This window comes from Paraburkholderia gardini (genome assembly GCF_907164575.1).
Lineage (GTDB): Bacteria > Pseudomonadota > Gammaproteobacteria > Burkholderiales > Burkholderiaceae > Paraburkholderia > Paraburkholderia gardini.
The window spans coordinates 113232-169930 of sequence record NZ_CAJQYY010000009.1 but is presented as its reverse complement, the minus strand read 5'-3'; the positions used below and the strand labels follow the sequence as shown (position 1 = coordinate 169930).

The following is a 56699-nucleotide window of genomic DNA, read 5'->3' as shown; positions in this document are numbered from 1 at the left end:
AGTCGGCATCGCGCGGCGGCGAATCGCATATCTACCCATCGATTTCTTCGAAGCGTTCGAACTGCGGCGCGCGCAACCATGCTGTGAGATCGGCCGCCCACCCTTCCCACAACAGATCACCCAGATCGCGCTCTTCTTCCGGCAACTGGAGGTCGTCTTCACGCCGATAGGCGAATACCTCCAGGGCGCCGTCCTACCGGGCCACGACGTATTCGGTCAGGCGCACGGCCATACTGCAGGGAACATCCCGCAGCAGCATCGCGAGGTCGTTGCGGAAGGTGTCGGGCGTCGTCACTTTCATCGTTATTTCTCGGATTGGCGTTCTACGCCCGCCTGCACATTTCCCTCGCCAGCGTGCAGTGTCGGCGGGTCGGACTGCCGGCCATCTAACGGCTGCGATGAAATATTTTTGTCGGGGGCTCTACATAAAAGTGGCATTCGATCCGATTACTGCACTAAGTGGCGCAGGTTGCGCCGCTCGCCCTCTTATACCGGAAAGGAGAACATAGCAGATGGCATTTATCCGGATTCCCGCGCCGTTACCCGCGCGATCGAACGCGCTTGACGTCTACGGCACGGTGCTGCGCGCCCGCGCGCGTATAGTTTGATTTCTTCGGACGAAAGACAGGTCATGGACAACGTCAAACTGTACAACTACGCGGCTGACGCGATCGACAGCCTGCAGCAATTCGCAGCAAATGTCGAAAGTCGTGGCGATACTGGATCGGCTGCTGCAACACGGCGGCTGGTGGAACTGTTGCGAAAGGGCGAGAAATTTCTGCTGCCCAACTGCGCGGAGATCGTCGATACGGCGTCGCTCGGTGAAGCGCACCTTGAGCTTCTGCGGCTGCCATACCCGGTGACGGTTTTTGAGGCGCAGTGGGAGAAGGACGACCCCGTCACGCCTTACGTGAATGGTATGCCCCAGATGCGTTCATCGCGACGGATTGCGCTTTGCTGGGAACTCGGCGATCGCCCGGGGCCGTTTCCCGATGAAGAGGCGCGTATGCGCGAGGCTTATCCCGAAGGGGGGACGTTCGTTGCGTCGATTTACTATATCGACCATTTTGGCGCTTGGCATCCCGCTGCAGGAATGGTCTTCGTGCCCCGTGACTTTCGCATTGCACCGGACGCGCCTGCCTTGCCGGGTTCGGTACAGGCTGAACTGGCAATGAGTGAAGCCGGGCAAGACATGGCGCACGGCTATCGCTTCCACGCAGAACCTATCCCCATCGCGGAGGGCCTGTTTGCTGAGGCCGTTGCAAGGTTCAACGGAGATCGGGCGACCGCGCTGTCGCAGATTCTTGTCGACACGAGGGACGAACTGCAGATGATGGTGCAGGCGTGTGCCGTGCTGAATTGTGCCAACGTCAAGACCGTCGACGTTCGTCCCAGCCCTACGGCAATGGCGATGCGAGCGGCGAAAAAGAAGGCTCCGCTATTTTCGTACAAGGTTCTTCAGCTGGCGCCGGATGCAGGCTCAGATGACAAACACGGCGCTGGCCGTGGTACACACGCTAGTCCGCGCACGCATCTGCGTCGCGGCCACATCCGGCGTCTTCCCGATCGCACACTGTGGATCAGTGCCACGCTGGTAAATCGTGGATCAGCAAACGGCGCGGTCAGCAAGGACTACCAGATCTTGCCAAGGCAAGGAGGCTGAACGCCTCGAAGTCGTTAAAGGGTAGTTTTATCTTCCCAGCGCATGCAGCGTCGAGGCGGTGATGTCCTGGCGAACTGTCCAGAAGTTTTGCCACGCGCGATCGCCGTGGCAATTGCTTGTGGATAACTTTTGCTAACTACTCCCCCGCACCCCCTCGTGCCAAGGAGAGATATTGTTGCTTAAACGTCCAAAACGACAAAATGCCGCAAACACCCGCTGCGCGGGCATTTGCAGTAAACGGAGTGCTACCCACGGTTTGGTGCTTCGCGTCGATTTTTGCGTGGAAAATGCGCTTCTAGCTACATGTACCCACATTGCTTGAGGATATGATGGCATGAAAGTGCCAAATTTATTGGTGGTGACTTATCTACCAACACTTTTTAGTGTGGATAACCGTTTTGATGGGCGGCATATAGCCAACCGCTGAACGCAGAAACAGAAAGGCCCGTGGCAGTGATGCCGCGGGCCTTTTTACTACGGTGCTGCCCTGTGTTGCAGTGCTGCCCGATGGGCGGCAGACACGCATCTCAGCGAAAAACCACCGTCTTGCTTCCGTTCAGCACAACGCGATGCTCCACATGCCACTTCACCGCGCGCGCAAGCGTCACGCATTCGACATCGCGACCGATCGCAGTCAACTGCTCCGGCGTCATGCTGTGATCCACGCGCTCGACTTCCTGCTCGATGATCGGACCTTCATCGAGATCGGTCGTCACATAATGCGCGGTCGCGCCGATCAGTTTCACGCCGCGATCGAACGCCTGGTAATACGGCTTGGCACCCTTGAAGCTCGGCAGGAACGAATGGTGAATATTCATCGCCCGTCCAGCCAGCCGGTCGCACAGTTGCGGCGACAGAATCTGCATGTAGCGCGCGAGCACGATCAGATCGGCTTGATGCTCGTCGATCACTTCGAGCACGCGCGCTTCCTGCGCGGCCTTCGCGTCGGGCGTCGAACCCGTCAGCGGGAAATGATGAAACGGAATGTCATAGCTTGCCGCGAGCTGATAAAACGCCTTGTGATTCGAAATGATCGCGGGAATTTCGATACCGAGCTGACCGGTGCGATAGCGAAACAGCAGATCGTTCAGGCAATGCCCGATCTTCGAGACCATGATCACGACGCGCGGCTTCACCGAGGCATCGTGCAATTCCCACTTCATGCCGAACTGTTCGGCAAGCGGTGCGAACGACACGCGTAGCGCATCCAGCCCCGGATCGCCGCCGACCTGCTGGAAATGAACGCGCATGAAGAACTCGCCCGTATGGCTGTCGCCGAACTGCGCCGAGTCGAGAATATTGCTGCCGCGCTCAAACAGAAAGCCGGACACCGCGTGCACGATGCCGGGCCGGTCGGCACACGACAGTTTGAGAATAAAGCTATGTTCGGTCGACATGACCTGGGTGACTCCCTTCTTCGATCCGTAATTCAAATTTATTCAGTATGACAACGCGCAGCCCCTTCAGATAACCGCGGGGGCGAACACGGTGGCAATGCCCTCGCAAGCATCTTCATCGATCCAGCGGCGCCGCAGCAGACAGTCGAGGGTCGCGAGGCTTGCGTCGACCGTCATGGTGCCGTCCTCGATCCAGCGCGCGACTTCGTCGATCCGCGCGAGACGATGCTCGCCCACTTCGCCGTCCTGATTGCGCGGCGCGAAATCCGGCGGCAACGGCAGGTCGTAAATAAACACCTGTTCGGCCTGCGTGCCTTCAGGCAACGACTGCAGCACATGCGCGGTGCGTCCCGCCACTGCACGCAGGGCAATGTCTTCCGGAATGCCCGCTTCTTCCCAGCACTCCTTCACGATGGTTTCCTCGATGCCGAAGCCCCAGCCGATGCCGCCCGCGACGACGTTATCCAGCATGCCGGGGTCGGTCGCCTTCGTATCGCTGCGGCGCGCGATCCACAATTGCGGCGCGCGATCACCATATTCTACGACGCCGTTCAGATGCACCGCGTACGTCATCGTCCCGAAGAAGCGCGACGCGGCCCGTTCGATGTACGCGAGCGGCGGCGCGTCGAACGCGTTGCGGATCGCGTACGTCTCGTCGCGCCAGCCCGGAATGCGGCCTTCGGCGGCGAGCGCGCCGATCACCGCGCCCAGCGCCGCGCTGCGCAGATCGAGGGTGTCGAATCGCGCCGACAGCGTGACGCGCGCGTCGTCGATGTCGAATACATCCGGCCAGCGCGTGAGAAGCGGCACGTCGGCGACACCGATCCAGCCGACCCGCTCTTCACCGGTCCAGAACGGCGTGTGAGCACACGCGTCGAAACGGCGCGCGGAAATGATGCATGGCAAAGTCATGGTCGATGCTCCTGCCACTCAGTCGCGCAACGCGACGCGAATGCCGATCGCGATGAACGTCGCGCCGGCAAGGCGATCGAGCCACACGCCGACGCGCGGCCGGCGACGCAGCCAGCTACCGATCATGCCCGCACACACGCCGAACAGCGAAAACACCACCACGGTCTGCAGCATGAACGTGGCGCCCAGTTCGAGCATCTGCAGCGTGACGCTCTGTGCGCCGTGCGGATCGATGAACTGCGGCAGGAACACGATGAAAAACAGCGTGACCTTCGGGTTCATGACGTTGCCGAGCACGCTTTGCCGGAACACCGAGCGCAGCGGCTGCGGCGGCCGTTCATGTGCCGTCGCGAGACCCTGGCTGCGCAGCGCCTTGATGCCGATCCAGACCAGATACGCGGCGCCGGCCAGCTTGATCGCCTGAAACGCGACCGGCGACGACCGCAACACGGCCGCGACGCCCAGCGCTGCGAGCGTCGTATGGAACGTGATGCCAGCGGCAAAACCGAGCGCGGCGACAAAACCCGCCGCACGGCCTTGGGAAATGCCACGCGCGAGCACCTGCAGGTTGTCGGGACCGGGCGCCAGCGTGATCGCGATGGATGTCGCGAGAAACAGCAGGAAATTGGGCATCGTTTTTATCCGGGTGCGCTGGATGAGTACGCGACGTACGGTCAGTGTCCGCCGAATTCGGTCACGGTGTAGAGCGGCAGCCCCGCTTCGCGCAAAAGCCGCGCGCCGCCAAGGTCCGGCAGATCGATGATCGCCGCGCCTTCCACCACCTGCGCGCCGAGTCGTTCGAGCAGTTTCTTGCCAGCCATCATCGTGCCGCCGGTTGCGATCAGATCGTCGATGATCACGACGCGGTCGCCTGGGCCGCACGCGTCCTCGTGAATCTCGACGGTCGCCGTGCCATATTCGAGTTGATACGACTCCGCGACCGTCCTGTACGGCAGCTTGCCGATCTTGCGGATCGGGATGAAGCCGAGATTCAGTTCGTACGCGAGAATCGGCCCGATGATGAAACCGCGTGCGTCCAGTCCCGCGATGTAGTCGAGCTTCGCGTCGATATAGCGCAGCACGAACAGGTCGATCAGCACGCGCATCGCTTTCGGCTGCTGCAGCAACGGCGTGATGTCGCGAAACTGCACGCCGGCCTGCGGCCAGTCGGGCACCGTGCGGATCTGGCTCTTCACGAACTCAGTCGCGTTCAGTGGCGCATCGGCGGGCGCGAGCGAAGTTGCGTTGGACATGAGGTCTCCAGTATTCCGAGTGATAGCTTCAATGCTGGCCGCAGTGGTGGCGCTTCAGAAACCGCTCATGGCGGTACTCCCGCGCGAGGCAGGCAGCCCGTGAAAAAGATGACGGCCTGTACAGGTCTCTCAGGCCACGACAGCACCTGCACGCCGGTGTTTCGACAGCCGCTCTTCTGCTTCAGCCAGCGCTTCAGGCAGACCGCGCAGCACGACAATGTCGAGCGCGCGCAGACGCGTTTCCGGATCCGGCTCGACGCCGCGAATACCGTGCCGCCGGATCGCCGTCACCTCGACACCGAGCTCGTAAAGGCCCAGCTCCGCAAGCGTACGGCCCACCGCGTCGGCCTTTTCGTCGACCGGCACCGATTGTAGCCGCACCTGTTCATGGCTGTCCTCGTCGCTCTGGTCGTCGGCGCCGTGGAAATAGCCGCGCAGCAGGCTGTAACGCTCATCGCGCATCTCCTCGACGCGCCGCACGACGCGCCGCATCGGTACGCCCATCAGCACGAGCGTGTGCGACGCCAGCATCAGGCTGCCTTCGACGATCTCTGGAATCACCTCGGTCGCGCCGGCCGCGAGCAGCTTTTCCAGGTCCGCATCGTCGACGGTCCGCACGATCACCGGCAGCGTCGGCTCGAGTTCGTGAATGTTGTTCAGCACGCGCAGCGCGGACGGCGTGTTCGCATACGTGATCGCGACCGTCGCGCAACGATGGATACCCGCGGCGAGCAGCGATTCGCGCCGCCCGGCGTCGCCGAACACGACCGATTCGCCCGCCGCCGCGGCGGCCGCCACGCGATCCGGGTCGAGGTCGAGCGCGACGTACGAAAGACCTTCGTGTTCGAGCATGCGCGCGAGATTCTGTCCCGCGCGGCCGTACCCGCAGATGATCACGTGTCCGCTCTGCTTCAGGCTCTGCGTGGCGATGCGCGTCATCTGCAACGATTGCATCATCCATTCCGTCGACGACAGGCGCAGAACGATCCGGTCCGCGTTCTGGATCAGGAACGGCGCCGCCAGCATCGACAGCAGCATCGCGGCGAGGATGGCCTGCAGCAACGTGGCGTCGACGAGATGCTTGTCGAGAATCAGGTTCAGCAGCACGAAACCGAATTCGCCCGCCTGCGCGAGGCCGATACCCGTGCGCATCGCGACGCCGGGCGATGCGCCGAAGAGCCGGGAGAGCGCCGTGATCATCACCAGTTTCAGCAGGATCGGCCCAAGCAGAAAGCCGAGCACGATGAACGGATGGTCCCAGACCACGTGCGGGTTCAGCAGCATGCCGGTCGTCACGAAGAAGAGCCCGAGCAGCACGTCGCGAAACGGCCTGATGTCCTCTTCCACCTGATGCCGGTAAGGCGTTTCGGCGATCAGCATGCCGGCGATGAACGCGCCAAGCGCAAGCGACAGACCGAATTTCTCCGTGATGAACGCGGCGCCCAGCGTCACCAGCAGCAGGTTCAGGATGAACAGTTCCTGCGAGCGCCGCCGCGCGACCACGTTGAACCAGCGCGTCATGAAGCGCTGTCCGACGATCAGCAGCACGGCGAGCGCGATCACGATCTTCACCGCGGCGAGGCCGAGCGCCTCCATCAGATGTTTCGAATCGTTGCCGAACGCGGCGATGATGATGAGCAGCGGCACCACGGCCAGATCCTGGAACAGCAGCACGCCGAAAATATTGCGGCCGTGTTCGGTTTCGATTTCGAGCCGCTCGGCGAGCATCTTGCTGACGATCGCCGTCGACGACATCGCGAGCGCGCCGCCGAGCGCCACGCTCGCCTCCCACGTGATGTGCACCCAGCGTTCCAGCACGTAACCGAGCGCAAGTGCGACCGCGATCGTGCCGAGCACCTGTAGCAGGCCCAGCCCGAACACCAGCCGGCGCATCGAGCGCAGCTTCGCGAGCGAAAACTCCAGCCCGATCGAGAACATCAGGAACACGACGCCGAACTCGGCGAGATTCTGCGCGCCCGCGGAATCCGGCACGATCCCGAGCGCGTGCGGACCGACGACGATGCCCACCGTCAGATACCCGAGCATCGGCGGCAGGTTCAGATAGCGGAACACGACGACGCCTGCCACTGAAGCCAGCAGCAGGAACAGCGTCATTTCTAGCGGGGAAATCATCGGCAAACGCGCATCGGGAAAGGGTCCTCGTTCGTCAGGAACCGCCGCGCGCAAACGGCCGCGCGACAAGGTTAGGGGGCCCGTGAAGGCAGCGGCTGGGCACGTCCCGCCCGGCGCGGCGAACAAACGCCTTTGCTATACTCCGCGAATGATAGCGAAAATCAATGGCGATCGGGCGCTCGCACTCGCTCGCGACGTGCTCGACATCGAAGCGGACGCCGTGCGCGCGCTTCGCGATCAACTCGACGACGGTTTTGTCGAGGCGATCGACTTTATCCTCAGTTGCCGTGGACGCGTCGTCGTTTCCGGCATCGGCAAATCCGGCCATGTGGCCCGCAAGCTGGCCGCGACGCTCGCGAGCACCGGCTCGCCGGCGTTCTTCGTGCATCCGGCCGAAGCGAGTCACGGCGATCTCGGCATGGTAACCGCCGAGGATGTCTTCATCGCGATGTCGAATTCGGGCGAATCCGAAGAACTCGTCTCGATCCTGCCGCTCATCAAGCGCCTCGGCGCCAGGCTGATTGCCATCACCGGCAAGCCGGCCTCGACGCTCGCGAAGCTTGCGGACGTCCATCTGAACGCCGGTGTATCGAAAGAAGCCTGCCCGATGAATCTCGCGCCGACCGCCAGCACCACGGCCGCGCTCGCGCTCGGCGATGCGCTGGCGGTGGCCGTGCTCGACGCGCGCGGCTTCGGCGCCGACGACTTCGCGCGCTCGCATCCGGGCGGTGCGCTCGGCCGGCGCCTGTTGACCTACGTGCGCGACGTCATGCGCACCGGCGACGAAATCCCGAAGGTTCCGGACAACGCCACGCTGCGCGAAGCGCTGATGCAACTCACGGCAAAACGCATGGGCATGACGGCGATCGTCGATTCGAACGATCACGTCGAGGGCATTTTCACCGATGGCGACCTGCGGCGCGTACTCGAACGTGCGGGCGACTTCCGCGAACTGCCGATCGCGGACGTGATGACGAAGGGCCCGCGCATGATCGGACCCGACCACCTTGCCGTCGAGGCCGTGGAACTGATGGAGCGGCACCGGATCAACCAGATGCTGGTTGTCGATGAAACGGGCAGGCTCATCGGCGCACTCAACATGCACGACCTGTTCTCGAAGAAGGTGATCTGATGGCCGCTGCCCCGCTTACCGCCACTGAACGCGCAAGCCGCGTGAAGCTGATGATCTTCGACGTCGACGGCGTGCTGACCGACGGTGGTCTGATGTTTACCGCCGAAGGCGACACGATGAAGGCGTTCAATTCGATGGACGGCCACGGCGCGAAACTGCTTCGCCAGGCAGGCATCGACACGGCCATCATCACGGGACGCAAATCGGGCATCGTCGCCGTGCGCGCGAAGGAACTGAAGATCACGCACCTGTATCAGGGCATCGAAAACAAACCTGAAGCGTTCGCCGAACTGCTGAAGGAAACCGGCCTCACCGCCGAAGAATGCGGCTACATGGGCGACGACTGGGTCGATCTCGCGGTGATGCTGAAGGTCGGCTTCGCCGCGGCGCCGGCGAATTCACATCCGGAAGTGATCGCGCGTGCGCACTGGGTTTCCGAGGCGCGTGGCGGCCAGGGCGCGGTACGTGAAGTCTGCGACACGCTGCTGCGGGCGCAGCACAAGTACGACGCACTGCTCGCGGCTGCCTGCGGCGGCGGCGACCAGCAGGGCCTCGTCGGATGAACCAGTTCCGCCTGACTTCGCTGATTCCGCTCGTCGCGATGGCAGCGCTCGCCGGTATTACGTGGTGGCTGCTGCAGGCCACGCTGCCGCCGCCTAATGAAGGCGCGCCGCACAAGAAGGTGCACACGCCTGACTATTTCGCCGATAACTTCTCCGTCTCCGAACTCGACCAGTCGGGTGCCACGCAATATCGTCTGACCGCGGTACACATGGTGCATTACGAGGACGACGACGACAGCGATCTGACCAAACCCGCGATCCGCGCGTTCCAGCCGGGCAAGCCGATCGTCACGGCAACGGGCGATCGCGGCACGGTGAACGGCGATGCATCGATCGTCAACCTGTACGACAATGCGCGGATCCTGCGCGCCGCGGGCTACGGCGATCCGGCCATGCAGGCCGATTCCGAGCATTTCCGCGTGCTGGTCAACGACGATGTGATCGAGACCGAAAAGCCGGTTAAACTTCAACGCGGTCCGTCTGTCATGACGGCCAGCGGCATGAACTACAACAACGTCACCCGGGTTATGCAACTGTTCGGCAACGTGCGCGGCGCCATTGCCGCGTCCGATAGCGCCGGCTCTCCCCCGCAACCCGGGTAAATCCATTCCAGGCGTGACTGCATGAACGAATCGTTCCCTCGTCCTGACACCGGCCGCGCCCATGCGTGGTCCACGTACCGTGCCGCGCTCGCCGCGCTGCTGGCCGTGTTGCCGCTCGTCGGCTTCGCGCCGGCTGCGCACGCCGAGCGCGCCGACAAGGACAAACCGCTGAATATCGAAGCGGACAACATGACTTACGACGACCTGAAGCAGGTCAACATTTTCACGGGCCACGTCGTGGCCACGAAAGGCACGATCGTCATCAAGGCGGATCGCGTCGAGGTGCATCAGGATCCTCAGGGCTATCAGTACGCGACGGGCACGTCGACCGGCAACAACCTTTCGTACTTTCGCCAGAAGCGCGAAGGCGTCGACGAATACGTCGAAGGCACTGCGGAACGTATCGACTACGACGGCAAACAGGACCTGACCACGCTGACCACCCGTGCCACGGTGCGCCGCCTGCAGGGCCTGACGACGCTGATGGACGAAGTGCATGGCAGCGTGATCACGTACGACGGCCAGAACGATTTCTATACGGCGAAGGCCGGCAAGGACGTCGCGGGTCCGGGCAATCCGACGGGCCGCGTGCGCGCGATGCTCGCGCCGCGTAACGGCGGCCCCGCGCCGCTGAACGGCGCATCGGCCACGCTCGTGCCGTCCACGCAGTTGCCGGTGCAGGGTCAGGGTCAAGTCCAGGGAGTAACGAAGCCGTGAGCGCACCCGCCCTGCCCAATCGCAAGCCAGCCGGCACCAGCAGCTCACTTTCCGTTCGCAACCTGAAGAAGCGCTACGGCTCACGCACGGTCGTGAAGGACGTATCGCTCGACGTGAAAAGCGGAGAAGTGGTCGGGCTGCTCGGCCCGAATGGCGCCGGCAAGACCACGTCGTTCTACATGATCGTCGGTCTCGTCCCGCTCGACGCTGGCGCGATCGATCTCGACGGCAAGTCGATCAGCCTGCTGCCGATCCACAAACGCGCATCGCTCGGGCTGTCGTATCTGCCGCAGGAAGCGTCCGTGTTCCGCAAGCTCACCGTCGAGGAAAATATCCGCGCGGTGCTCGAACTGCAGCACGAAGACGACGGCAAGTACCTCACGAAAGACGCGATTTCCGCGCGCACCGAAGCATTGCTCGACGAGTTGCAGATTGCTCATCTGCGCGAGAATCCGGCGCTGTCGCTGTCGGGCGGCGAGCGCCGGCGTGTCGAGATCGCGCGTGCGCTCGCGACCAATCCAAGCTTCATCCTGCTCGACGAACCGTTCGCCGGCGTGGACCCGATCGCAGTGCTGGAAATCCAGAAGATCGTGAAGTTCCTGAAGCAGCGCAACATCGGTGTGCTGATCACCGACCACAATGTGCGCGAAACGCTCGGCATCTGTGACCACGCGTACATTATCAGCGATGGCAGCGTGCTAGCGGCCGGCGCACCCAGCGAAATCATCGAAAACGAGAACGTGCGGCGCGTCTACCTGGGCGAGCATTTCCGCATGTGATCGACGGCCTTGCGGACGGCAATTCCGGCTTCATGCCGTCCGCAAGGCCAGTACACCCTCGCTCCCGGACATCCGGGACATTCTGGCGGGGCGCGTCAAACGCACCCACCAACATCGAATCCACGCAACAGGCATTTTTGTGACTGTTGCAAGGTATCGCGCTCGTGGCAAACTCTCTACAATGAATCTGAACCCGCCATGAAAGCCAGCCTCCAACTCCGCCTGTCGCAGCATCTTGCGCTGACCCCGCAACTTCAGCAGTCCATCCGGCTGCTGCAGTTGTCGACGCTTGAGCTGCAGCAGGAAGTCTCGATGGCGATCTCCCAGAATCCGCTGCTCGAAAACGAGGATGACTGGATCGCGAGTCCGCTGCGTGTCGCCGCGGACGGTTCGCTGATTACGCAGGCGCCGGGCAGCGCGCCCCCGCAGGAGCAGATGGGCAACACGAGTTCGTCTTCGTCCACCACCTCCGAGCGCGCTGAGAACGGCGAGCCGCGGGGTGTCGACGAATACAACGGCCTCTCGTCCGACAGCAATGGCGACTCAAGCCAGTGGAATCTCGACGACTACGGCCGCTCGGGTACCGCTTCGGACGACGACGATCTGCCGCCGTTGCAGATCCACGAATCGAGCACGAGCCTGCGCGACCATCTGGGCGCGCAGTTGCGCGTCACGCAGGCGGGTCAACGTGACCGCGCGCTCATCATGTTCCTGATCGAATCGCTCGACGACGACGGCTACCTCACCGCCTCGCTCGAAGAAGTACTGGCCGACCTGCCCGACGAACTCGAAGTCGATCTCGACGAACTGAATGCGGCGCTCGCGCTGCTGCACAGCTTCGATCCGGCAGGGGTCGGTGCACGTTCGGCGTCCGAATGTCTGAGGCTGCAACTTCTGCGGCTCGAACCGTCGCCCACGCGCACGCTTGCACTCGACATCGTCGCCCATTATCTGGAACTGCTCGCGGCGCGCGATTTCACGCGTCTGCGCAAGCACCTGAAGACCAACGACGACGAACTGCGCGACGCACACGCACTCATCCGCTCACTCGAACCGTTCCCGGGCGCCGCGTACGGCAAGGCGGAAGCGGACTACGTCGTGCCGGACATCATGGTGAAGCGGACCGCGCAGGGATGGACCGCGGAGCTGAACCCGGAAGTGGTCCCCAAACTGCGTATAAACCATCTTTATGCGAACATTCTTCGCAATAGCAGGGGCGATCCGGGTAGCGGTTCGTTGCGCCAGCAACTCCAGGAAGCTCGCTGGCTGATCAAGAATATCCAGCAGCGATTCGAGACGATCCTGCGGGTTGCACAGGCCATCGTCGAGCGTCAGAAGAGCTTTTTTGTGCACGGCGAAATTGCCATGCGCCCCTTGGTTTTGCGGGAAATTGCTGATACGCTGGGGTTACACGAGTCGACTGTCTCGCGTGTGACAACGGGCAAGTACATGCTCACGCCCTTTGGGACGCTTGAATTTAAGTACTTCTTTGGATCGCACGTTTCCACCGACACGGGTGGCGCAGCCTCATCAACGGCTATTCGCGCACTCATCAAGCAACTGATAGGAGCAGAAGAGCCAAAATCTCCTCTTTCAGACAGCCGCATAGCCGAACTGCTGGCGGAACAGGGCTTTGTCGTGGCGCGGCGGACCGTCGCGAAGTACCGTGAAGCCCTGAGAATCCCCGCGGTTAACCTGCGCAAGTCTCTGTAGCCGGTCACATACTGTGGCCGGCATTTACCGGCCGCGGCGCGATGGGCGACAAGGCTGGCCGAAGCGACCCGTCAACAGCCGGTCACAGGGGAAGACCGGGAGGCGAGCCGACAGTTCGACCGGCACTTGCTGGGCCTGCACGTCAAGGCGGCCACTAGCATGGAGAAGCACTATGAATCTGAAGATCAGTGGACACCATCTCGAAGTAACGCCTGCGTTGCGCGAATACGTGATCTCCAAACTGGACAAGGTGCTAAGACATTTCGATCAGGTAATCGATGGCAGTGTGGTCCTCTCGGTCGACAACCACAAGGAAAAGGAAAAGCGTCAAAAGGTTGAAATCAACCTGCATGTGAAGGGCAAGGACTTATTTGTCGAAAGCGCGGATGGCGACCTGTACGCCGCAATCGACCTGATGATCGACAAGCTGGACAGGCAAGTCATTCGTCACAAGGATCGCCTCCAGGGCCATCAGCACGAAGCGATCAAACATCAGCCGCTGGCACCGCAAATCGAAGTGCCGCCGCAATAAGCGTCCATTGGCAGAATTCCTTCAGGCCTTTCCCGCCAGACCGCCCGATTACGGGCGGTTTTTCGTTGGACGCCCCACCCGTCCGCATCACACTCCGCCACTCAGCGAATCCGTCGCGGGAAGCCTCGTTTTTCATCGATGGCGCGCCGCACCATCCGTGATCACCCTGTTCTATAATGTTCCGGTTACTATCGGGGTCAATCAGCGGTAGTCCTGCGCTTTCGGTCTCCACCGTCTATCGCCATACGCCGTGAGCACCTGTTGAACATGGAACGCCACCCAAACGCCACGGCGAGGAGAATCCAGGCCACGTTTCCGCCTGCCAACATGAATCGTCTAGCCAAATACCTTCCCCTCGACAATGTCGTCGTCGGTCTTGCCGTTACCAGTAAAAAGCGTGTCTTTGAACAGGCTGGCCTGATCTTCGAGAACCAGAACGGCATCGCCCGCAGTACGGTCACTGACAATCTGTTTGCGCGCGAGCGCCTCGGGTCGACGGGGCTCGGCGAAGGCGTTGCGATTCCTCACGGCCGGATCAAGGGCCTGAAGCATCCACTCGCCGCGTTCGTGCGTCTCGCCGAACCCATTCCCTTCGAGTCCCCCGACGGTCAGCCGGTGTCGCTGCTGATCTTCCTGCTCGTGCCGGAACAGGCTACCCAGCAGCATCTGGAGATCCTGTCGGAAATCGCGCAATTGCTGTCCGATCGCGAAACACGCGAGCGGCTGCACACGGAAGAAGACCGCGAGGCGTTGCATCGCCTGCTCACTCAGTGGCAACCTTGACGTATTGAAGGCGGAGCTCGCTACATACAGGTCCGGCAACAGCACAAGAACCGGCCAGGCTCGCGCCGGCCGGACCGGCCGCGATATATACACAGGCCAGCAGAGGCCAGACGCGCGGGCCAGCGGCCCATAACGGAGTCACGGACTCATGGATACGTCCAGCATCAACGCCCAGAGCATTTTCGACGACAACGCCGCCGTGCTGAAACTCAGCTGGCTGACCGGGCATGAAGGCTGGGAGCGCGGGTTTTCGGCGGAAACGGTTGCGTACGCCACCTCCAGCGCCGACCTCGTCGGCCACTTGAACCTGATTCACCCGAACCGGATCCAGGTGCTGGGCGACGCTGAAGTTGAGTATTACCAGCGCCAGGCCGATGAAAGCCGCTCGCGTCACATGGCCGAACTGATTGCGCTGGAGCCGCCGTTCCTGGTCGTCGCGGGCGGCGTTGCCGCGCCGCCGGAACTGGTGCTGCGCTGTACGCGCTCGTCCACGCCGCTCTTCACCACGCCGATGTCGGCCGCGGCTGTCATCGACAGCCTGCGGCTCTATATGTCGCGCATTCTCGCGCCGCGCGCCACGCTGCACGGCGTGTTCCTCGACATCCTCGGCATGGGCGTGCTGCTGACGGGCGACTCCGGTCTTGGCAAAAGCGAACTCGGGCTGGAACTGATCAGCCGGGGCCACGGCCTCGTCGCCGACGATGCGGTGGATTTCGTGCGGCTCGGGCCCGACTTCGTCGAAGGCCGCTGCCCGCCGCTGCTGCAGAACCTGCTCGAAGTGCGCGGCCTGGGTCTTCTCGACATCAAGACGATTTTCGGCGAGACCGCCGTGCGCCGGAAAATGAAGCTGAAGCTGATCGTCCAGCTGGTGCGCCGGCCGGATGGCGAATTCCAGCGTCTGCCGCTCGAAAGCCAGACCGTCGACGTGCTGGGCCTGCCCATCAGCAAGGTCACCATTCAGGTGGCCGCCGGCCGCAACCTTGCCGTGCTGGTCGAGGCGGCCGTGCGCAACACGATCCTGCAGCTGCGCGGCATCGACACGCTGCGTGACTTCATGGACCGCCAGCGTCTGGCCATGCAGGATCCGGACAGCCAGTTTCCCGGCAAGCTGATCTAGCCGGCGCGCCCTCTCCGGGCACGTCAGGGCATCGCGCCACCGGCACGCGGGGCGGATGCTATGATGAAACGAACGGATTTCACGACCTCATGCGCATTATCCTGATCACCGGCATTTCCGGCTCCGGCAAGTCTGTCGCACTGAACGCGGTCGAGGACGCGGGGTACTACTGCGTCGACAACCTTCCGCCGCGCTTCCTGCCGCCACTCGCCACATACCTCGGCGAGCACGGTCACGAACGGCTCGCCGTTGCGATCGACGCGCGCTCCAGCGCCTCGCTCGACGAAATGCCCGAGATGATCCGTGACCTTGCGCGTGAACACGATGTGCGCGTGCTGTTTCTGAACGCGAGCACGCAGTCGCTCATCCAGCGCTTTTCCGAAACACGCCGGCGTCACCCCCTGTCGGGTTCGCCGTCGCACGATGCAAACGTTGGCGTGCTGCGCTCGCTTGAAGAAGCTATCGAAAACGAACGTGAACTCGTCGCGAATCTCGCCGAGTTCGGCCATCAGATCGACACCAGCAATCTGCGCGCGAACGTGCTGCGCGCCTGGGTCAAGCGCTTCATCGAGCAGGAACGCGCGGGCCTCACATTGATGTTCGAATCGTTCGGTTTCAAACGCGGCGTGCCGCTCGATGCCGATTTCGTCTTCGACGTGCGCACGCTGCCGAATCCTTACTACGATCGCGAACTGCGCCCGCTCACGGGTCTCGACAAGCCGGTAATCGACTTTCTGGGCGCGCTGCCGGTCGTCACGCAGATGATCGACGATATCCACGGGTTCATCGCGAAATGGCTGCCGCATTTCCGCGACGACAACCGCAGTTATCTGACCGTCGCGATTGGCTGCACGGGTGGTCAGCATCGTTCCGTATTTATCGCCGAGACGCTCGCCGCGCGTCTTTCGGGCGAATCGAATGTGATTGTGCGGCACCGCGATGCGCCGCTCGACGTCGGCGAATCTTCGAAGCTGGTGGCTTAACCGGTCGCATCGCGCGGCCTTAACCTTCGAGCGTTGCGCAATGTCCACTACTCCTGCCGTGATTGCCGATCTGCCGCTTTTTCCGCTGCACACAGTGCTGTTTCCCGGCGGCCTGCTGCCGCTGAAAATCTTCGAGGCGCGTTATCTGGACATGGCAAGCGAATGTCTTCGCGAGAAGACGCCATTCGGCGTCTGCCTGCTGAAGAGTGGTGGCGAGGTGGCCCGGCCCGATGAGCCTTCGGTGCCTGAGGCGATCGGCTGCCTCGCTGAAATCGGGCAATGCGATGTGGAATCGTTCGGCATGCTGCTGATCCGCGCGCGCGGCACGCGGCGCTTTCGCCTGCTGTCGCACCGTGCGCAGCCGGACGGGCTGCTGGTCGGCATGGCCGAGCCGATCGGCGACGATATTCCGCTCGAAGGCACCGTGCACGTCGAGCGGTTCGGCGCCTGCGCGGAAGTGCTGGAACGCATCATCGCGACGATCCGCGAGCGCGACCCCGACAGCCTGCCGTTCGCCGAACCGTTCAGGCTCGACGATCCGTCGTGGGTGTCGAACCGTCTGTCAGAAGTACTGCCGATCGCCTTGCGCGCGCGGCAGAAGCTGATGGAACTGCAGGACGCCGGCGCACGGATCGACGTCGTGCATCACTACATGCAACAGCATCAACTGCTGTAACACTGCGCGCCTAAAGCAGCGATCCCTGCATCGTATCGAGCAGCCTGCGAACCGGCGCCGGCACGCCATATGCATCGAGTTCGTGCAGCGCGACCCAGACCGTTGCGTCGTCACCGACGCTTGCGAGCGTCGCCCGCAGGTTGCCCAGTTCGACGACGCGCGGTTCGATATCCAGACGGAAATGCGTGAACGTATGCGTGAGCGTCGCGAGCGGCATCATGTTGCCCGATGCGCCATATCCTTCCGCGCGTTCGGCAAGCGCCGCTTCGCCGGACGCTTCCGGCAGGCTCCACAAGCCGCCCCAGATTCCCGATGGTGGACGCTTTTCCAGCATCACCGCGTTACCGTCGCGCAGAACGAGCATCCACGTGCGCCGCGTCGGAATCGCTTTCTTTGGACGTGCAACGGGCAACTCGCGCTGGCGTCCGGCGACGTTCGCCACGCAGTCGGCGGCGAACGGGCAGCGCGCGCAATCCGGTTTGCCGCGCACGCACAACGTTGCGCCGAGATCCATCAGACCTTGCGTGTAGGCGCTCACATCAGCGTCGTTCGCGTTTGAAGGCAGCAGCGATTCAGCCAGCGCCCACATCGCGTTCTCGACGCGCTTTTCGCCCGGAAATCCTTCGACGCCGAACACGCGCGCAAGCACACGCTTCACGTTGCCGTCGAGAATCGTCGCGCGCGCGCCAAACGCGAACGACGCAATCGCGGCCGCCGTCGAACGCCCGATGCCAGGCAGTTCCGCCAGCGCCTCGACCGAAGCCGGAAACGCGCCGCCATGCTGCTCGACAACCGTCTGCGCGCAGCGATGCAGATTGCGCGCACGCGAGTAGTAACCGAGGCCGGCCCACAACGCCATCACGTCATCGAGCGGCGCCGCGGCGAGCACGGCGACATCCGGGAAACGGCCGAGAAAACGCTCGTAGTACGGAATGACCGTCGAGACCTGCGTCTGCTGCAACATGATCTCGGATAGCCAGATGCGATAGGGATCGCGCGTGTTCTGCCACGGCAGGTCGTGACGGCCATGCACGCGCTGCCACGCGATCAGCCGCGTGGAGAAATCAGTCAACGACGCAGGAACGGAAAGGGAAAAAGTAGACATCAGCGCTGGCAGATCGGACAAAAATAAGTGGATCGCTGACCTTGCACGATCTGTCTGACCGGCGTGCCGCAGACGCGGCATGGCAGCCCGGCGCGATCATAGACGAAATAGTCGAGCTGGAAATAACCGCTCTCGCCATCGCTGCCGACAAAATCGCGCAACGTGCTGCCGCCTTTCTCGATGGCGGCGGCAAGCGTCAGCCGTACCGCATCCGCGAGCAGCTCATAGCGAATGAGCGAAACGCGGCCTGCAGCTGTAGCTGGACGGATGCCCGCGCGAAAGAGGCTCTCGGAAGCGTAGATATTGCCCACCCCGACCACGATTTCGCCCGCGAGCAGCACCTGCTTCACCGACACCTTGCGGCCACGCGTTTTCCGGTGCATCAGCGCGCCGGAAAACGCCGGCGTGAAAGGCTCGACGCCGAGCCCGGCGAGCAGCGGATGATCGAGCACGTCACCGGCCGCGCGCGGATGCCACAGCACGGCGCCGAAGCGCCGCGGATCGCGATAGCGCAGAATAAATTCGTCGAAAATCCAGTCGATATGATCGTGCTTCGCCGCGGCCGGCGGATGAGATACGTTGCGCAGCACGCGCAGCGTGCCCGTCATGCCGAGGTGCACAATGAACCAGCCCTCGTCGACCTCGAAGAGCAGATATTTGCCGCGCCGTTCGACCTTGCGGATCACGCGGCCCCGCAATGTTTTTGCAAGGTCGGCCGGAATCGGCCAGCGCAGCGCGGGCGTGCGCACATCGACACGTTCGACGCGTCGTCCGGCCACATATGGCTCAATTCCCCGTCGGGTAACCTCAACTTCTGGCAACTCTGGCATGTCTAACTGGTCTGCAACTTGCGTGGGTGGTTGTGCGCTTATTGTAGCGAGCGCGTTACAATCGACCGAAACATTGATCGGATTTCCATGAACGTGTCCTTCGTGAAGCTGTTTTACCGGCGCCCGGCCATCGTGACCCGTGTGCCGCGCACTGTCTCAGTCCAGCGAATGCTCGGCGCGGCGGTTGTCGCCGCGTGGGCGTTCGTCGCGCTGCCTGCGCACGCGCAGGATCCCGCGCCGGATTCCGACGATAGTTCCCTTTCAGTGCAGGACGCGCTGGGGCAGCCGTCGGCGGAAGAGCAGCAAAATCTGCCGGCTGTTCCGCTTTCCAGCCAGATCGTCTTCCAGGTGCTCGCCGCTGAAGTCGCGTTGCAGCGAAACCAGCCGGCGCCGGCCTACCAGACGTACCTCGCGCTCGCACGCGACACGCACGACCCGCGCATGGCACAGCGCGCAACCGAAATCGCGCTTGGCGCACAAAGCCCGGCCGATGCACTCGCCGCCGCGCAATTGTGGCAGCAGTATGCGCCGGGTTCGGAGCGCGCGGCGCAACTCGACGCGTCGCTGCTCGTGCTATCCGGCAAGCCTGACGAAGCCTCACCGGTCCTCGCGAAAGAACTGGCCAAGGTTCCGGCCGATGTTCGCGGCAACGCGATCCTCGCGCTGCAGCAGCTGCTTTCCCGCGGTCCCAATCGCATCGGCGGCCTGCACGTGCTGCAGGATCTGCTGAAGGACGACCAGAACCGTCCGGAAGCGCAGCTTGCGATTGCCCGACAGCAGATCCTCTGCGACGACGCACCGGGCGCCCGCAAATCACTTGAGCAGGCGCTGGTGCTGAAGCCCGACTATCTGCCGGCCGCGCTGACGCTGTCGCAAATGGGTCCGGAAGAGCGCAAGGAAGGCATCGCTTCGCTCGAAAATTATCTGCGGCAGAATCCGAAATCGCATGACGCGCGTCTCGCGCTCGCGCAGATGTATCTGGCAAGCGATCGCCTGGACGACGCGCAGAAGCAGTTCGAAGTCATGCGTCAGGACACCCCGAACGACCTGACGCCGCTGATGGCGCTCGCGCTGATCAAGATTCAGCAGAAGAATTACGCCGATGCGCAGACGTATCTGACGCAATACGCGAAGCAGGCCGAAAAGACGCCAGGCGCCGATGCGGGTCAGGCGTACATCTACCTCGCGCAACTGTCGCTCGAACAGAAGAACGAAGCTGCCGCGAGCGACTGGCTCAATCGCATCCAGCCGTCCAGCCAGCAGTACATCCCGGCGCAGATCACGCGGGCCCAGCTGCTCGAAAAACAGGGCAAGCCTGACGACGCCCGCAAGCTGCTCGCTGGCCTGCAGTCGCCCGATCCGCGCGACCAGTCGCTGATCGCGCGCACCGACGCGGCGATCCTGTTCGACGCGAAGCGCTATCCCGAAGCCGAGGCACGCCTCGCCCAGGTCAGCGCCGAATTCCCCGACGACCCGGATCTCACCTACGATTACGCAATGGCCGCCGAAAAGACCGGCCATTACGACGTGATGGAAACGCAGTTGCGCAAGCTGATGCAGACGCAACCGGACAATCCGCAGGCGTACAACGCACTCGGTTATTCGCTCGCGGACCGCAACCAGCGCCTTCAGGAAGCCGACAAGCTGATCGAGAAGGCCGCATCGCTCGCGCCGAATGACGCGTTCATCATGGACAGCGTCGGCTGGGTGAAATATCGCCTCGGCGATACGTCGGACGCGATCAAACTGCTGCGCAAGGCGTACGACCTGCAGCCGAACGCCGAAATCGGTGCGCATCTGGGCGAAGTGCTGTGGAAAACCGGCGACCAGGATCAGGCGCGTGACGCCTGGCGTCAGGCCCGCAAGCTCGAACCCGACAATGACACCCTGGTCAAAACGCTTCAACGTTTTCGGGTGAACGATCTCTGATGCGTATGTCCAGCCTTATCCGTCCGGTGACGGCGCCGCGTCGCGCGGCGCTGGGCCTCGCGGCGACTGCCCTCGTGGTGCTCGCTGGCTGTGCTTCCGTCAAGCCGCAAGGCCCGTCCATGTCGAACGCCGCAACGGCCGTTACCGCGCAGACCACGCGTGCGTATCACGGCCGCTTTGCCGTGCAGTACAACGATCGGAACGGCCAGCAGCGCAACGCGTACGGCAACTTCCAGTGGCAGGAAACCGGCGACACCGTGAGCCTTCAGTTGCTCAATCCGCTCGGCCAGACGCTTGCGATCATCACGTCGTCGCCGGCTTCGGCCACACTCGAACTGCCGAACCGCCAGCCGCTTACCGCTGACAACGTCTCCACGCTGATGCAGAACGCGCTCGGTTTCGCGCTGCCGGTCGAAGGGCTGCGCTACTGGCTGCAGCCGTCGGCGGCACCCACTTCGCGGGCGAAAACGATAACCGATCCGCAGCAGGAAACGCGTCTGAAACAGATCCAGCAGGACGGCTGGACAATCGACTACCTCGCCTACGCCGACGCGCCCGCCACCGGCGTGAAGCGCGTCAATCTGAGCCGCGAGACCCCGCCGCTCGACATCAAGCTCGTGCTGGACCAGTAAGCTCCGTATTTCACCGAATTCATGATCGAAACAAACAACGCGCTGCGCGACTGCCTCGCACCCGCGAAGCTCAATCTCTTCCTGCACATCAACGGCCGTCGCCCCGACGGCTATCACGCGCTACAGACGGTATTCCAGCTGCTCGACTGGGGCGATACGCTGCATTTCACGCTGCGCAACGACGGCCGCATCATGCGCGCCACCGAAATCGCGGATGTCCCCGCGGAATACGACCTGACCGTGCGTGCCGCGACACTTCTAAAGGCACACACGGGCACGGGCGCAGGCGTCGACATCGAGATCGACAAGCGTCTGCCGATGGGCGCCGGGCTCGGCGGCGGTAGCTCCGACGCCGCGACCACGCTACTGGCGCTTAACCGTCTGTGGAAGCTCGATCTGCCGCGTGGCGAACTGCAGGCGCTCGCCCTGAAGCTCGGCGCGGACGTGCCTTTTTTTGTCTTCGGAAAAAATGCGTTCGCGGAGGGTGTCGGAGAGGCGCTTCAGGCGGTACAATTGCCGCCGCGTTATTTCCTCGTTGTGACACCCAAGGTTCACGTTCCAACCGCCGCGATTTTTTCCGATAAATCGTTGACAAGAGATACGGAACCCCGCACAATTACGGACTTTCTTGCACAGCAAAGTTGCAGCGCAGAATGGCCTGACAGTTTTGGCCGGAATGACATGCAGCCAGTTGTCGTGGGAAAATACGCGGAAGTTGCGCGGGTGCTGAGATGGTTCGATAACATCGCACCGGCGCGGATGACCGGATCGGGCGCGAGTGTTTTTGCGGCGTTTCGTGATCGCGGTGAAGCAGAAGCGGCGCAAGCCAGACTGCCAGCCGGATGGAACAGCGCAGTAACCGCAAGCCTGGATTCGCATCCACTCTTTGTTTTCGCGGCATAAGGTTTTGCATCGTCGGGTGGTCCTGCACATCCGGCGGCGCTCAAAGTTAGTGTAGGGGAGTCGCCAAGTTGGTTAAGGCACCGGATTTTGATTCCGGCATCCGAAGGTTCGAGTCCTTCCTCCCCTGCCAGATATTCTCGCATTCTCTCGCCCTCCCAGCCTGAAACAGGTGCACGATGAGCAGCCATGACGGCCTGATGGTTTTTACTGGCAACGCGAATCCCGCGCTTGCACAGGAAGTCGTCAAGATCCTCGGTATTCCCCTCGGCAAGGCCATGGCCAGCCGCTTCTCGGACGGTGAAATCCAGGTCGAGATACAGGAAAACGTTCGCGGCAAGGATGTCTTCGTCCTGCAGTCCACGTGCGCACCGACGAACGACAACCTGATGGAACTGATGATCATGGTCGATGCGCTCAAGCGCGCATCCGCTGGCCGGATCACCGCCGCCATCCCCTACTTCGGCTATGCCCGTCAGGATCGACGCCCGCGTTCGGCGCGCGTCGCCATCTCGGCGAAGGTCGTGGCGAACATGCTGGAAATCGCGGGCGTCGATCGCATCATCACGATGGATCTGCACGCTGACCAGATTCAGGGCTTCTTCGACATTCCGGTCGACAACATCTATGCGACGCCCGTGCTGCTCGGCGATCTGCGCAAGCAGAATTACGAGAATCTGCTGATCGTGTCGCCGGACGTTGGCGGCGTGGTGCGCGCACGCGCGCTTGCGAAGCAGCTGAACTGCGATCTCGCGATCATCGACAAGCGTCGTCCGAAGGCGAACGTTGCCGAAGTCATGAACATCATCGGCGAAGTCGAAGGCCGTACGTGCGTGATCATGGACGACATGGTCGATACCGCCGGCACGCTCTGCAAGGCGGCGCAGGTGCTGAAGGAACGCGGCGCGAAACAGGTTTTCGCCTACGCGACGCACCCGGTGCTGTCGGGTGGTGCGGGCGAGCGTATCGCCGCTTCGGCGCTCGACGAACTCGTCGTCACGGATACGATTCCGCTCGGCGAAGAAGCCCGTTCGTGCCCGAAGATCCGTTCGCTGACGAGCGCTGGCCTGCTCGCCGAAACGTTCTCGCGTATCCGTCGCGGCGACTCGGTGATGTCGCTGTTCGCGGAAAGTTAGGTATTTGCGAAGGCGCAGCGTCACGTTGCGCTTTTGCACAATCGGCATGAACGGACGAAGGTTCGTGCCGTCGCTTCTGGGGCCTGCGCTTAAAGCGTGAAGGCCCCGTTTTTACTGCCTGGTCGCGGGCAGTGCATTGGAGAATCAAGATGAAAGTAGTCGCTTTCGAGCGTAGTCTGCAAGGTACGGGTGCGAGCCGCCGCCTGCGTATTTCCGGTAAGACCCCGGGAATCGTGTATGGCGCTGAAGCTCAACCGCAACTGATCGAACTCGATCACAACGCGCTGTGGCACGCGCTGAAGAAGGAAGTTTTCCACTCGTCGATCCTCGATCTGGAAGTGGCAGGCAAGTCGCAACAGGTTCTGCTGCGCGACGTGCAATACCACCCGTTCCGTCAGCTCGTGCTGCACGTGGACTTCCAGCGCGTCGACGCGAAGAAGAAGCTGCACACCAGGGTACCGCTGCACTTCATGAACCAGGAATCCAACCCGGCAGTGAAGCTGTCGAGCGCGGTGATCTCGCACGTTCTGAACGAAATCGAAATCGAGTGCCTGCCGTCGGTACTGCCTGAATTCCTCGAAGTCGACCTGGCGAAGATCGAAGCCGGCGAGGCGCTGCACGCGAAGGACATCGTGCTGCCGAACGGCGTGTCGCTGGTTGCACACGTTGAAGCAGAAAACCCGGTCATCGCTTCGGCGACGATCCCGGCTGGCGCCGTCGCTGACGAAGCCGCCTCGGGTGCTGCAGCTGAAGGCGAAGGCGACAAGCCGGCAGCCTGATCGCACGGGAAGCGAACAAATCCTCTCGATCCGTTTCATTGAGACGGTCGACGTGACCCGCCGCGGTTCGCCCCGGCGGGTTTTTTTTCGGCTTTTTCCGTGCTCCCGTCAGGCGGGTAACGGAAACGGGACACTCATCGAATCATGATCAAGCTGATCGTCGGGCTCGGCAATCCGGGCGCCGAATATACCGCGACCCGTCACAATGCCGGCTTCTGGCTGGTCGACCAGCTCGCGCGCGAAGCGGGCACCACGCTGCGCGACGAGCGGCGCTTTCACGGCTTTTACGCGAAGGCGCGCCTGCACGGCGAGGAAGTGCATCTGCTCCAGCCGCAGACGTATATGAACCGCTCGGGGCAGTCGGTCGTCGCCGTGGCGCAGTTCTTCAAGATTCTGCCCGACGAGATTCTTGTCGCGCATGACGAGCTCGACATGCCGCCGGGTGCCGTGAAGCTGAAGCTTGGCGGCGGCAGCGGCGGTCATAACGGCCTGAAGGACATCACCGCCCATCTGTCGTCGCAGCAATACTGGCGGCTGCGGATCGGCATTGGTCATCCGCGCGACCTGATTCCCGAAAGCGCGCGCGCAGGCGCGAAACCCGACGTCGCGAACTTCGTGCTGAAGCCGCCGCGTCGCGAGGAACAGGATGTGATCGATGCGTCGATCGAGCGTGCGCTCGCGGTGATGCCGGTGATTGTCAAAGGCGAACTTGAACGCGCGATGATGCAGTTGCACCGGAACGCGCAGCCGTAGTTCGTCGATCACATCGGCATGTTCACCCGAACAGCAGCCAAAGGAGCCGCGTCGTGAGCCGTTTCTGGAGCGACATCGTTCACCGGTTAAAGCCGTACGTGCCGGGCGAGCAGCCTGTACACACGAACCCGGTGAAGCTGAACACCAACGAGAATCCCTATCCGCCGTCGCCGCGTGTGCTCGATGCGATTCGTCACGAACTCGGCGAGACCGCCGATACGCTGCGCCGCTATCCCGATCCGACCGCGCTCAGGTTGCGCGAAACGGTCGCCAGGTATCACGGCATTCACGCCGGGCAGGTGTTCGTCGGAAACGGTTCAGACGAAGTGCTCGCGCACGTCTTCCAGGCGTTGCTGAAGCACGAGCATCCCATACTCTTCCCCGACATCACGTACAGCTTCTATCCGACGTACGCGCGTCTTTACGACGTCGAATACCGCACCATCGCGCTCGACGAAGCGTTCGCGGTCCGTCTCGACGGCTACGCGGCACCCAATGGCGGCGTGCTGTTCCCGAATCCGAACGCGCCGACCGGCCGCGCGCTGCCGCTCACTGAAATTGAACGGTTGCTCGAGCGAAAGACGGAATCCGTCGTGGTCGTCGACGAAGCGTATGTCGATTTCGGCGCGGAATCGGCGGTCGGCCTCATCGACCGCTATCCAAATCTGCTGGTCGTCCATACGGCTTCGAAGGCACGCTCGCTCGCCGGCATGCGCGTAGGCTTCGCGTTCGGCGACGCGACGTTGATCGATGCGCTCAATCGCGTGAAGGACAGCTTCAATTCGTATCCGCTCGACCGCCTGGCGCAAGCCGCCGCGATTGCCGCGTATGAAGACGATGCGTGGTTCCGCGACAGTTGCCGCAAGGTGATCGCGAGCCGCGAGCGGCTGTCCGCCGGGCTCACCGCACTGGGATTCGAAGTGGTGCCGTCAGCGGCGAACTTCGTGTTCGCGCGACATGAAGGCCATGACGCGGCGGCGCTTGCCACCCGTCTTCGCGAGAAAGCGATTTTCGTGCGTCACTTCAACGCACCGCGCATCGATCAGCATCTGCGCATTTCCGTCGGCACCGATGCCGAGTGCGATGCGTTGCTCGACGCGCTACGCGATGTCATCGGCGGCCAGGTGGGATAGCGTGCGTGACGCTGAATGAAAAACGGGCGAAACGTTCGCCCGTTTTTTTTATGTCGTTTCGCCAATCTTGTCGTGAAACGTTACTGCGCCTTCGCGGCCATCAGCGCGTGATACTTCGCCATCAGACCATCGGGTGTCTCGACGTGTTGCGGATCGCGCGGAATGCATTCCACGGGACAGACCTGCACGCATTGCGGTTCGTCGAAATGTCCGACGCATTCGGTGCATTTCTTCGGGTCGATCACATAAATTTCCGGGCCCATCGAGATTGCGTCGTTCGGGCACTCGGGCTCGCACACGTCGCAGTTGATGCACTCGTCGGTAATCATCAGGGCCATGCTTCTTCTCACTTCGCGCCGGCAACGGGCCAGCAATCATTCCGCCAGCCACTAGTTTACGCCGCTTACGGCTGCGCCGCCTGGCCCGGCTCCGCGTCGAGCGCGGCGACCTTTTCCTGCAGCCATTTTTCCACCGACGGAAAGACGAATTTGCTGACGTCGCCGCCCAGCTGCGCGATTTCGCGGACGATCGTGCCCGAAATGAACTGATATTGATCGGACGGCGTCATGAACATCGTTTCGACGTCGGGTAACAGATAGCGGTTCATGCCAGCCATCTGAAACTCGTATTCGAAGTCGGACACGGCGCGCAGCCCGCGCACGATCACGCGGGCATTGTTCGTACGGACGAAGTCTTTCAGCAGCCCCTTGAAGCTCATGATCTGCACGTTCGGATAATGGCCTAGCACTTCGTGCGCGATATCGAGGCGTTCTTCGAGCGTGAAGAAAGGCTTCTTGTTACGGCTGTCGGCAACGCCGACCACCAGCGTATCGAAAATGCTCGACGCGCGCCGAACGAGGTCTTCGTGACCGCGCGTCAGCGGGTCGAATGTGCCCGGGTACACGGCGACTACCATGAGACTTCTCCTCTCTGTTCACTGGGACGGGTCGTTCAGCACCCGTGACATGCTTCTGCCTGAGGCACGCGTGACGGCAGGCGTCCGGTGCTTGTTATGGAAGGCGCATTATTCCTCATTTTCGCGCTGCAGCAAATGATAGTGAACCGCGCCCGCCTTGCCCTGGCGGACGATATTCCAGCCGGCCAGCGCCTCTGTCTGTGCGACGTCGAGCGTATCGCCCGCTTCGATGTACAGAAAGCCGTCGGCGCTCACGAGCGGCACGGCGAGCGCCAGCGCGCGGGCGAGCAGGTCGGCGTCGAACGGCGGATCGAGGAATACGACGTCGAACGAACCGGGCGCGAGACTGGCGCCGAGACGCAGCGCGTCAGCTTCGGCGATTTCGATGGCGCGCGCGGCCAGTTTCGCCTGATTCGCGCGCAACTGCGCAGCCGCGCGCCCGTTGCGCTCGACCATCAACACGCGCGCCGCGCCGCGCGATGCCGCCTCGAAACCGAGTGCGCCGCTGCCGGCGAAGAGATCGAGGCAGCGCAGGCCGTCAAGCCGCTGGCCGAGCCAGTTGAACAGGGTTTCGCGCACGCGGTCGGGCGTCGGACGCAGGCCGTCCAGATCGAGCACCGGCAGCGGCGTACGCTTCCAGTCGCCGCCGATGATGCGGATTGCGTGCGGCGCCTTGCTGCGGCCTGAAGATGCGCCATGCGCACGGGAAGGAGTGGATCGGGGCATGCGGAAGTCGTTTTGCTAAAGAAGTTGCCCGCGTCTGCGACGGCGGGTCGGAGCGCCAACGTTACCACAGGCCCGCGCCGCTTCGGTCAGGACGGGGCGTGGCACCGACGCGGGCTGCGCGAGGCTTCGACACGGCGTCCGGCGACGCGCAGGAGCGCGCCTGATAAAATGTGCGGCTTCCAGCGCCTTGCATCCCGCATTGCCACGCTGCCTGCCGCTGTCGCGTGGTCCCGCGTCGCGGGAATCGGCGCGCGCTCTCACCACGTCAGATCATGTTCAGCTTTTTCAAACGATTCAAGGGCTCGAAAGCGTCCGACGCCGCGCCGCAGGAAGAGCCGGTCGCCGAGGCGCCGGTTGCGTCTGGCGTGCCGCCCGTGGTCGAGCCGCCTCCTGCTCCGGCGCCTGTGGCTCCTGTGGCGCCGGCAACTGCACCGGTGCAGCGCGCCGACCCGCTGGTGTCTCCGGCGACGGTTCAGCCTGCGGCTTCGCCGACCGCGCCGGCCGCCGGTCCCGCATCCAGTCGCATCGACCCGCCGGTTACGCAACCGGCGCCTGCGGCCCGCACCCCGGACACCGCCGCGTCGACCACTCCTGCTGATCGGCCAGCTGTGCCGGTTTCCGCGTCGCCGGCGCCGGCCTCCCAGCCAGCCGCTGCTCCGATAGCCGCACCGCAGTCGCCGCAACCCGTCGCGCCGCCGGCCGCCGCAGCGGCTCCCGTAGCCGCATCATCGTCCGCTTTCGCCGCACCCGCCGCGGAGGACGAAACCGCCGCAGACGACGAAACCGTTGAAATCGTCCCGCCGCCCGCGCCCGAGCCGGCAGCAAGGAAATCCTGGCTGACGCGCCTCAAGACCGGCCTGTCGAAGACCAGTTCGAACCTCACGGGCATCTTCATCGGCGCGAAAATCGACGAAGACCTGTACGAGGAGTTAGAAACCGCGCTGCTGATGTCCGACGCCGGGGTCGACGCGACGGAATTCCTGCTCGAATCGCTGCGCGAAAAGGTCCGCAGCGAACGGCTGACCGATCCGCAACAGGTGAAGACGGCTCTGCGCACGCTGTTGATCGATCTGCTGAAGCCGCTCGAAAAATCGCTGATGCTGGGCCGTGCGCAGCCACTCGTGATGATGATCGCGGGCGTGAACGGCGCAGGCAAGACGACGAGCATCGGCAAGCTTGCAAAGCATCTGCAACGCTTTGACCAGTCGGTGCTGCTCGCCGCCGGCGATACGTTCCGCGCCGCCGCGCGCGAGCAACTCGCCATCTGGGGCGAGCGCAACAACGTGACGGTGGTCGCGCAGGAAAGCGGCGATCCGGCCGCGGTGATCTTCGATGCCGTCGGCGCGGCGCGCGCGCGCAAGATCGACGTGCTGATGGCCGACACGGCCGGCCGTCTGCCGACCCAGCTGCATCTGATGGAGGAACTGCGCAAGGTGAAGCGCGTGATCGGCAAGGCGCAGGACGGCGCACCGCACGAAGTGCTGCTCGTCATCGACGCAAACACCGGCCAGAACGCGCTCGCGCAGGTCAAATCGTTCGACGACGCACTCGGCCTGACCGGCCTCATCGTCACGAAGCTCGACGGCACCGCGAAAGGCGGCATTCTGGCCGCGATCGCGCGGCAGCGGCCAGTGCCGGTCTACTTTATCGGCATCGGTGAAAAGGTCGAGGATCTGCAGCCGTTCAGCGCCGAGGAATTCTCCGACGCCCTGCTCGACTTCTAGCCATTCAAAGCGTCCCTGACGCCGGAACGGGCTGTGAAAAAAGCGTCGAGTGCATGAACCGCACTCGACGCTTTTTTGTCTCTTCCAGTCTCTTTCATCCTGCACGCACGCGAGATGCGGCCGGCGCCCTCGCTACTCCGCGTCCGGCTGGGCACCCGGCGCCGCACGCTGGAATGCATCCAGCGTCATCGCGTATTCATAGATCCGGTGAATCGACGGATACGGCGCCGTGTCGATCCTGAAGCGATGTGCGTTGAAGACCTGCGGAATCAGACACGCATCCGCCAGCGTCGGCGTATCGCCGAAGCAGAGCTTGCCGGTGCGCGAGTCGCCGGCAAGATGCGTCTCCAGCGCCGCGAAACCCGCTTCGACCCAGTGGCGATACCACGCATCCTTCGCTTCGTCGCTGACAGCGAGCGTGTGCTTCAGATACTTCAGCACGCGCAGGTTGTCGAGCGGATGGATCTCGCACGCGATCTGCAACGCGATCGAACGGACATACGCCCGATCGCGCGGCACGGCCGGCAGCAGCGGCGGCTCAGGATGCGTTTCGTCGAGCCACTCGATGATCGCGAGCGACTGCGTGAATACATCGTCACCGTCGACGAGCGTCGGCAGGATCGCCTCCGGATTCAGGCGGCGGTATTCGGGCTTCAGTTGCTCGCCGCCATCGCGCAGGAGATGAACTGGCACGCACTCGTACGGCAGGTTCTTCAGATTCAGCGCGATCCGTACGCGATACGCCGCCGAGCTACGAAAATAGCTGTAGAGCTTCATCCGACGTGCCTCCTCTCGGGCCCGGCGCCGTCAGACAACGCGCACGCTGAAATCGCCCAGCCCGTCGACGCCACCCTTCATCACCTGACCCTTCACCACGGCGCCGACACCTTCCGGCGTGCCCGTGAAGATCAGATCGCCGGGTTGCAACTCGAAAAGCGTCGACAGATACGCGATCGTGTCCGGAATCGACCAGATCAGGTCCGACACGTCCGAGCGCTGCTTTTCCTCACCGTCGACGGTGAGCCAGATCGCGCCGTGGTCGATGTGCCCGACCTTCGCGGCCGGGTGGATCGGGCCGAGCGGCGCCGAATGATCGAAGCCCTTCGCGGTATCCCAGGGGCGGCCGAGCTTTTTCGCTTCGGCCTGCAGGTCGCGGCGCGTCATATCGAGCCCGAGTGCATAGCCATAGACGTGTTCGAGCGCGCGCCCAGCGGGAATGTCCTTGCCCGCCTTGCCGATCGCCGCGACGAGTTCCATCTCGAAGTGCACGTTGTTCGAGAGCGACGGATACGGGAAGCTGCCGGTTTCGCCCGGCGCGACATACACGACAGCGTCGGCTGGCTTGCAGAAGAAAAACGGCGGCTCGCGGTCGGGATCGTGTCCCATCTCGCGCGCATGCGCCGCGTAATTGCGGCCCACACAATAAATCCTGCGCACCGCAAACTGCTCACTCGCTCCGACAACAGGCACCGCGACAACCGGCGCCGGCGCAAACACGTAACTCATCCTGTTCTCCGTTTTCTGAGGAATGCCGCCCGAAGCGGCGACGAAACATCAAGTGTAACGCGCAGCCGCCATCTTGCCGGATCGAGACAGATGCGATACTGGAGGCCTTTACTGCTCTGCCGCCCTGCCGCGAGCGCCGGGTTCCCCGATAACCGGGTCGTACGCGCGGATCGCCCGCGCCACCGACACATCCGTATCTGCCCCATCCGATGACCGAATCCGCCGACACTGCTACCGATACGCTCTCCTGCGCCCGCTTCATCAAGGAAATTGGCCGTGGGCCGAACGGCGCCCGCGCGCTCTCCGCCGAGGACACGCATACGCTGTACAGCGCGATGCTCGACGGCCGCGTGTCCGATCTGGAACTTGGCGCGGTGCTGCTGGCGTACCGCGTGAAAGGCGAGAGCGCGGATGAACTGGCGGCGATGCTGGCGGCCGCACACGCGTCGTTCGAGCCGGTCCGCGTGACGCACGGTGCGTATCAGGCCGTGTCGATCCCCAGCTACAACGGCGCGCGCAAACAGGCGAATCTCGTGCCGCTGCTGGCGCTGCTGCTCGCCCGCGAAGGCGTGCCGGTGCTGGTGCACGGCGTAACCGACGATCCGGGCCGCGTGACGAGCGCGGAAATTTTCACGCGCCTGGGTGTCGATCATGCGCAAAGCCGCGCGGAAATCGAAGACGCACTCGTCGCGCGCCGCCTCGCGTTCTCGCCGGTTGCGACGCTCGCACCGAAGCTCGCGCGCCTGCTCGCGCTACGCCGGCGAATGGGCGTGCGTAATTCGACGCATACGCTCGTCAAGCTCCTTCAGCCGTTCGAGCCGCACGGGCTGCGCCTCGTGAACTACACACATCCGCCGTACCGGGAGAGCCTCACCCAGTTGTTCGCCGCGCATCCGGATGCGGCCATCGGCGGCGCGCTGCTCGCACGCGGCACGGAAGGCGAGGCGGTCGCGGATACCCGGCGTCAGGTGCAGATCGACTGGCTGCACGACGGCGCCTGCGAAACGCTTGTCGCGGCTGAGCGCTCGTCGCCGGAGGCGCCCGAAGTTCCGCTGCCGGAAGCCCGCGACGCGGCGACCACGGCGGCGTGGATTCAGACCGCCATGCGCGGCGAAGTGCCGGTTCCGCAGGCCATTTCCCGCCAGGTCGAGCTGATCGCGGGAATCGCGAAGCGCGCGGCCTGACCATGCCTGACCATGCCTGGCGCGCCTGCGGGCACGGTCGTGCAATGTTCACCGCGTCGTTCGACCCGCCGCCGGAAGATCGCGGGTTGACAGATTCCCACGCGCTGACATACAGTCACCGGATGCGTTCCCTTCCGAACACCCTCCGCATTACCCTCAGCCGCCTACCGCGGCTTCTATCGCTACGTCTAGCGTAAGTCAGGCGTAGCGCCGCGCATCCAGCTTCAGCGCGCGGTCCTCCAGCAGTTCCGCAGTTCGTTTTACCCCAGATCCGCAGTCCCTCTTACAACCTGTCGTCAGTGTTCGTCCGTTTATCCAGCGGATGAATCGCGAGGTCAAAATGCACGTTGCATGGGCACAAGCCATCGCCGTCAACAGCGTCATCATCGCGATGACCTTCTTCGTTCGCGCCCGTTCGTTGCTACCGCTAGCCGCCTGCCGGCCGCCACCGTCGCCCTACCCTTTTGCACGCAGACACGCACACGAACACAACACAACGAACGAGGCTCACCATGTTGCGCAACCCCGCTGAGAAATACCGCCCTTTTCCCGCCGTCCGCCTGACGGGCCGCAAGTGGCCGAGCCGCATGATCGAGCGAGCACCGGTCTGGATGAGTACCGATCTGCGCGACGGCAACCAGTCGCTGATCGAACCGATGAACATCGCGCAAAAGCTTGAATTCTTCGAGACGCTGGTCGCCATCGGCTTCAAGGAAATCGAAGTCGGCTTTCCGTCGGCTTCGCAGACCGACTTCGATTTCGTTCGCAAGCTCATCGATGAAAAACGCATTCCCGACGACGTGACGATCGAAGTCCTCGTGCAGGCGCGCGAAGAACTGATCGCGCGCACGTTCGAGGCGCTCGAAGGCGTGCCGCGCGCGATCGTGCATCTGTACAACGCGATCGCCCCGTCGTTCCGCAAGATCGTGTTCAACCAGTCGAAAGACGAAGTGAAGGCGCTCGCCGTGGACGGCACGCGGATCATCCGGCAATACGCCGACGCACGGCCAGAGACGCACTGGATCTACCAGTACTCGCCGGAAACGTTCAGCATGACCGAACTCACGTTCGCGCGCGAAGTGTGCGACGCGGTCGCGCAGACGTGGCGTCCGACGCGCGATCACAAGATGATCGTGAATCTCCCGGCCACCGTCGAAGCGGCGACACCGAACGTCTTCGCCGACCAGGTCGAATGGATGGACCGCAATCTCAGCTATCGCGACAGCATCGTGCTGTCGGTGCATCCGCATAACGACCGCGGCACAGCCGTCGCCGCCGCTGAACTGGCATTGATGGCGGGCGCGGATCGCGTCGAAGGCTGCCTGTTCGGCAACGGCGAGCGCACGGGCAACGTCGACATCGTCACGCTCGCGATGAATCTCTATACGCAGGGCGTCGATCCGGCGCTCGATTTCTCCGACATCGACGCGGTGCGCCGCGTGGTCGAACGCTGCAACCAGATTCCGGTGCATCCGCGCCATCCCTATGCCGGCGACCTCGTGTTCACGGCGTTCTCCGGCTCGCATCAGGACGCGATCCGCAAGGGTTTCGCGCAGCAGGCGCCCGACGCCGTCTGGGAAGTGCCGTATCTGCCGATCGATCCGGCCGACCTCGGCCGCAGCTACGACGCGGTCATCCGCGTGAACAGCCAGTCCGGCAAGGGTGGCTCGACGTATCTGCTGGAGCGCGGCATGGGCTTCACGCCGCCGCGTCGCGTGCAGATCGAGTTCAGCCACGCGGTACAGGCGGTCGCGGATCAGTCCGGCGAGGAAATCACCGGTGACGCCATCTGCGCGCTCTTCACGCGCGAGTACTTCGAGACCGAAGGGCCAGCCGCGCGTGTCAGCGCGACGTCCGTGCGGTGGGAAAACCGCGACATCAGCATCGCGACACCGGCCGGTGCCGGTGCGCAAGGCAGCGCCGCTACGCACGCGCACTCGGTGGCGCAGGCAATTGCGTCGGCGGCCGGTCAGCCGGTCGAGATCACGTCGTGCGAAATCCAGCGAACGACGGACGGACGTGTCGCCGCGTTTGCGGGCTGCCGCGTCGGCGGACAGACGGTGCGCTACGGCGTCGGCGTAAGCGACGATGAAGCGACGGCCGTCATCGATGCGGTGGTGAGCGGCGTCAATCGTGCGGTGTGGGCGCCGGTGGACCGGCGCGTCGCGGCGTAACCGCCGACATAAGGGAAGACGGCGGGGAAAAAAGCTGGCCCGCCGTCAGATTCAACGCAGTACATCAGGTGGCGAAGCGTCGAAACATGGCGCGACGCCGTGCGTCATGCGCCCAGGCGGCTCACAAGGCTGCCTGGCGATGGGAAACCGACCCGTTTCACTCGATTGCGCAACGCGTCGCCTGCCAGGCGATCAGCCGCCAGTGCCCGGCTTCCTGTGTCTGGATTGCGGTATAGGCGATCGGGAAAAGCAGCGCGCCGCTGTTCGCTTCCATCTCGATCAGCGCGCGGCCCGTGACGACGCAGGTCTCATGACCCACGGTCAGAATGTCCTGCGACTGGATTTCGATCTGCCGGTAGCGGCGACGGCCCGCCGTGATGGCGTCGATGAACTGCTGCTTCGACTCCCGCTTGCCGTTGGTATGGACGTAGACGACACTGTCCGACAGGAGCGCGTCGAGCAGTTCACCGTTGCCGTCGACCATCGCGCGAAAGCGGTCTCGCTCCAGCCCGCGAATCGCCTCGATCATTTTTGCCGCCATCGCTCTGCCCCTTTGCACCGAAAGGCGCCGCGCGCGGCGGCCCCGACCGTCAGAAGTTGTATTGCAGATATAGCTGGGTGAAATTTATACCAGGATTGGGCTCTTTGATACTGGCGTTGGACAGATGCTGGAATCGAAAGCCTGCCTCGTATTGCTGGCGGTCGCCGAACTGGGCGCCCACGCCCGCCATATCGGCGAACTGGAACCCCGACGACAGCGTGTACGAATTCGAAATCGTCGGGCTGGTCAACACGCGCACACCGATGCCAGCTTCAACGAACGGCCGGAACCAGCCCGCACCCTTGATAAACCGGATCACCGGTGTAATGCCGAACTCACCGGTGTTCTGGTGCACGTCCCCCTCGCTGCTATGCCACCACGAGACGTGCGCCTCGCCGATCAGCGCGAAGTGCCAGCCGCCGATCTCCCACCACGTCAATCCCGGGTCCCACACCACGCCCAGATCGAGCTTGTTGACGTGATGATCGGCCATACCGCCCGCCACCTGGATGCCGAACTGATCCGCGGCAGCCAGCTCTGAAAAGGTCAGAAATGCCAGTACGAAGGCGCCCCGAAGGGCCCAGCCGAGCTGTGCATTTTTCTTCTTCATCAAACACCTTCGCCCAGATTCGATGGTCACCGCGAGGCGGCCTCCGCCATTTTAGAGAGAAGTGAAGTAAAAGAAACCTTATAAAAGAAAGCCGGCTTTGACGAATAATTGCTTGAAATCAGACGAAAACAGGTCATTTATCCGCACCAAAGCATCGCAATAGCAAATTGTACGGGCCCAGCAAAATTCCTGCAGACGGCGTACCATGCTATTGAACATGAAGTTTCAATAGGTTACACGGAACTCTCAAGTCCCTACGGCCTCTAAGTATTAGCACTCCTGCTACTGGAGTGCTAACATCCACGGGAGTCGTTTTCTGACTGAGCATCTGGTTGATTCCATAGGAGTTTCATACGTGAGCAATGCACTGACCCTTCCGAGTACTCTGAGCCCGCCGTCGGCTAAGGCCGCTCCGGCAGGCGCTCTGGTGCTCGCGCATTCTTCGCTGCTGCCCGGCCAGCTGGGCAATATCGACGCCTACATTCAGGCCGTGAACCGGATTCCGATGCTGACGCCGGCGGAGGAACGCCAGTTCGCCACCGAATTTCGCGAGCAGGACAATCTGGAGTCCGCCCGTCGTCTGGTGCTGTCGCACCTGCGTCTTGTCGTGTCGATCGCGCGTAACTACCTGGGCTACGGCCTGCCGCACGCCGACCTGATCCAGGAAGGCAACATCGGCCTGATGAAGGCGGTGAAACGCTTCGATCCTTCGCAGAACGTGCGGCTGGTTTCGTACGCCATGCACTGGATCAAGGCGGAGATCCACGAATACATCCTGCGCAACTGGCGCATGGTGAAGGTCGCCACCACCAAGGCGCAGCGCAAGCTATTCTTCAACCTGCGCAGCCACAAGCAGGGTTTCCAGGCGTTCACGCCGGAGGAAATCGAAGGACTCGCGACCGAGCTGAACGTGAAGCGCGAAGAAGTTGCCGAAATGGAAACGCGTCTGTCCGGCGGCGATATCGCGCTCGAAGGCCAGGTCGAAGACGGTGAAGAGGCGTATTCGCCGATCGCGTGGCTGGCCGACTCGCATAACGAGCCGACCGCGGTGCTCGCCGCACGTCAGCGCGACAGGCTGCACAGCGACGGTATCGCCAGCGCGCTCGACGCGCTCGACGCCCGCAGCCGCCGCATCATCGAGGCACGCTGGCTGAAGGTCGACGACAACGGTTCGGGCGGCTCGACGCTGCACGAACTCGCCGACGAATTCGGTGTATCGGCGGAACGTATCCGTCAGATCGAGGCCAGCGCGATGAAGAAAATGCGTGGTGCATTGAGCGAATACGCGTAACGCACAAGCCGGCTTGCCCGGCACCGCTGTTGTATCCGGCCCTGCCTTCGAAAGATGGCGGGGCTTTTTCTTGTCTGCGGCCTGACTCCCGATTCATTTCCAGGACAATCGCCCCCTTTTTGTTGACGCAACATAAAGAGCGCGGCGATACTGATTTCGCGGGTTCGCCTTCGCGACCGTATGCCACAGCGCGGAACTCGCGCGTCGATGGGCTCGCTCCTGGAATTCCGTCATGCATTTTGCCAGGCCGCGCCATGCGGCCCGACCGGCACTCCTCCCATGGAGCCGTCATCGACCCATCATGACCATAACGCTGAATCACAGGACTCCTCGCCTGCGCCTGCGCGCGCGCTGCGCCGCATGGGCGCGCGGTCCGACTTTCGCACGCGATATCGTCATCGTGCTCGCGATCAAGTTCGCGCTGCTGATGATCCTCAAATACGCATTCTTCAATCATCCGCAGGCAGAGCACATGTCGCTGCCGCCAGCGGTCGTCGCAGAGGCGCTACTCGGCGTTCCCGCACCGCACCCGTCTCGAGGTGATACTCATGCACGCTAGCGAAGTCGTCGACCTTTCGCGCTTACAGTTCGCCGTCACGGCGCTCTACCATTTTCTGTTCGTGCCCCTGACGCTCGGCCTGTCATGGCTGCTCGTGATCATGGAGTCGGTCTATGTCATGACCGGCAAGCAGATCTACAAGGACATGACCCAGTTCTGGGGCAAGCTCTTCGGGATCAACTTCGCGATGGGCGTCACGACCGGGCTCACGCTCGAGTTCCAGTTCGGCACGAACTGGTCGTACTACTCACATTACGTCGGCGATATTTTCGGGGTGCCGCTGGCCGTCGAAGGTCTGATGGCGTTCTTCCTCGAATCGACGTTCGTCGGGCTCTTTTTCTTCGGCTGGACCCGGCTTTCGAGAGTGCAGCATCTGGTCGTCACGTTCCTCGTCGCGCTCGGATCGAACCTGTCGGCGCTGTGGATTCTGGTCGCGAACGGCTGGATGAACAATCCCGTCGGCGCCCACTTCAACTACCAGACGATGCGCATGGAGCTGTCCAGCATCTTCGATGTGCTGTTCAATCCGGTCGCGCAGGTGAAGTTCGTGCATACGGTGTCGGCGGGCTACGTGACGGCGTCGATGTTCGTACTCGGTGTGTCGTCGTGGTATCTGCTGAAGCGTCGTGACACCGCATTCGCGCTGCGTTCATTCGCGATCGCGGCGGGTTTCGGGCTGGCGTCCACGATCTGCGTGATCGTGCTCGGCGACGAATCGGGCTATCGCACGGGTGAAGTGCAGCAGATCAAGCTCGCCGCCATCGAATCCGAATGGGATACGGCACCCGCACCTGCGCCGTTCACGATCATCGGCATTCCGAACCAGCAGGAAGAACGCACCGATTACGCAATCCGCGTGCCCTATGCGCTTGGCATCATCGCGACGCGCTCGCTCGACGAACCGGTGCTGGGCCTGAAAGACCTGATGGCGCACAACGAAACGCGCATCAGAAGCGGCATGCTCGCATACGGCGCGCTACAGCATCTGAAAAGCGGCGACGACACCGACGAAGCGCACGCAACGTTCGAAGCGCACAAGGCCGATCTGGGTTACGGCCTGATGCTCAAGCAGTTCACGACGAACGTCACCGACGCCACGCCGGAACAGATCAGGCAGGCTGCAAAGAAAACGATTCCACCGGTTTCGCCCGTGTTCTTCTCATTCCGCCTGATGGTCGGCCTCGGCATCCTGTTCCTTGCGACGTTCGTGCTGGCGTTCTGGTTCTGCGCGCAACGCTCGCTGCTGCTGGACAAGCGCCGCTGGTTCCTGCGCTGGGCCGTGTGGGCGATTCCGCTGCCGTGGCTTGCGGCCGAGTCTGGCTGGATCGTCGCTGAAGTCGGTCGGCAACCGTGGACGATCGCGGGCATTCTGCCGACGTCGCTTTCCGCGTCGAGCCTGCAGCCGGGCGACCTGTATCTGAGCCTTGCCGGTTTCGTGGTGTTCTATACGGCGCTTTTCGTCATCGAAATCACGTTGATGTTCAAGTACGCGCGCCTCGGTCCGTCGTCGCTGCATACGGGCCGTTACCACCATGAGCAGGACAAGCCCGCGCCCGCACTGGCCGGCAAGTCGGCGGCGTAATTCACACCAGTCTGTTCAACGGGAAACCATCATGGATTACGTCACCCTCAAACTGGTCTGGTGGGCGCTGATCGGCGTGCTGCTGATCGGCTTCGCGCTCACCGACGGGTTCGATATGGGCGCAGCGATCCTGTTGCCCTTCATCGGCAAGACCGACGGCGAGCGACGCATCGTCGTGAACACGGTCGGCGCGACGTGGGAAGGCAATCAGGTCTGGTTCGTCACCGCTGGCGGCGCGATGTTCGCGGCGTGGCCGCTGGTCTATGCGGCATCGTTCTCCGGCTTCTATTTCGCGATGCTGCTCGTGCTGTTCGCGCTGTTCCTGCGGCCGGTCGGCTTCGACTATCGCAACAAGCGTGAAGATCCGCGCTGGCGCACGGCGTGGGACTGGGCGCTTTTCGTCGGCGGCTTCGTGCCGGCGCTGGTGTTCGGCGTCGCGTTCGGGAACCTGCTGCAGGGCGTCCCCTTCGAGTTCGATACCGATCTGCGCGTCACGTATCACGGCGGATTCTTCGCACTGCTCAATCCGTTCGCGCTGGTGTGCGGGCTCGTGAGCGTGTCGATGCTTGCGGCGCACGGCGCCGCGTTCGTCAAGATGAAGACGGATGGCATCGTGGCGCGACGCGCTTCGGTGGCGCTGCGCATCATGTCGCTCGCCGCGGTCGCGCTGTTCATCATCGCGGGTCTGCTGGTGGCGACCCTGATCGGCGGCTATCAGATCGTCGATGCCGCGCCGCTCGATACCGTCGCCAATCCGCTGCTGAAAAGCGTGATCGGTGCGCCCGGGCTGTGGCTGAACAACTACTCCACGTATCCATGGATGATCGCGGCACCGGTGGCAGGTCTGACTGGCGGCATGCTTGCGCTACTGCTGGCCAGCTCGCGCTTCGAGAAAATCACATTTGTCTCGACCGGGCTGATGATCGCGGGCGTGATCCTGACAGCGGGCTTCTCGATGTTTCCGTTCATCATGCCGTCGTCGCTCGACAGTCGCAGCAGCCTCACGGTGTGGGACTCGACGTCGAGCCAGATGACACTGCAGATCATGCTGATCGCGGTCATCATTTTCCTGCCGCTGATCCTGATCTATACGGGCTGGGTCTATCGCGTGATGCGCGGCAAGGTCACCGCCGCGGCGATCGAAGAAAACACCCATTCGATGTATTGAACAACGACGCCGGGCACGGGCCGGGTGATGGCGATAGTGTCCGCGGCTTCGGCACACAAGCCGGCGTCACGATTCGATAACGCGTGAAAGCCAGACCGTCAACGCAAACGCGGCGCCCTTCACATCAGGGCGCTGCGTTTTTTATTGCTTCCGTCTAAAGCGTGAAACGCATCAGGCAGGTTGCGGCGTAGCGCCACCGGTAGCCGTCGGGAGGCGCGTCGCCAGTTGCTGCGCGTAGCGCGCTGCCGCCTGACCCACGACGATGTGGAACGTATCCGCCGACACCCACGCGACGTCCAGCCCTGCCATGCGCTGGTTGTCCACCGCCGACGGATCGCTCACCACGACACGCAGACGCGTCGCCGCGATGACGTCGAGCGAGACGACATTGGTCGCACCACCGAACACGGCGAGCCAGCGTGCCGGGTCCGGATCCAGCGGACCGCTTTCCGCTACGGCAAATGCAGCATCGCCCGCAACCGCTGCGGCTGGTGTTGCAGCCACGGCCGCCGGCTTCGCGGCAGCCGCGCCGCCCTGATCGATCGTCGTGCGGATTTCGTCGGCGATCATGTCCGCTTCCGGTCCGATGATCACCTGCACGTTCGTCGCGCCCCGCTTGAGCACACCGCGCGCGCCGATCGTCTTCAGACCGGCTTCCGACACCTGGGTCGCATCCACCACCGAAAGACGCAGGCGCGTCGTGCATGCATCGACGAGCGTCAGATTCGACGCGCCGCCCAGCGCCGCGATGTAACGCTGCGCGCGTGTCGCGGCCACAGCCGTTGCCGGCGCGGCAACGCCATCTGACGTTTCCATGGTTGCATCATCGGCATTGACGGGTTCACGACCCGGCGTCGCCATGTTGAACTTGCGGATGAAGAAGCGGAACAGGCCGTAGTACACGACGGCGTAGACGACGCCAATCGGAATCGCCATCCAGCCCTTCGTCGACAGGCCGTAGTTCAGGACGTAGTCGATCGCTCCAGCCGAGAACGTGAAGCCGAGGTGAATGCCGAGCGCCGAGCAGATCGCGAGCGCGAGGCCCGTCAGCAGCGCGTGGATCACGTACAGCACCGGTGCGAGGAACATGAAGCTGAATTCGATCGGCTCGGTCACGCCCGTCAGGAACGAGGTCAGCGCCATCGAGAACAGCAGGCCGCCCACCATCGCGCGGCGTTCCTTCGGTGCTTCATGGAACATCGCGAGACACGCGGCCGGCAGACCGAACATCATGACCGGGAAGAAGCCCGTCATGAACGTTCCGGCCGTCGGATCGCCTGCGAAGAAGCGATGCAGGTCGCCCGTCACGGCCGCGCCGCCCGGCGGCGTGAACGAGCCGAAGACGAACCACGTCAACGAATTCAGGATGTGATGCAGACCCGTGACCAGCAGGAGACGGTTCAGCACACCGAACACGAATGCGCCGATCGCGCCCGCGGTCGTCAGCCAGTGACCGGCCAGGTCGATGACGGCCTGAACCGGCGCCCACACATAGCCGAACGCGATTCCTATCACCAGACACACAACCCCGGTGACAATCGGCACGAACCGTTTCCCTCCGAAGAACGCGAGGTAATCGGGCAGCTTGATGTCCTTGTACCGGTTGTACAGCAGCCCGGCCACGATACCGGCCACGATCCCCGACAGCACGCCCATGTTGAGCTTGTCGTTGATGTCCTTCATCACGGCGATCTCGATGAGATAGCCGATGGCGCCCGCCAGCGCCGCAACGCCGTTGTTGTCCTTCGCAAAGCCGACGGCCACGCCGATCGCGAACAGCAGCGGCAGGTTGTCGAAAATCGCGCCGCCCGCGTCGGCGATCATCTTGATGTTGAACACATCGGGCTGACCGAGGCGCAGCAGCAGGCCGGCGACCGGCAGCACTGCGATCGGCAGCATCAGCGCGCGACCGAGGCGCTGAATCTTCAGAAACGGATTCCCATCCATTGATATCTCCAATCCCTTCATTGAGTCGTGGTCGTAGTTATTGCCTACGTCATTGCGTTACGTGTTGTGCGGCTTGCGCAGCCGCTTGTGCCTCATTTACGTCTTCATGTTGCGAAGGTTGCCGCGAACTGTGTGGGGTTCAGTCCTGTGGCCAGACTTCGCGGCTCACTGCCCTTACCGCCTGCGCCGAGTCGAGCGCGAGCGCATCCTGGGCGCGCTGACGGCACAGCTGATAATCGAGGTTGCGCACCCGCGCCTTGATGCCCGGCACCGACACCGGATCCACCGAAAGCTCGGTCACGCCCAGGCCGACGAGCAGCGGCACCGCGAGCGGGTCGCCCGCCAGTGCGCCACAGACGCCCACCCACTTGCCATGCTTTTCCGCGCCCTTCACGGTGGCGTCGATCAGACGCAGCACCGCCGGATGCAGCCCGTCCGCCTGTGCGGCGAGGTCCGGCTGGCAGCGGTCCATCGCGAGCGTGTATTGCGTCAGGTCGTTGGTGCCGATCGACAGAAAATCCGCATGCTGCGAAAGCTGGTCGGCCAGCAGCGCCGCCGACGGCACTTCGATCATCACGCCGACTTCGATCGCGTCCGTGCGGCCCGCTTCGCGCGCCAGTTCGTCGATACGTTTGCGCAGACGGACGAGTTCACCCGAATCGGTGACCATCGGCAGCAGGATGCGCACGGCGCCCACCGGACGCACGGCGAGCAGCCCGCGCAACTGGTCGTCGAGCAGATCCGGGCGCACCTGCGCGAGACGGATGCCGCGCAGGCCGAGCGCCGGGTTCGTTTCCGGTGGCAGCGTCAGGTAATCGACTTCCTTGTCGGCGCCCACGTCGAGCGTGCGGATGATCGCGGTGCGGCCGCCCAGCGCATCGACGATCGTCTGATAGCTCTGGCGATGTTCGTCGACGTTCGGCGCGGCCCGGCGATGAATGAACAGCAGTTCCGTGCGAAGCAGACCGACGGCATCCGCGCCGTTGTCGACGGCGGTCTTCGCGTCTTCGAGCGTGGCGATATTGGCGGCGACTTCGATCGCGCGGCCGTCGTTCGTGGCGGCCGACTGTTGCGACGTGCGGCGGTTCGCTTCACGCACGCCGGCAAGACGCTGGCGCTCGCTGCGCGCACGTTCGACGTCGAGCGCGGTGGGCGCGTGTTCGAGGCGACCTGCGCCGGCATCGACCACGACCTGCGTGCCCTCGGGTATCGCGAAGAGCGCGTCGCCAACCGCCACCAGCGCCGGAATGCCGATCTGGCGCGCGATGATCGCGGCGTGCGACGTCGCGCCGCCGCGCGCCATCAGCAGCGCCGTCACGCGCGTGCGATCGAGCGACGACAGATCCGACGGCGTGAATTCTTCCGCCACGAGCACCGCTTCGTCCGGCAACACGCGCGCCGCGCCGTTCGAATAGCCGAGCGCGCGCAGCACGCGCTTTTCGATGTCACGCAGATCGGCTGCGCGTTCGGCGAGCAAGGCGTCGTCGATGTTCGCGAGTACCGCGGTCTGCGCGCGGATCGCCGAGCGCCACCCGAAGCCGGCGCTCTTGCCGAGGCTGATCAGATCGCGCGCGGCGTCGAGGAGCGTCGGGTCTTCGAGCAGCACGCGATGCACCGCGAAAATGCCCGCTTCGCCGACCGCACCGCGTTGCGACGCGTCGCGCACGACCGCGTTCAGCTCCGCATCGACACTGGCAAGCGCCTTGTCGAGCAGACGGCTTTCAGCCGCCGACGTGCCGCTCGCGACTTCCGGCGGCTCGAGATCGGCGTCGTCCCAGCGCACGATCTTGCCGACCGCGATGCCCGGCGACGCGCACACGCCAGCCAGCGTGTCCGGCGTGCCGGCCGCGCGCGCAACCTGCTGCGGCGCGGGCGAGCTTTGACGCGCCGGCTTTTCCTCAACCTCACCATGCGCTTCGCGCAACAGTTCGTGCGCGACGGCTTCGACCGCTGCCGCAGCCTGCGGACCGACGCCGAGAATCTCGACCGTCGCGCCTTCACCCGCACCAAGCCCAAGCAGACCGACGACACTCTCGATCGCCGCCTTGCGTCCTTCGTAACGGATTTCGACGCGCGCATCGAACCCGCGCGCCGCTTCGCGGGCGCGCGCCGCCGGCCGCGCATGCAGGCCGCCGGCGTGCGCAAGCGTGATCTGCTGGCGCGATTCCTCGGTGACGTGCGTCGCCTGGCGCGATGCTTCGGCGGCAGCGCCATCGCGGGCGCGCAGCGTGAATAGCGGACTTTCGCCGGCCTTCAGCATGCCGGCCACCGGACGTCCGACGATTTCGAACGCATCGGAATTCGCAATCGCGATCACCGAAACGAGGCTCGGCGCCGTCGATGCGACATAGTCCAGATCGAATTCGATCAGCACATCGCCGGTACGGACCGTCGCGCCTTGCGGCACCTTCGGCGTGAAACCCTTGCCGGCCAGCTCGACTGTATCGATACCGATATGCAGCAGGATTTCTGCGCCTTCGGCGGTGGTCAGCGTCAGTGCGTGACCCGTGCGCGCGAGATGCATGATCACGCCGTCGCACGGCGCGACCAGCCGGCCGGCGAGCGGATCGATGCCGATACCGTCGCCGAACATGCCGCCTGAGAACACCGGGTCGGGAACATCTGCCAGCGGCACGACCGGACCGGTCAACGGCGCGAGCAACACTACTGGGCCTTGGGAATGGCTCATCAAACGGGACTCCTCAACACGTCGCATCTGATATCTCGATCAGTGAGTTTCGGTGACTTTATTCAGATGGCGCGGTGCATCGGGATTGCGTCCGCGAGCGGCGGCGAGACCGTCGGCCATCACATAAAAGGAAAGAATCGCGGCGACGGGATCGAGCGCCGGATGATCGGTGGAGACGAGCGGCAACGTCGCTTCCGGCACGTCGGCCGGTGCGGCGAGCAGCACATGTGCGCCGCGCGCCCGCATGTCGCGCGCAAGCTGGATCAGGCCTGCCTGTTCGGGACCGCGCGGTGCGAAAACCAGCAGCGGATAGTCGCGGCCGATCAGTTCCATCGGACCATGACGCACTTCCGCGCTCGAAAACGCTTCCGCCTGAATACCCGACGTTTCCTTCAGCTTCAGCGCCGCTTCCTGCGCGATCGCGAGGCCGAGCCCCCGGCCGATCACGATCATGCGTTCGACGCCACGCAGCGCCTCGACGGCCTTGCTCCAGTCGAGCGCACCGGCCTGGCGCAACGCGTCCGGCAGCGTGTTCAACGCAGCCAGCAGGGCTTCGTCGCGCTGCCAGCGCGCGACGAGCTGCGCCGATAACGCCAGCATCGCGATGTAGCTCTTGGTCGCGGCGACGCTCAGTTCCGGGCCCGCCAGCAGCGGCAGATGAAACTCGCAGGCATCCGCGAGCGGCGACGACGGCGCGTTCACCGCGGCAATTGTCAGCGCGCCGGCGTCGCGCAATGCGACCATCGTACCGACGAGGTCCGGGCTCTTGCCCGACTGGGAAAATGCGAGCGCGACCTGATCGCGCACCTTGAGCGGCGCCTGCTGCAGCGTCGCGACCGACATCGGCAACGATGCGACCGGCACGCCGAGACGGCTCATCGTGAGGCTTGCGAAGTAACTCGCTGCGTGGTCCGAACTGCCGCGCGCGACCGTCAGCGCGACGTGCCGCGGCAATTCCGCGAGTTTGTGCGCGAGGGCTTCGACCCGCGACGTATCCGCAAGCTGTGCGGCGACTACGTCGGCGGACGCCAACGCTTCATCAAGCATATTCGACAATCGATTCTCCTTCGACGTATGTCGCGGTCAACGCCAGTTCACGATCGAACACGACCACATCGGCCCATGCACCGCGCGCGATACGGCCGCGATCCTCGATGCCCAGGTAGTCGGCGGCGTAGCGCGACAGACGGTTTGAAACATCGGCCATCGGCAGGCCGAGCGAGACAAGGTTGCGCAGCGCCTGATCCATCGTCAGGGTGCTGCCGGCGAGCGTGCCGTCGGCGAGACGCACGCCGCCGAGGCACTTCGTGACGTGCTGGCTGCCAAGGCGATATTCGCCGTCCGGCATGCCGGTTGCCGACGTGCTGTCGGTCACCACATACAGGCGCGGAATCGCGCGCATCGCGGCGCGGATCGCGCCCGGATGCACGTGCAGCAGGTCAGGAATGATTTCGGCGAATTCGGCATGCGCGAGCGCGGCGCCGACAAGGCCAGGATTGCGGTGATGCAGCGGCGACATCGCGTTGAACAGATGCGTGAAACCGCACGCGCCGTGCTTCATCGCGGCGACCGCGTCGTCGTACGTACCGAGCGAATGGCCGAGCTGCACACGCACGCCGCGCGCCGCCATCTCGCTAATGATGTCCATGTGGCCGGAAATTTCCGGCGCCAGCGTGACGACGCGGATCGGCGCGATCGACAGATACTTCAGCACCTCGTCGAGCACGGCGGAAACCGCCGCGTCCGGTTGCGCGCCAAGCTTGCCGGGGTTGATGTACGGGCCTTCCAGATGCACGCCGAGCACCCGTGCGCCGCCCGGCGTACGCACGCGCACCACGTCGCCGAGATTCGCGACGACGTTCATCAGTTCGGCACGCGGTGCGGTCATCGTGGTGGCGAGCAGGCTCGTCGTACCGAAACGTGCGTGCGTGCGGGTGATCGTCTCGATCGCGTTGCCGGATTCCATCACGTCGGAGCCGCCGCCGCCATGCACGTGCAGGTCGATGAAGCCCGGCAGGATGTACGGATCGCCGTTCTGCGAAGGATCGGCGCGCTCGCCTTTCAGCGATGTGATGCGGCCGTTCTCGAATTCGATCGTGCCGTTGATCCAGCCATCGGTGGTGAGTATGTTTCCGGTCAGCATGTGTCTCTCTGATGATGCATCGTGCATTTTCATGACTGCTTCCGCCTGGTTCTGTTCCGCGCTACTGCCGCAGTTCAGCGACGAAGTCGTAGTAGTCGTCGCGGCAATAGGTGTCGGTGAGTTCGATCGCGCGCTGGTCGGCGCTGTAGCCGACGCGGGTGATCACGAGCAGTGCGGTGCGCGGCTCGATATCCATCAGGCCGGCAATCTCGCTCGTTGCGTTGACGGCCCGGAAGTGCTGCAACGCGCGTACCACGGCCATACCGCGTTGCTCCAGATAGCTGTAAAGCGACAGGCCGATGGCCTGCGGGTCCGGCACGATCGAAGCAGGCAGCGCCGAGTGTTCGACCGCCATCACGATGCCGTCGGCGCGGCGCAGACGCCGCAGACTCGCGACCGGTGCGCCCGGCGACAGGCCGAGATGCACGACTTCCTCGCGATTCGCCGAACGGATTTCGCGTTCGAGCCACACGGAATCGGGATGGAAGCCGCGCTGCTCCATCTTCTTCGTGAAACCGGTGAGACGGGAGAGCGGATCTTCGACGCGCGGCGTGATGAAGCTGCCGGCGCCCCGCGCGCGGCGAATCAGACCCTGCTCGACGAGCAGTTCGATTGCCTTGCGCGCGGTAATGCGCGAAACGCCGATGGCGTCGGACAACGTGCGCTCGGACGGCAGCGCCTCGCCGGCCGACCAGACGCCGCAATGGATCGCCGTCGCGAGATTGCGCGCGAGCTGCAGGTAGAGCGGCGTGACGTTACGCGCGTCAGGCATCAGGGCGGACCAGCGAGTTTCCATGGGGCTCCGGCGATCGGGGAACGAGAGCACGGCTTCTTGAACGTGGAGCCCATTATATAACCAACATAATACCAGTCAAACCACGTCGATCCAGACTCAAGAAATTCACATAACATATTGATATAAAACAATTTATTAAGATATTCAAGGGTGCTTTATCAACACTGCGGAGATCAGGATTTACCCGTACAAGCCTGTTTTAACACCAAAAAAGAGGCCACTGGTCTGCCCCATAAGAGCCCAGTCTGCACAAAGTACATACCTCTTTAATACCAGCAACCGCGTATCGACCTCATCCGCTTTTGACCCGAATTTGTAAAAGGGATGGAATCACATATAGAGTGACGGCCTGATCGTCGAAAAGAACATCGGAGAGCCTACGTTGACCGATCCCGCGATACTGCAGCGCGCTCAGGTGGTGCGCCATTTCAACCGCTTCTATACGCAGCGCATCGGCGCGCTGCACGAGCGCCTGCAGAGAAGTCCGTTCTCGTTGACCGAAGTGCGCGTGCTGCATGAGTTGCAGCGTGGTCGCGCGGATACCGCGGCGGCGCTCATCCGCAATCTGGGCCTCGATAGCGGCTACCTGAGCCGCCTGCTCACAAGCTTTGAGCGTCGCAACCTGATTTCACGTCGCCCTTCCGAAGTCGACGCGCGCCAGTCGCTGCTCGCGCTCACCGACGCAGGCCGCGCAGCATATGAACCGCTCGACGAAGCCGCCAACGACGAGGTATGCGCGCAGTTGACACGGCTAGATCCGGCGGAGCAGGAGCAGCTCGTCGCGGCGATGCAGTTGATCGAGCGGTTGCTCGGCAGCGAGATCCGGCACGGCGGGAACTGACCGGCGATTGCAGGGACTCGCGACTGGCCTGCCTTTTCGTTCGTCCACGCGGACAACAAAAAAGCGCCAGGGTTGCCCATGGCGCTTCTGCTTGCCGCTCGTTGATTCTGGATCGCGGATTGCCCACGATCCAGCGAATCAGAATGACGGCACGACCGAGCCCTTGAATTCCGTCTTGATGAACTGACGCACGTCTTCCGACTGATACGCCGCGACCAGTTTCTTCACCCACGGCTTGTCCTTGTCCTGCGTGCGCACGGCGATCAGGTTCGCGTACGGGCTATGGATGTCTTCGAGCGCGATCGCATCTTTGGCCGGTTGCAGCCCGGCGGCGAGCGCGAAGTTCGTGTTGATCGCGGCGGCATCGACGTCCGACAGCGAACGCGGCAATTGCGCGGCGTCCAGTTCGATCAGCTTCACCTTCTTCGGGTTTTCGGCGACGTCGAGCGGCGTCGCATTGTTGCCGTTCGTGCCCGCGCCGGCCTTCAGCTTGATCACGCCCTGCGATTGCAGCAACAGCAGCGCCCGGTTTTCATTCGACGGATCGTTCGGCACGGCGACTTTCGCGCCTTGCGCGAGATCCTTCACCGACTTCAGCTTCTTCGAATAGATACCAAGCGGCGAGATGTACGTGAGACCGGCATTCACGATCTTGTAGCCGCGCTGCTTGACCTGGCTGTCGAGGTAGGGCTGATGCTGGAAGCTGTTGGCGTCGAGGTCGCCTGCGTCGAGCGCGGCGTTCGGCTGCACGTAGTCGTTGAATTCGATGACCTTCACGTTCAGGCCCTCGCGCTTCGCGACTTTCTGGACGACCGCCCAGATCTGCGCGTCGGGACCGCTGATCGTGCCGACCTTGATGATCTTGTCGTCGGCGTGCGCGATGAAGCTGGTCGCGAATGCGGCCGTCGCGAGGACGGCGGAGAGGGTTTTGAGGAGTGTTCTACGCTGCATGGATTTCCCGATTGTGTTGCGTTGATTCAGTTTCGATAGTTCGCGAGAGACGCGCCGGGACTGTCTTTTGTTTTCGCAGTCCGCGGGACCGTAAATGGTCTCATACGCCCCATGCGAAGGGAAATACCGCGATGGCATATGGATATGCAGGCGAGGCGAGGAGGACGAAGCAGATGAAGGGAAAAGCGAGGCGTATCGGACAGCGGGCCGCCAGTTCGCCGGCGGCCCGCCTGGGTGAAGCGTGAATCAGAACGTCGTCCAGTCGTCACCAGGCGCGGCGGCGCTGGCAGCAATCGCATCCACCGGCGATTTCGCGGTGTTCGCGGTGTCGCGACCTGCCATGGCGCCGCCGGCATCATCGCGAGCGGCGGGCTTCGGCGCGGGTTTTGCCGCCGCGCGTGTAGTTGCGGTTGCGCGTGCGCGTGCGGATGCAGATGCAGATGCGGTCGCGCGGGTCGTCGGCGATTGCAGTGCGCGCGCAGCAGTGCGCACGGACGGCTCGACGCGGCCCGCCTGTTCTTCGACACGGAACGCACTCACGGTGTCGTGCAGACGCGCTGCCTGATCCTGCAGGGAGGCGGCACCGGCGGCCGCTTCTTCGACGAGCGCCGCGTTTTGCTGCGTGACTTCGTCCATCTGCGTGACGGCGCGGCCGACCTGCGAAATGCCGCTGCTCTGTTCCTCGGATGCCGCCGCGATCTCGCCCATGATGTCGGTCACGCGACGCACCGCCTGCAGGATTTCGCCCATCGTCGCGCCGGCCTGGCCGACGAGCTCCGAGCCCTTGTGCACGCGTTCCACGGAGTCGCCGATCAGTTGCTTGATTTCCTTTGCCGCGGTCGCCGAACGTTGCGCGAGGCTCCGCACTTCGCCCGCCACCACCGCGAAGCCGCGTCCCTGCTCACCGGCACGCGCGGCTTCCACCGCCGCGTTCAACGCGAGAATGTTGGTCTGGAAGGCGATGCCCTCGATCACGCCGATGATGTCAGAAATCTTGTGCGAGCTTTCGTTGATCTCGCTCATCGTGCCGATCACGCGGCTCACGACATCGTTGCCGCGCGTCGCGATATCCGACGCGTTGTGCGCGAGTCCGCTCGCCTGGCGCGCGTTGTCGGCATTCTGCTTCACTGTCGCCGTCAGCTGTTCCATGCTTGCGGCCGTTTCCTGCAGCGATGCGGCCTGTTGCTCCGTGCGTTGCGACAGGTCGCTGTTGCCGGTCGCGATCTGCTGCGTCGCCGACGCGATCGATTCCGCCGAACGACGGATCTCGCCGATCGTCCGTTGCAGGCGCGCCTGCATCTGGTTCATCGCGGCCATCATGCTGGTGCTGTCGTTCGGGCGCAGCGCGACGGTCTGCGTCAGATCGCCTTGCGCGATGCTCGCAGCAAGACGCGCCGCGTGCTCAGGCTCGCCGCCCAGGCTGCCGCGCACGTTGCGGATGATCAGCACCATCGCCACCGAAATCGCCGCGCCGATCAGGAGCACCACGATCAGGTGGCCGAGCAGCGTCCGGTAGTACGTCGTGTCGATGTCGCGGATGAAAACACCGCTCGTGATGTTCCAGTCCCACGGCGCGAAATGCACTACGTAGCTGATCTTGGGTACGGCCGTTTCGCTGTGCGGCAGGCGGCCACGATATTCGGCGAAACCGCGGCCGCTTGCCTTCGCCGCATCGACGATCGATACGTAGAGCAGCTTGCCGTCCGGATCCTTGAAGTCGCCGACGGATTTGCCGTCCATTTGCGGCAACGTCGGATGCATCAGCACGACCGGCTTCGAATCCATCACGAAGAGGTATCCGGATTCGCCGTAGCGCATGGTCGCGAGACGCGCGAGCGCTTCACGCTGCGCATCGGCTTCGCCCAGCTTGCCGCTTTGAACGAGCGTGTAATAACCGTTGACGACGCCCTGCGCCGCCTCGACGAGATTCACCATGCCGGCCTTGCGCTCGGCAAGCATGGTGCCGCGCGTCTCGACCGCGCTCCATAGCCCGACGCCCAGCAACCCCAGCCATACGAGCGCAAGTGACAGCCACAGCTTGCGGTTCAGACTCATCCTGCTCATTGTGTTGGTCTCTTTCGTGTGGTTTCTTTCGGTTTGCGCTCGCCCGCGCCTTTTGAGCGCAAACGATTGCAAGTTGTATAACGGCTGAAAGTTTCACCGACTTGAGAAAAACAGGGATGCCGCCAGCGCGGCCGCCGCAGGCGCCCGAATCCAGCGGCACTGGTTTTCGCGCTGAACGATAATGGCGAAGCACCGGCGGGCTGCGCCGGCCCATTTTTCAGGAGCTGTCATGTACGTCGTCAACATCACCTACACCGCATCGCTCGATCGCATCGACGACGCGCTCGAAGCGCACCGTGCATTCCTCGGGCAACAATTTGATGCAGGCGTGTTTATCGCTGCCGGGCCGAAGCTGCCGCGTACGGGCGGGATCATCCTTGCAGTGCGAATCGATCGGGAACGGCTGGACGCCATCCTCGCCACCGATCCGTTCGCGCAGCAACAACTGGCCACCTACACCGTCGAGGAATTCAAGGCCACGCGGCTCGCGCCGGGGCTGAATCTGCCCGCGCTGTCGTAAAACGCGGGCGCCAGCAGAAAACGGCCGGTGAGATTCACCGGCCGTTCGTTGTTATTTCGTTCGTTGTTTCGTTATTTCGCGCTGCGTTGCGCTCTCGCGCCCCGGACAGTCGTCGAACAGCAGTCAGTCGAGCAGCAGCTTGATGTCGTGCACCCAGGGCGCGGCGCCCTGCCCGTCGCGGGCGAAGAGTCTCAGCTTGCCGTCCGGATCGAACACATAACTCGCGGCGGTGTGATCCATCGTGTAGCTGTCGGGCGTCTTGCCCGGCACCTTCGCGTAGTAGACCCGGAAGTCCTTCGCCACCTTGACAAGCTGTGCATCGTTGGCAGGCCGCAGGCCGATAAACGCCGGATTGAACGCCGGCACGTATTGCGCCAGCAGTTCGGGCGTATCACGCTCAGGATCGACCGTCACGAACAGCACCTGCACGCGCTGCGCATCCTTTGGCCCGAGTTGCTGCAGCGCCTGCGACAGTTCGGCCATCGTCGTCGGGCAGACATCCGGGCAATGCGTGTAGCCGAAGAACAGCACCACCACCTTGCCCTTGAAGTCGGCCATCGTGCGCATCTTGCCGCTCGTGTCGGGCAACGAAAAATCGGCGCCGAACTGCGTATTGCCGGTGATATCGAGATTCTGAAACGCGGGCGCCTTGTTGCAGCCGGCGATCAGGAGCGCGCCGCCAAGCGCGCAGGCAGCTACGGCGACGCGCGCCGCGCGCGCAAGCCTGAGTGTGAGCATGGTGTTATGCGCCAACGAGAACGCGAGCGTAGTGGTCGACCAGAAGCGCCAGGAACAGCAGCGACAGATAAACGATCGAATAACGGAAGGTTTTGCGGGCGAGCGCGTCGGAATATTCCCGATAGATTTTCCACGCATAGCCGAGAAACACGGCGCCCAGCACCACGGCCGCCGCGAGATACAGGACACCGCTCATGCCGGAAACGAACGGCATCAGCGTGACGGCGAAGAGAATCACCGTGTAGAGCAGGATATGCAGACGCGTGTACTTCTCGCCGTGCGTATTGGGCAGCATCGGCAGACCGGCGTTTTCGTAATCCTTGCGGCGGTAAAGCGCGAGCGCCCAGAAATGCGGCGGCGTCCAGACGAAAATGATGAGTACGAGAATCCACGCATCGCCCGGCACGTGACCGGTGACGGCCGCCCAGCCGAGCGCGGGCGGCATCGCGCCCGAGGCACCGCCGATCACGATGTTCTGCGGCGTGGCGGGCTTGAGCAGCAGCGTATAGATGACCGCGTAGCCGACAAACGTGGCAACCGTGAGCCACATCGTCAACGCGTTGGCGAACGTGTAGAGCGTCCACATGCCGACGCTGCCGAGCACGGCCGAAAACACGAGGATCTGCATCGTGGTGATCTCGCCGCGCGCGGACGGGCGCCATGCGGTGCGGCGCATCTTCGCGTCGATTTTCTGTTCGACGAGGCAGTTGATCGCAAATGCGCCGGCGGCCAGCAGCCAGATGCCGATCGTGCCGCCGATCAGCGGCTTCCACGGCACCATGCCGGGCGTCGACAGGAACATGCCGATGACCGCGCAGAACACGGCGAGCTGCGTGACACGCGGCTTCGTCAGCGCGATGTACTGGGAGATCCGGCTACCGGGATGATGGGGAAGAGTTGTGCTGTCCATGTGGGGTCACGCTGGCGCGGCATCGCGCGCGGGCAACACTGCGCGGCCGGGACGGCTATAAGCGATTCGAAAGTTTAGCATAACGAGCAGCAGCAGCAGGATCGCGGCACCGCCGTTATGGGCGACTGCAATGGGCAGCGGCCATTGCAGGACGATGTTCGACAGACCGGTGATGAACTGGATCACGACGACCAGCAGCACGCCGTTCGCCGGCCGCCGCAACGATTCGAAGCGGCGCACTTTCAGCGCGAACCACACGAGATACGCGATTACGACGAACGCGAACGTGCGATGCGTCCAGTGAATCGCGACCAGTGCGTCCTGCGTGATGAAGTCGCCGTCGCCGGTCATGCCGAGCGCACGCCACAGGTGAAAGCCGCGCGCGAAGTTCATCGGCGGAATCCACTGGCCGTTGCAGGTCGGGAAATCGGTGCACGCGAGAACCGCGTAGTTCGTGCTCACCCAGCCGCCCAGCGCGATCTGCACGATCAGCAGGACCAGCGCGGCGAGCGCGGCCGCGCGCCAGCGGGCGGCTGCAGGTTCAAAGGAGGGCAGCGGCGTCTGGCGCGCCGCCAGCCAGCCGAGCGTGCCGAGCAGCGCGAGACCGAGCAGCAGGTGCGTCGTCACGATTGCGGGCTGCAGCTTCATCGTCACGGTCCACGCGCCAAACGCGCCTTGCACGAGGATCAGCAGCAACAGCGAAGTCGGCCACCACGGCGACACGTGCAGCGGCCGGCGACGCAGCTTCGCCGTCCACGCGATCAGCGTCTGCGCGATGATCAGCACGCCGATCGCCATCGCGAAGTAGCGGTGGATCATTTCGATCCACGCCTTCGACATGCTCACCGGCCCGCCCGGCATCGCCTGATACGCCGCGTGGATCGCGGCATGCGCGATGAACGGCGATGACGTGCCGTAACAGCCCGGCCAGTCCGGACAGCCGAGGCCGGAATCGGTCAGACGTGTGAAGCCGCCGAACATCACGAGGTCTAGCGTCAGGAAGGTCGTGATCCAGACGAGCTTGCGAAACTTGTTGTCGTCGGCCTTGACCCAGACGTACGACAGCGGCAACAGCGCAATGCACAGACCAATCAGGCCGAGTTGCAAAACAAACATCTCTCTACCCTTCTCGCGAAAAACGGTGCGCCACGGCGCGGGCGCGGCACCGTCACATCAGCCGATGCTCGACCATTTGAGCAGCTTCGTCACGTCGCCCTTGATCTTGCCCGGGTCCGGATCTTTCGGAAACCGCATCATCAGATTGCCGTTCGGATCGACCACGAAGATGTGGTCGGTCAGCTTCGTGCCGCTGTCAACCGGCAGCCACGCGGCCACGGCGAACGGATCGACGATCAGCATGTCGGTGTCGTCGTAGGCGCGTTTGACGACGTCCGGAACAGTCGACGGATCGGTACGCAGCCATACGTTGACGACGCGCCCGCGTTCGCCGCCCTGCGTCGCGCGGATCTGGCGCATGAAATACAGCTTCGTGACGCAGGCCTTGTCGCACGCGCTGCCGTCCACCGAGACCAGCAGCCAGCGACCGCGCAGCGACGTGAGCGGCATCGGCTTGCCGTCTTCGCCGATAACGGTGAGCGAGTCGGGAATCGGACGCTGCGGTTCGACAAGCGTGCCGTAACTCGTCGTGCCGCCCTTTGGCTTGATCACGTAGTACGTGATGTACGAAGCGATCACGGGCGCCGCGCAGATGACCGCGATCAGCAGCATCATCCAGCGGCCGCGTTGCCACGAGCCCTGGCGCGCGGGCGGCGCGCCGTTCGATGCACCGTTGGAAGCCGGCTGGCCGCGCTGCGCGGTTTTTCCGGATTGCGGAGAGCGGGGAGATTGCGTCGACACTACAGGACCTCTTTCCATGATTGCGCGATGACGGCCGGTAACGACCCGTCATCGCGCGCGATGCATTTACGCGCTGGGCGCGTGCTCTTTCTTCGCGGCGCGACGGGCCGCGTATAGCCCGAATCCGATCGCCGCGGCGGCCATGCCCCACCACTGGAACATGTAGCCGTAGTTCGTCTCGACGCCCGTCGTGGGCACGGGCCAGTCGCGTACCAGCATGTCGCCGTCGTCGCTCAACTGCTGGATCACGAACGGTTGCAGCGGCAAACCCGTTTCAGCCGCGTAGGCGTGGACATCGAGATTCTGGCGAATCTGCTGATGCGCGGCCGATCCTCCTTGCCCAAGCTCGTAAGCCTTGCTCGCATCGGCACGCGCGATGCCCTTGATTTCGATCTCGCCCTTCGGCGTGACGAACGACTTTATTTCCTCGCGATCGTTCATGTTGCGCGGCAACCAGCCACGATTGACGAGCACGTAGCCACCATCGTGCAGTTTAAAGGGCATCACGACGTAAAAACCTGGCTGGTCGTTATACGGCCGATTGTCCAGATACACGACCTTCTCCGGCACGAAGCTGCCGAGCGCGCGCACGTGATGGAATTCGATGTCCTTCAGCGCGATGGGCGCGGCGGTAACAGTTTGCGCCGGCGCATGCTCGAACTGCATGATGTGCGCCTGCAGCGCTTCCTTCTGATGCGCACGGTCGCGCTGCCAGAAACCAAGCCGCACCGTCACGGCGACGACGATCAGAATCAGCACGACGGGAACAAGCCGAAACTTCATCGCACACCACCTGCGGGCACACGCCTTGCGATACACGGTGAGATAATGAACGTCTTACATTTGCGTTCCCGACCGTCAACTGGTTCCATGCATATCCTCATTCCCATCGCCTTCGTCCTCATCATCGCCAGCATGGCTTCGGCGCTGTATTTCATGATGCACGACCGGGGCCAGTCGAAGCGGATGGTCTGGTCGCTCGCTACGCGCGTCGGCCTCTCGATCTCGCTTTTCCTGTTCATCCTGTTCGCACACTGGATGGGCTGGATCCAGTCGACCGGTATCCCGATCGGCCGCTGATGTTTCGGCAGGCGCCCGCTGACGCCTGCC

Annotated in this window: 54 protein-coding genes, 1 tRNA gene and 1 pseudogene; 30 read left to right on the top strand and 26 right to left on the bottom strand. The window is 63.3% G+C overall.

The genetic code is table 11. The features are described 5' to 3' along the window. Positions 1 to 631: 631 nt before the first annotated feature. Entirely contained in the window at positions 632 to 1663 is a 1032-nt protein-coding gene (locus LPA34_RS09860; protein WP_228977477.1) for a hypothetical protein, read from the top strand. 527 nt (positions 1664 to 2190) lie between these two features. Here the strand turns inward: LPA34_RS09860 and purU are convergent. The 5 genes from purU to LPA34_RS09835 all read right to left on the bottom strand — a co-directional run bounded on the left by purU (position 2191) and on the right by LPA34_RS09835 (position 7358). After that, a complete protein-coding gene (gene purU, locus LPA34_RS09855) occupies positions 2191 to 3060 on the bottom strand; it encodes a formyltetrahydrofolate deformylase (RefSeq protein ID WP_228977475.1) in 870 nt (289 codons plus the stop codon). A 66-nt stretch (positions 3061 to 3126) separates the two neighbouring features. Then, on the bottom strand, positions 3127 to 3972 hold the full coding sequence (locus tag LPA34_RS09850; RefSeq protein WP_228977473.1) for an NUDIX hydrolase: 846 nt from the start codon (positions 3970 to 3972) through the stop codon (positions 3127 to 3129). Positions 3973 to 3990: 18 nt separating this feature from the next. Next, complete coding sequence (locus LPA34_RS09845) at positions 3991 to 4605, bottom strand: LysE family translocator (RefSeq protein ID WP_228977471.1); 615 nt, start codon at positions 4603 to 4605, stop codon at positions 3991 to 3993. Positions 4606 to 4646: 41 nt separating this feature from the next. Continuing rightward, positions 4647 to 5225 carry an adenine phosphoribosyltransferase gene (locus LPA34_RS09840; protein WP_228977469.1) on the bottom strand — a complete coding sequence of 193 codons (579 nt, stop codon included), beginning with the start codon at positions 5223 to 5225 and terminating at the stop codon, positions 4647 to 4649. A gap of 129 nt (positions 5226 to 5354) precedes the next feature. Further along, complete coding sequence (locus LPA34_RS09835; protein WP_228977467.1) at positions 5355 to 7358, bottom strand: monovalent cation:proton antiporter family protein; 2004 nt, start codon at positions 7356 to 7358, stop codon at positions 5355 to 5357. 148 nt (positions 7359 to 7506) lie between these two features. Here LPA34_RS09835 and kdsD point away from each other — a divergent pair, with 148 nt between their 5' ends. The 11 genes from kdsD to LPA34_RS09780 all read left to right on the top strand — a co-directional run bounded on the left by kdsD (position 7507) and on the right by LPA34_RS09780 (position 16955). Next, a complete protein-coding gene (kdsD, locus tag LPA34_RS09830) occupies positions 7507 to 8490 on the top strand; it encodes an arabinose 5-phosphate isomerase KdsD (protein ID WP_228977466.1) in 984 nt (327 codons plus the stop codon). Further along, positions 8490 to 9053, top strand: coding sequence for a KdsC family phosphatase (locus LPA34_RS09825; RefSeq protein ID WP_228977465.1), 564 nt, complete (start codon positions 8490 to 8492; stop codon positions 9051 to 9053). The genes kdsD and LPA34_RS09825 overlap by 1 nt, the downstream gene beginning before the upstream one ends. Continuing rightward, on the top strand, positions 9050 to 9655 hold the full coding sequence (gene lptC, locus LPA34_RS09820; RefSeq protein WP_228977462.1) for an LPS export ABC transporter periplasmic protein LptC: 606 nt from the start codon (positions 9050 to 9052) through the stop codon (positions 9653 to 9655). The genes LPA34_RS09825 and lptC overlap by 4 nt, the downstream gene beginning before the upstream one ends. A gap of 21 nt (positions 9656 to 9676) precedes the next feature. Then, entirely contained in the window at positions 9677 to 10372 is a 696-nt protein-coding gene (lptA, locus tag LPA34_RS09815; protein ID WP_228977460.1) for a lipopolysaccharide transport periplasmic protein LptA, read from the top strand. Next, positions 10369 to 11151 carry an LPS export ABC transporter ATP-binding protein gene (lptB, locus tag LPA34_RS09810; protein ID WP_228977458.1) on the top strand — a complete coding sequence of 261 codons (783 nt, stop codon included), beginning with the start codon at positions 10369 to 10371 and terminating at the stop codon, positions 11149 to 11151. Before lptA ends, lptB begins: the two co-directional genes overlap by 4 nt. Before the next feature lie 198 nt (positions 11152 to 11349). Further along, positions 11350 to 12864, top strand: a complete 1515-nt coding sequence (locus LPA34_RS09805) for an RNA polymerase factor sigma-54 (protein ID WP_228977456.1) — start codon at positions 11350 to 11352, stop codon at positions 12862 to 12864. A gap of 172 nt (positions 12865 to 13036) precedes the next feature. After that, positions 13037 to 13396 (top strand): ribosome hibernation-promoting factor, HPF/YfiA family, encoded by a 360-nt coding sequence (hpf, locus tag LPA34_RS09800; protein ID WP_228977455.1) that lies wholly within the window; start codon positions 13037 to 13039, stop codon positions 13394 to 13396. Positions 13397 to 13663: 267 nt separating this feature from the next. Continuing rightward, complete coding sequence (locus LPA34_RS09795) at positions 13664 to 14179, top strand: PTS sugar transporter subunit IIA (RefSeq protein WP_228977536.1); 516 nt, start codon at positions 13664 to 13666, stop codon at positions 14177 to 14179. A gap of 148 nt (positions 14180 to 14327) precedes the next feature. Next, positions 14328 to 15296 (top strand): HPr(Ser) kinase/phosphatase, encoded by a 969-nt coding sequence (gene hprK / locus LPA34_RS09790; protein WP_090527733.1) that lies wholly within the window; start codon positions 14328 to 14330, stop codon positions 15294 to 15296. 89 nt (positions 15297 to 15385) lie between these two features. Then, the gene (rapZ, locus tag LPA34_RS09785) at positions 15386 to 16279 is read left to right on the top strand and encodes an RNase adapter RapZ (RefSeq protein WP_228977452.1); all 894 of its coding nucleotides are present in this window, start codon (positions 15386 to 15388) and stop codon (positions 16277 to 16279) included. 40 nt (positions 16280 to 16319) lie between these two features. Continuing rightward, positions 16320 to 16955 (top strand): LON peptidase substrate-binding domain-containing protein, encoded by a 636-nt coding sequence (locus LPA34_RS09780; protein ID WP_228977450.1) that lies wholly within the window; start codon positions 16320 to 16322, stop codon positions 16953 to 16955. A 10-nt stretch (positions 16956 to 16965) separates the two neighbouring features. Here the strand turns inward: LPA34_RS09780 and mutY are convergent, their stop codons facing one another. Both mutY and mutM read right to left on the bottom strand, forming a co-directional pair. After that, positions 16966 to 18060, bottom strand: a complete 1095-nt coding sequence (gene mutY / locus LPA34_RS09775; RefSeq protein ID WP_228977448.1) for an A/G-specific adenine glycosylase — start codon at positions 18058 to 18060, stop codon at positions 16966 to 16968. Next, positions 18060 to 18890: a bifunctional DNA-formamidopyrimidine glycosylase/DNA-(apurinic or apyrimidinic site) lyase gene (mutM, locus tag LPA34_RS09770; protein WP_228977446.1), complete on the bottom strand. Its 831-nt coding sequence runs from the start codon at positions 18888 to 18890 to the stop codon at positions 18060 to 18062. Before mutM ends, mutY begins: the two co-directional genes overlap by 1 nt. A gap of 87 nt (positions 18891 to 18977) precedes the next feature. On the opposite strand from mutM, the gene LPA34_RS09765 reads away from it, so the two are divergent. The 8 genes from LPA34_RS09765 (at position 18978) to hisC (ending at position 26152) form a co-directional block, all read left to right on the top strand. Continuing rightward, a complete protein-coding gene (locus tag LPA34_RS09765; protein ID WP_228977444.1) occupies positions 18978 to 20819 on the top strand; it encodes a tetratricopeptide repeat protein in 1842 nt (613 codons plus the stop codon). Further along, a complete protein-coding gene (gene lolB / locus LPA34_RS09760) occupies positions 20819 to 21451 on the top strand; it encodes a lipoprotein insertase outer membrane protein LolB (protein WP_228977442.1) in 633 nt (210 codons plus the stop codon). The genes LPA34_RS09765 and lolB overlap by 1 nt, the downstream gene beginning before the upstream one ends. A 21-nt stretch (positions 21452 to 21472) precedes the next feature. Further along, positions 21473 to 22354, top strand: a complete 882-nt coding sequence (ispE, locus tag LPA34_RS09755; RefSeq protein ID WP_228977440.1) for a 4-(cytidine 5'-diphospho)-2-C-methyl-D-erythritol kinase — start codon at positions 21473 to 21475, stop codon at positions 22352 to 22354. Between the two features lie 53 nt (positions 22355 to 22407). Next, positions 22408 to 22484 (top strand) — tRNA-Gln (locus tag LPA34_RS09750). Positions 22485 to 22530: 46 nt separating this feature from the next. After that, on the top strand, positions 22531 to 23487 hold the full coding sequence (locus LPA34_RS09745; protein ID WP_228977438.1) for a ribose-phosphate pyrophosphokinase: 957 nt from the start codon (positions 22531 to 22533) through the stop codon (positions 23485 to 23487). A gap of 149 nt (positions 23488 to 23636) precedes the next feature. Further along, positions 23637 to 24266 (top strand): 50S ribosomal protein L25/general stress protein Ctc, encoded by a 630-nt coding sequence (locus tag LPA34_RS09740; RefSeq protein WP_228977436.1) that lies wholly within the window; start codon positions 23637 to 23639, stop codon positions 24264 to 24266. Between the two features lie 144 nt (positions 24267 to 24410). Next, positions 24411 to 25019, top strand: coding sequence for an aminoacyl-tRNA hydrolase (gene pth, locus LPA34_RS09735; RefSeq protein WP_228977434.1), 609 nt, complete (start codon positions 24411 to 24413; stop codon positions 25017 to 25019). Positions 25020 to 25072: 53 nt separating this feature from the next. Continuing rightward, on the top strand, positions 25073 to 26152 hold the full coding sequence (gene hisC, locus LPA34_RS09730; protein WP_228977432.1) for a histidinol-phosphate transaminase: 1080 nt from the start codon (positions 25073 to 25075) through the stop codon (positions 26150 to 26152). 80 nt (positions 26153 to 26232) lie between these two features. Here hisC and LPA34_RS09725 read toward each other — a convergent pair whose 3' ends face one another. From LPA34_RS09725 to rsmD, 3 genes are all read right to left on the bottom strand, one after another. Then, the gene (locus LPA34_RS09725; RefSeq protein ID WP_228977431.1) at positions 26233 to 26490 is read right to left on the bottom strand and encodes a YfhL family 4Fe-4S dicluster ferredoxin; all 258 of its coding nucleotides are present in this window, start codon (positions 26488 to 26490) and stop codon (positions 26233 to 26235) included. A 65-nt stretch (positions 26491 to 26555) separates the two neighbouring features. Next, positions 26556 to 27068: a pantetheine-phosphate adenylyltransferase gene (coaD, locus tag LPA34_RS09720; RefSeq protein ID WP_228977429.1), complete on the bottom strand. Its 513-nt coding sequence runs from the start codon at positions 27066 to 27068 to the stop codon at positions 26556 to 26558. 108 nt (positions 27069 to 27176) lie between these two features. Next, a complete protein-coding gene (gene rsmD / locus LPA34_RS09715) occupies positions 27177 to 27794 on the bottom strand; it encodes a 16S rRNA (guanine(966)-N(2))-methyltransferase RsmD (RefSeq protein WP_228977427.1) in 618 nt (205 codons plus the stop codon). Positions 27795 to 28066: 272 nt separating this feature from the next. Here rsmD and ftsY point away from each other — a divergent pair, with 272 nt between their 5' ends. Further along, positions 28067 to 29518: a signal recognition particle-docking protein FtsY gene (ftsY, locus tag LPA34_RS09710; RefSeq protein WP_228977425.1), complete on the top strand. Its 1452-nt coding sequence runs from the start codon at positions 28067 to 28069 to the stop codon at positions 29516 to 29518. Positions 29519 to 29650: 132 nt separating this feature from the next. Here ftsY and maiA read toward each other — a convergent pair whose 3' ends face one another. Then, positions 29651 to 30295 carry a maleylacetoacetate isomerase gene (gene maiA / locus LPA34_RS09705; RefSeq protein ID WP_228977423.1) on the bottom strand — a complete coding sequence of 215 codons (645 nt, stop codon included), beginning with the start codon at positions 30293 to 30295 and terminating at the stop codon, positions 29651 to 29653. A 30-nt stretch (positions 30296 to 30325) separates the two neighbouring features. Then, the gene (locus LPA34_RS09700; protein WP_228977421.1) at positions 30326 to 31024 is read right to left on the bottom strand and encodes a fumarylacetoacetate hydrolase family protein; all 699 of its coding nucleotides are present in this window, start codon (positions 31022 to 31024) and stop codon (positions 30326 to 30328) included. Positions 31025 to 31233: 209 nt separating this feature from the next. Between LPA34_RS09700 and ybiB the strand changes: the two genes are divergently transcribed. Continuing rightward, complete coding sequence (gene ybiB / locus LPA34_RS09695) at positions 31234 to 32208, top strand: DNA-binding protein YbiB (RefSeq protein WP_228977419.1); 975 nt, start codon at positions 31234 to 31236, stop codon at positions 32206 to 32208. Between the two features lie 512 nt (positions 32209 to 32720). Continuing rightward, entirely contained in the window at positions 32721 to 34382 is a 1662-nt protein-coding gene (leuA, locus tag LPA34_RS09690) for a 2-isopropylmalate synthase (RefSeq protein WP_228977418.1), read from the top strand. A 157-nt stretch (positions 34383 to 34539) separates the two neighbouring features. On the opposite strand, the gene LPA34_RS09685 is transcribed toward leuA, so the two are convergent. Both LPA34_RS09685 and LPA34_RS09680 read right to left on the bottom strand, forming a co-directional pair. Further along, positions 34540 to 34923, bottom strand: a complete 384-nt coding sequence (locus LPA34_RS09685; protein ID WP_228977416.1) for a nuclear transport factor 2 family protein — start codon at positions 34921 to 34923, stop codon at positions 34540 to 34542. Between the two features lie 49 nt (positions 34924 to 34972). Further along, positions 34973 to 35536 (bottom strand): acyloxyacyl hydrolase, encoded by a 564-nt coding sequence (locus tag LPA34_RS09680; RefSeq protein ID WP_407672474.1) that lies wholly within the window; start codon positions 35534 to 35536, stop codon positions 34973 to 34975. A gap of 352 nt (positions 35537 to 35888) precedes the next feature. Here LPA34_RS09680 and rpoH point away from each other — a divergent pair, with 352 nt between their 5' ends. The 4 genes from rpoH (at position 35889) to cydB (ending at position 40133) form a co-directional block, all read left to right on the top strand. Beyond that, the gene (gene rpoH, locus LPA34_RS09675) at positions 35889 to 36824 is read left to right on the top strand and encodes an RNA polymerase sigma factor RpoH (RefSeq protein ID WP_228977412.1); all 936 of its coding nucleotides are present in this window, start codon (positions 35889 to 35891) and stop codon (positions 36822 to 36824) included. Between the two features lie 301 nt (positions 36825 to 37125). Continuing rightward, the gene (gene cydP / locus LPA34_RS09670) at positions 37126 to 37383 is read left to right on the top strand and encodes a cytochrome oxidase putative small subunit CydP (protein ID WP_228977409.1); all 258 of its coding nucleotides are present in this window, start codon (positions 37126 to 37128) and stop codon (positions 37381 to 37383) included. Next, complete coding sequence (locus LPA34_RS09665; protein ID WP_228977408.1) at positions 37373 to 38965, top strand: cytochrome ubiquinol oxidase subunit I; 1593 nt, start codon at positions 37373 to 37375, stop codon at positions 38963 to 38965. Before cydP ends, LPA34_RS09665 begins: the two co-directional genes overlap by 11 nt. A gap of 31 nt (positions 38966 to 38996) precedes the next feature. Beyond that, entirely contained in the window at positions 38997 to 40133 is a 1137-nt protein-coding gene (cydB, locus tag LPA34_RS09660; RefSeq protein ID WP_228977406.1) for a cytochrome d ubiquinol oxidase subunit II, read from the top strand. A 171-nt stretch (positions 40134 to 40304) separates the two neighbouring features. On the opposite strand, the gene nagE is transcribed toward cydB, so the two are convergent. From nagE to LPA34_RS09635, 5 genes are all read right to left on the bottom strand, one after another. Then, positions 40305 to 42080, bottom strand: coding sequence for an N-acetylglucosamine-specific PTS transporter subunit IIBC (gene nagE, locus LPA34_RS09655; protein WP_228977403.1), 1776 nt, complete (start codon positions 42078 to 42080; stop codon positions 40305 to 40307). Positions 42081 to 42219: 139 nt separating this feature from the next. Continuing rightward, complete coding sequence (gene ptsP, locus LPA34_RS09650; protein WP_228977401.1) at positions 42220 to 44769, bottom strand: phosphoenolpyruvate--protein phosphotransferase; 2550 nt, start codon at positions 44767 to 44769, stop codon at positions 42220 to 42222. 39 nt (positions 44770 to 44808) lie between these two features. Next, a complete protein-coding gene (locus tag LPA34_RS09645; RefSeq protein ID WP_228977399.1) occupies positions 44809 to 45825 on the bottom strand; it encodes an SIS domain-containing protein in 1017 nt (338 codons plus the stop codon). Beyond that, positions 45809 to 46912: an N-acetylglucosamine-6-phosphate deacetylase gene (gene nagA / locus LPA34_RS09640; RefSeq protein WP_228977398.1), complete on the bottom strand. Its 1104-nt coding sequence runs from the start codon at positions 46910 to 46912 to the stop codon at positions 45809 to 45811. The genes LPA34_RS09645 and nagA overlap by 17 nt, the downstream gene beginning before the upstream one ends. Before the next feature lie 61 nt (positions 46913 to 46973). Further along, positions 46974 to 47708 (bottom strand): GntR family transcriptional regulator, encoded by a 735-nt coding sequence (locus LPA34_RS09635; protein ID WP_228977396.1) that lies wholly within the window; start codon positions 47706 to 47708, stop codon positions 46974 to 46976. Between the two features lie 382 nt (positions 47709 to 48090). Between LPA34_RS09635 and LPA34_RS09630 the strand changes: the two are divergent. Beyond that, positions 48091 to 48537 (top strand): annotated as a pseudogene (locus tag LPA34_RS09630) (MarR family winged helix-turn-helix transcriptional regulator); the annotation flags it as partial. Between the two features lie 150 nt (positions 48538 to 48687). Here LPA34_RS09630 and LPA34_RS09625 read toward each other — a convergent pair. After that, positions 48688 to 49500: a MetQ/NlpA family ABC transporter substrate-binding protein gene (locus LPA34_RS09625; protein WP_228977394.1), complete on the bottom strand. Its 813-nt coding sequence runs from the start codon at positions 49498 to 49500 to the stop codon at positions 48688 to 48690. Between the two features lie 246 nt (positions 49501 to 49746). After that, a complete protein-coding gene (locus LPA34_RS09620) occupies positions 49747 to 51564 on the bottom strand; it encodes a methyl-accepting chemotaxis protein (protein WP_228977392.1) in 1818 nt (605 codons plus the stop codon). 229 nt (positions 51565 to 51793) lie between these two features. Between LPA34_RS09620 and LPA34_RS09615 the strand changes: the two genes are divergently transcribed. Then, a complete protein-coding gene (locus LPA34_RS09615) occupies positions 51794 to 52084 on the top strand; it encodes a YciI family protein (protein WP_228977389.1) in 291 nt (96 codons plus the stop codon). Positions 52085 to 52207: 123 nt separating this feature from the next. Here LPA34_RS09615 and LPA34_RS09610 read toward each other — a convergent pair whose 3' ends face one another. The 5 genes from LPA34_RS09610 to LPA34_RS09590 are packed head-to-tail and all read right to left on the bottom strand — an operon-like array spanning position 52208 to position 56372. Further along, positions 52208 to 52822 (bottom strand): SCO family protein, encoded by a 615-nt coding sequence (locus LPA34_RS09610; RefSeq protein WP_228977387.1) that lies wholly within the window; start codon positions 52820 to 52822, stop codon positions 52208 to 52210. A gap of 4 nt (positions 52823 to 52826) precedes the next feature. Beyond that, positions 52827 to 53732 carry a heme o synthase gene (gene cyoE / locus LPA34_RS09605; protein ID WP_228977385.1) on the bottom strand — a complete coding sequence of 302 codons (906 nt, stop codon included), beginning with the start codon at positions 53730 to 53732 and terminating at the stop codon, positions 52827 to 52829. A gap of 6 nt (positions 53733 to 53738) precedes the next feature. Further along, entirely contained in the window at positions 53739 to 54848 is a 1110-nt protein-coding gene (locus tag LPA34_RS09600; protein ID WP_228977383.1) for a COX15/CtaA family protein, read from the bottom strand. A 57-nt stretch (positions 54849 to 54905) separates the two neighbouring features. Continuing rightward, positions 54906 to 55607 carry an SCO family protein gene (locus LPA34_RS09595; RefSeq protein WP_411178892.1) on the bottom strand — a complete coding sequence of 234 codons (702 nt, stop codon included), beginning with the start codon at positions 55605 to 55607 and terminating at the stop codon, positions 54906 to 54908. Between the two features lie 48 nt (positions 55608 to 55655). Next, the gene (locus LPA34_RS09590; RefSeq protein ID WP_228977381.1) at positions 55656 to 56372 is read right to left on the bottom strand and encodes an SURF1 family protein; all 717 of its coding nucleotides are present in this window, start codon (positions 56370 to 56372) and stop codon (positions 55656 to 55658) included. Between the two features lie 87 nt (positions 56373 to 56459). Between LPA34_RS09590 and LPA34_RS09585 the strand changes: the two genes are divergently transcribed. Then, positions 56460 to 56669, top strand: coding sequence for a twin transmembrane helix small protein (locus LPA34_RS09585; RefSeq protein WP_228977379.1), 210 nt, complete (start codon positions 56460 to 56462; stop codon positions 56667 to 56669). The last annotated feature ends 30 nt before the right edge of the window (positions 56670 to 56699 follow it).

Coding starts and splice junctions, on each gene's coding strand:
- LPA34_RS09860 (WP_228977477.1), top strand. CDS start 632: ATGGACAACGTCAAACTGTACAACTACGCGGCTGACGCGATCGACAGC.
- purU (WP_228977475.1), bottom strand. CDS start 3,060: ATGTCGACCGAACATAGCTTTATTCTCAAACTGTCGTGTGCCGACCGG.
- LPA34_RS09850 (WP_228977473.1), bottom strand. CDS start 3,972: ATGACTTTGCCATGCATCATTTCCGCGCGCCGTTTCGACGCGTGTGCT.
- LPA34_RS09845 (WP_228977471.1), bottom strand. CDS start 4,605: ATGCCCAATTTCCTGCTGTTTCTCGCGACATCCATCGCGATCACGCTG.
- LPA34_RS09840 (WP_228977469.1), bottom strand. CDS start 5,225: ATGTCCAACGCAACTTCGCTCGCGCCCGCCGATGCGCCACTGAACGCG.
- LPA34_RS09835 (WP_228977467.1), bottom strand. CDS start 7,358: ATGATTTCCCCGCTAGAAATGACGCTGTTCCTGCTGCTGGCTTCAGTG.
- kdsD (WP_228977466.1), top strand. CDS start 7,507: ATGATAGCGAAAATCAATGGCGATCGGGCGCTCGCACTCGCTCGCGAC.
- LPA34_RS09825 (WP_228977465.1), top strand. CDS start 8,490: ATGGCCGCTGCCCCGCTTACCGCCACTGAACGCGCAAGCCGCGTGAAG.
- lptC (WP_228977462.1), top strand. CDS start 9,050: ATGAACCAGTTCCGCCTGACTTCGCTGATTCCGCTCGTCGCGATGGCA.
- lptA (WP_228977460.1), top strand. CDS start 9,677: ATGAACGAATCGTTCCCTCGTCCTGACACCGGCCGCGCCCATGCGTGG.
- LPA34_RS09805 (WP_228977456.1), top strand. CDS start 11,350: ATGAAAGCCAGCCTCCAACTCCGCCTGTCGCAGCATCTTGCGCTGACC.
- hpf (WP_228977455.1), top strand. CDS start 13,037: ATGAATCTGAAGATCAGTGGACACCATCTCGAAGTAACGCCTGCGTTG.
- LPA34_RS09795 (WP_228977536.1), top strand. CDS start 13,664: ATGGAACGCCACCCAAACGCCACGGCGAGGAGAATCCAGGCCACGTTT.
- hprK (WP_090527733.1), top strand. CDS start 14,328: ATGGATACGTCCAGCATCAACGCCCAGAGCATTTTCGACGACAACGCC.
- rapZ (WP_228977452.1), top strand. CDS start 15,386: ATGCGCATTATCCTGATCACCGGCATTTCCGGCTCCGGCAAGTCTGTC.
- LPA34_RS09780 (WP_228977450.1), top strand. CDS start 16,320: ATGTCCACTACTCCTGCCGTGATTGCCGATCTGCCGCTTTTTCCGCTG.
- mutY (WP_228977448.1), bottom strand. CDS start 18,060: ATGTCTACTTTTTCCCTTTCCGTTCCTGCGTCGTTGACTGATTTCTCC.
- mutM (WP_228977446.1), bottom strand. CDS start 18,890: ATGCCAGAGTTGCCAGAAGTTGAGGTTACCCGACGGGGAATTGAGCCA.
- LPA34_RS09765 (WP_228977444.1), top strand. CDS start 18,978: ATGAACGTGTCCTTCGTGAAGCTGTTTTACCGGCGCCCGGCCATCGTG.
- lolB (WP_228977442.1), top strand. CDS start 20,819: ATGCGTATGTCCAGCCTTATCCGTCCGGTGACGGCGCCGCGTCGCGCG.
- ispE (WP_228977440.1), top strand. CDS start 21,473: ATGATCGAAACAAACAACGCGCTGCGCGACTGCCTCGCACCCGCGAAG.
- LPA34_RS09745 (WP_228977438.1), top strand. CDS start 22,531: ATGAGCAGCCATGACGGCCTGATGGTTTTTACTGGCAACGCGAATCCC.
- LPA34_RS09740 (WP_228977436.1), top strand. CDS start 23,637: ATGAAAGTAGTCGCTTTCGAGCGTAGTCTGCAAGGTACGGGTGCGAGC.
- pth (WP_228977434.1), top strand. CDS start 24,411: ATGATCAAGCTGATCGTCGGGCTCGGCAATCCGGGCGCCGAATATACC.
- LPA34_RS09725 (WP_228977431.1), bottom strand. CDS start 26,490: ATGGCCCTGATGATTACCGACGAGTGCATCAACTGCGACGTGTGCGAG.
- coaD (WP_228977429.1), bottom strand. CDS start 27,068: ATGGTAGTCGCCGTGTACCCGGGCACATTCGACCCGCTGACGCGCGGT.
- rsmD (WP_228977427.1), bottom strand. CDS start 27,794: ATGCCCCGATCCACTCCTTCCCGTGCGCATGGCGCATCTTCAGGCCGC.
- ftsY (WP_228977425.1), top strand. CDS start 28,067: ATGTTCAGCTTTTTCAAACGATTCAAGGGCTCGAAAGCGTCCGACGCC.
- maiA (WP_228977423.1), bottom strand. CDS start 30,295: ATGAAGCTCTACAGCTATTTTCGTAGCTCGGCGGCGTATCGCGTACGG.
- LPA34_RS09700 (WP_228977421.1), bottom strand. CDS start 31,024: ATGAGTTACGTGTTTGCGCCGGCGCCGGTTGTCGCGGTGCCTGTTGTC.
- ybiB (WP_228977419.1), top strand. CDS start 31,234: ATGACCGAATCCGCCGACACTGCTACCGATACGCTCTCCTGCGCCCGC.
- leuA (WP_228977418.1), top strand. CDS start 32,721: ATGTTGCGCAACCCCGCTGAGAAATACCGCCCTTTTCCCGCCGTCCGC.
- LPA34_RS09685 (WP_228977416.1), bottom strand. CDS start 34,923: ATGGCGGCAAAAATGATCGAGGCGATTCGCGGGCTGGAGCGAGACCGC.
- cydP (WP_228977409.1), top strand. CDS start 37,126: ATGACCATAACGCTGAATCACAGGACTCCTCGCCTGCGCCTGCGCGCG.
- LPA34_RS09665 (WP_228977408.1), top strand. CDS start 37,373: ATGCACGCTAGCGAAGTCGTCGACCTTTCGCGCTTACAGTTCGCCGTC.
- cydB (WP_228977406.1), top strand. CDS start 38,997: ATGGATTACGTCACCCTCAAACTGGTCTGGTGGGCGCTGATCGGCGTG.
- nagE (WP_228977403.1), bottom strand. CDS start 42,080: ATGGATGGGAATCCGTTTCTGAAGATTCAGCGCCTCGGTCGCGCGCTG.
- ptsP (WP_228977401.1), bottom strand. CDS start 44,769: ATGAGCCATTCCCAAGGCCCAGTAGTGTTGCTCGCGCCGTTGACCGGT.
- nagA (WP_228977398.1), bottom strand. CDS start 46,912: ATGCTGACCGGAAACATACTCACCACCGATGGCTGGATCAACGGCACG.
- LPA34_RS09635 (WP_228977396.1), bottom strand. CDS start 47,708: ATGGAAACTCGCTGGTCCGCCCTGATGCCTGACGCGCGTAACGTCACG.
- LPA34_RS09625 (WP_228977394.1), bottom strand. CDS start 49,500: ATGCAGCGTAGAACACTCCTCAAAACCCTCTCCGCCGTCCTCGCGACG.
- LPA34_RS09620 (WP_228977392.1), bottom strand. CDS start 51,564: ATGAGCAGGATGAGTCTGAACCGCAAGCTGTGGCTGTCACTTGCGCTC.
- LPA34_RS09615 (WP_228977389.1), top strand. CDS start 51,794: ATGTACGTCGTCAACATCACCTACACCGCATCGCTCGATCGCATCGAC.
- LPA34_RS09610 (WP_228977387.1), bottom strand. CDS start 52,822: ATGCTCACACTCAGGCTTGCGCGCGCGGCGCGCGTCGCCGTAGCTGCC.
- cyoE (WP_228977385.1), bottom strand. CDS start 53,732: ATGGACAGCACAACTCTTCCCCATCATCCCGGTAGCCGGATCTCCCAG.
- LPA34_RS09600 (WP_228977383.1), bottom strand. CDS start 54,848: ATGTTTGTTTTGCAACTCGGCCTGATTGGTCTGTGCATTGCGCTGTTG.
- LPA34_RS09595 (WP_411178892.1), bottom strand. CDS start 55,607: ATGGAAAGAGGTCCTGTAGTGTCGACGCAATCTCCCCGCTCTCCGCAA.
- LPA34_RS09590 (WP_228977381.1), bottom strand. CDS start 56,372: ATGAAGTTTCGGCTTGTTCCCGTCGTGCTGATTCTGATCGTCGTCGCC.
- LPA34_RS09585 (WP_228977379.1), top strand. CDS start 56,460: ATGCATATCCTCATTCCCATCGCCTTCGTCCTCATCATCGCCAGCATG.